This window comes from Marinobacter sp. (assembly GCF_041595835.1).
Lineage (GTDB): Bacteria > Pseudomonadota > Gammaproteobacteria > Pseudomonadales > Oleiphilaceae > Marinobacter.
This window is the reverse complement of record NZ_JBFHJO010000009.1, coordinates 1-57,077: the sequence shown is the minus strand read 5'-3', so window position 1 is coordinate 57,077 and position 57,077 is coordinate 1. Positions and strand designations below refer to the sequence as shown.

Here is a 57,077-nt window from a genome sequence, read left to right as displayed (position 1 = left end):
CCTCTTCGGGGTCAAGGTTAGTGGCTTGATCTGCCAACACCCAGCACAGTGCCGCGACTTCCCGGGAATGCTGCCACAGCTTTTCCATTTCTTTTTGAAGAGCCGGCTGACGGGACTTAAAAACTTCCCGCATAGCAAACACTGTCACCAGCTGACGCGTTGTTCGCATCCCAAGACGGACGACGGATTCCCTCACATTTCTGACATCACTGAAACCGCGATATAAAGGACTGTTACAAGCCCGAACCAACTTAACCGCCATGGCAGGGTCCGCTGAAACAGCAGTAGCTACCTCGGCTGCACCGGAGTCTTCACGATCGACCAACCGCCGGACTTTCCAGGCAACCTCCGGCACGCTTGGCAACTGGACCTGATTGGAGCGCAGTTCAGAGTAGAACTCCATCAGCAAATGATGCTCTTCACTCTCCTCGCCAGCGCCGACCATTGAATCAATTTCCACCTGAGCAACAGGGGCCGCCCGAAGCAATTGATTCAGGACTTCCTGATCGATAACCAGAAACTCACAATGCTTTACCGCTGTTACGTCATACATTCTGGGTTGTAGCCGGGCAACCGGGTTGGCCGCCTGGTCTGTTTCCGCCTCAAGAACAGACTTTCTGCCATCCTGAGAGTTCAGCTCCACCGTACCGGTTACGAGAAAATAATCCATCCCGTCCCGGACGCCACGCTCCATGACCTTCTGACCCGGACTGTACGTTTTGCGTTCAGCCCGACTGGCCAAAAGGACTAATTGCCCATCGGTCAAGCGACCAAGTGGATTAAAGCCTTTTAACCGTCGTAGAGATAGCCTTTCCTGGCCTCCCATAAACAAACTCCTCAGAAATTGATATCGAACAAATCACATTGATTGTTACGCATTGTAAACGCCAGACAGCAAAACAGCCATGCGAGCGGCGCCGAATCTGGTATCCTCTTCTTTTAGCATCCAAAGGCAGTTAGTCGCTTAAACAAGATCATTAGGGAGAGAGCACCACATCATGCCCCAGTATCGTTCGCACACGTCAACAGCAGGCCGGAATATGGCCGGAGCCCGCGCCCTGTGGCGCGCCACAGGGATGAAAAATGACGATTTCGGCAAGCCCATCATTGCCGTCGTTAACTCATTCACCCAATTTGTACCGGGCCATGTTCACCTGAAGGATCTGGGCCAACTGGTCTGCCGCGAAATCGAAGCGGCCGGTGGTGTTGCCAAGGAATTCAACACCATCGCTGTCGATGATGGTATCGCCATGGGTCACGACGGCATGCTTTACTCCTTGCCGTCCAGGGAAATCATCGCAGACTCCGTTGAATATATGGCCAATGCACACTGTGCCGACGCCTTGGTGTGCATTTCCAACTGCGACAAAATCACCCCAGGCATGCTGATGGCCGCCCTGCGCCTCAACATACCTACGATCTTTGTTTCCGGTGGCCCAATGGAAGCCGGAAAAACCAAGTTATCTGAAAACAAGCTCGACCTGGTCGACGCAATGGTTATCGCCGCTGACCCTACCGCCAGCGACGAAAAAGTGGCCGAGTACGAGCGCAGCGCCTGCCCGACTTGCGGTTCATGCTCCGGCATGTTCACAGCGAACTCCATGAACTGCCTGACCGAAGCCATTGGTCTATCCTTGCCAGGCAATGGTTCCTTGCTGGCGACTCACTCTGACCGTGAACAGCTGTTCCTCAAAGCAGGACGCCAGATTGTAGAAAACACAAAACGCTACTACGAGCAAGACGATGACAGCGTACTACCTCGCAGCATTGCCTCTCTCGAAGCGTTCCAGAACGCCATGGTCATGGATATCGCCATGGGCGGTTCCACCAATACTATTCTGCACCTTCTGGCGGCCGCTCAGGAAGGCGAGGTTGATTTCGACCTGGCCGATATCGACCGCCTGTCCCGCAAGGTACCTCAACTTTGCAAAGTGGCTCCGAACTCGCCCAAATATCACATGGAAGATGTGCACCGGGCCGGGGGCATCATGGGCATTCTGGGAGAGCTTGATCGCGCAGGACTGATCAATACTGATCTGCCAACCGTCCACAGCAAAACCATGAAAGAAGCCCTGAAAACCTGGGATATCATGCAGTCACCAACGCCGGAAGTGATTGAGTTCTATAAAGCGGGTCCTGCGGGCATCCCCACCCAGACGGCGTTCAGCCAAAGCACCCGCTGGCCAAGCCTGGACGGTGACCGCGAGAACGGCTGCATCCGCACCGCAGAACACGCCTATTCTTCTGAAGGCGGTCTGGCCGTTCTTTATGGCAACATTGCCATGAACGGCTGTGTTGTAAAAACAGCGGGTGTAGACGAAAGCATCTATGTGTTTGAAGGTAAAGCCCGGGTATTTGAAAGCCAGGACTCAGCCGTTGCCGGGATACTGGACGACGATGTTAAACCAGGCGATGTAGTGATCATTCGATACGAAGGCCCCCGCGGCGGCCCCGGAATGCAGGAAATGCTCTATCCTACCAGCTATCTGAAATCTAAAGGGCTCGGCAAGGAGTGCGCACTGCTCACGGATGGCAGGTTCTCTGGTGGCACGTCCGGTCTTTCGATCGGCCATGCATCACCAGAAGCTGCAGCCGGTGGTGCTATCGGTCTTATCGAAGACGGCGATACCATTCTGATCGATATCCCCAACCGCTCAATCAATGTCCAGGTTAGTGATGAAGAGCTGGATAAGCGTCGGAGCGCCCGCGATGCTAAAGGCTGGAAGCCTGATCAGCCAAGAGAGCGGAAGGTTTCTGCAGCACTCAAGGCCTATGCTTTGCTTGCTACCAGCGCTGATAAGGGAGCTGTCAGAGATTTGTCCAAACTGGACTAACGACCTGCCCGACAAAAAGCCCGACCACCGTTGTGAGTCGGGCTTTTTCTCGCCTCCGATGACTAGATCACCAAAGTGACCAGCCCTCATCCTTCTCTTTATTTTTCTCTCCAGTCTGATCCGCTTTCGGCGCCTCTGAGGCGGCCTCCACCGTTTCAGATATAACGGAGCTTGAAGAGGCGGCTCCACCACCCGAAGATGCTGTTTGCTGCACGGGCACCATGCCCAAAGCCTTTTTAGTCTCTTCAGTCAGAATACCATTGGCTTCCAACCCTTGATCTTTTTGAAAACGAACCAACTCCGAACGAGTATTGTCGTCCATCGAAGGGCGAACGTCTGAAATGTTATAGCCCGCTCCATAGAGCGCGTGTTTCAGGGCAACAACGTCATTGGCCTGGGCAACTGAAACCGAACCCAGCAGGGCGACCGCTCCGACCAGCAACAACGTCTTACCCAAACGACGCGTGACTGTTTTCATGGTTCTCACCTGATCTACTCCTGATATCTTTGCGATACCTGTTTATTTATTATTATGTGGCGCCAATCCCCACCTCGAAGGCGTATCTGAAACCCTAACATACTTTAGTCACCCCGGCAGTGACCCGCTTCCGACGGCGTCAGCTGTCACTTCGGCCTATTCACCAAACTCACGAATAAAGATGCCCCAAAAAGCCATGAATAAAGCAGCGACCAAAGGCCCCATCACAAAACCATTAATCCCGAACATCGCAATGCCTCCCAGGGTAGACAGTAACACCAGGTAATCCGGCAGCTTGGTATCACGTCCCACCAGAATAGGGCGTAATATATTATCCGCCAGACCAATAACTACCACGCCAAAAACAGTCAGCACAATGGCCGGCACCACATCACCAACAGCCGTCAAATACAGTGCGACAGGGACCCAGACAATGGCAGCACCCACTGCGGGCAACAGTGAAACAATGGCCATAACAACACCCCAAAGCAACGCTCCGGTAATACCCAGTATCCCGAAAATAATTCCGCCGAGCGCTCCCTGAATGATGGCAATCAACAAATTCCCCTTTACCGTAGCCCGGGTTACCTCAGCGAACTTGGCAAACAACAGCCGTTCACGCTCATCTCCCAGCGGTAACGCCTTAATTATCAGCTCCACCAGTTTGTTACCATCACGAATCAAAAAGAAGGCCAGGTATATCATCAAGGCCCAACCCAGGAAAAACTCAAAAGTATTCTGCCCTACTTCCAAAGCCTGCTTGGCCAAAAACTGACTGCCCCCTAAAAATGCATTAACGGCACGATCCCTCAACTCGCCGACATTGATATCAAATTGAGCAAGGAACGCCTGAATTGCCGGGAAAGAATCATTGATCTGATCGATATATTCGCCAGGCCGGATCTCACCACTCTGGATTTTCTGATAAATCCCCATCCCTTCGCCGATCATTGCCGCCCCGAGCACCAACACAGGAATCACAACAATGACCGTGCAAATAAAGAGAGTAATCAACGCATTGAGATTGGGGCGGTCACCCAACCGCCTGAGCAGTATCTGTTGAACGGGGTGAAAGATCAGCGCAATAGCCACCGCCCAGAAAATGGGGCCTAAAAACGGTTTCATTAGCAGGACAAACGCAATGGACACCCCCACCAGCATGGCAAGAAAAGTCCGTGTTTCAAGTTTGGCGTACATAAACGCAAAGCCCCTAATTATGAGAAAATATCGAAGCAAAAGACTATCACGATAGCGTGGCCACTGTAGCCAACTTCGCGCTATAGTGGGAAGTTATTGACCAACAATTGAACAAGTTATGTCACTACCCGCTGAAAGCTTCAGTATCGAAACAGCCCTTGAGGCCGCTATCGAGCTACGACGAGTCCTGGCTGCCCGCACCCACCGTCGCAAGGTCATGGGGCAAGAGGTACTCGTGCCGGGACAATTGGGAGAGGCACTGAATCTACCCAAGATTATCAGCCGCCTTAGCAGCAAACAGCAGCGCCATCGCGACATGGGGCTGGACAATTTTCAGGAGCTTTGGCCAACGTTATCAGGCCGCACCCGAGAAAAAGTGCTCAACGCTATCGGCTGGTACGACCCCAAGCAACTGGACTGGGAAGACAAACGTTCCAACCGGCGCCCCGTCATCGACCCGGAAGAAAAGACCGCATAAGAGCTTCGTACCGTTAACAAAACCGCCTCACCATTGCGTTCGGATTCAAACTGACAACGCTCTGTTACGCAACTTCAACACACAAAGTTTTCACCTGCCTTATCCTGAAGCTCTGAGATTGTCGACCGACGGTCACGCAACCAATCAGTTAGGATAGTCGATGGCATGCGTATTCTGAGAACCGACGAAGCCCGCTTCGCAGGCCTGCCGGATTACCCCTTTAAAGCCAATTATCTGGACGTTGAGCCAGGCCTTCGGATGCATTTCGTTGATGAAGGGCCAGCAAACGCCCTCCCTGTGGTCATGCTTCATGGCGAACCATCATGGTCTTATCTGTACCGGCACATGATCCCTGTCGTTGCCGCTGCCGGCCATAGAGTACTGGCGCCAGACCTGATCGGTTTCGGAAAGTCAGACAAACCAGCGGCCATTTCAGACTATTCATACGATAGCCAGATGCACTGGCTGTCCTCTTGGTTAGAAAAACTGGATTTATGGGACGTCACCCTGGTATGCCAGAACTGGGGGTCACTATTAGGCTTGAGACTTGCCGCAGAAAATCAACGTCGGTTCAGCCGCATTATTGTTGGAAATGGCATGCTGCCCACCGGAGAAGCCCGTACATCACTCGCCTTCAAAGCCTGGAAGACGTTTGCCAATCGCAGCCCCTGGTTTCCAGTCAGCAGAATCATTCAGCTGGGCACCGAAAAAGCATTGACGCGCCATGAGCTGGAGGCCTACGAGGCCCCCTACCCAAACGATGAATACAAAGCGGGGCCCAGGGCTTTTCCCGCGCTGATACCCACATCACTGAAAGACCCTTCCGGCGCAGCAAACCGGGAAGCCTGGAGAATACTGGAAAAGTGGCGGAAACCTTTTATCACCTGCTTCAGCGATGGTGACCCCATCACCCGGGGTGGTGACCGTTACATGCAACGTCGTATTCCCGGCGCTTTCGGCCAACCCCACATTACCCTGCCCGGGGGGCATTTCCTGCAGGAAGATTCCCCTCAAGCATTTGCAAGGGTAATCATTGACGCGCTAAAAAACGAAATGGCAGCCTGACGGCCACTCGCTCCGCCTCTTAGCCAAATACCGTGACGGTTTGCCGGCTCAGAGCCACCAGCTCTCCCCTGGCTGTCCAGATTCCGGCATGAGTATGGCCATAACCGGCGCCAGCCTGATCAATTTTGGCCCGATACAATAACCAGTCACCCGGCTCAAGAACCGGTCGCGGATGCACGATTTCCAGAGCCCAGCTCAAAGAACTGGCGGGTGCAGGGCGCTTCAGATGTGGCAATATGGCAGGCGGCCAGGCGTCAACAAGCGCGATGATATGAGCATCCGTCAAGCACTCCGGCACTTCCCGGAATTGCATCCAGCCACCCATTTCACGCCCCCCCTTACCGGAAAACGGCATGTGCCCAAACGCCCAACGCATTTCGATATGCTGGGTGAATTCTGGCGAGAGGCCTTTGATATAGGGCAGTTCCTGACACTTTCCAATCGGTCTGGCACTCGGCCCCGGTTCCGGTGCCACCCGGACCTCAGATTCACGATCACCACCAAAACTTGCCATACAAACCAGCCGGGGTTCACCCTTCTGAAGAATTCGCCCAGCCACATGCGACACAGCCCGGCCTTCCCGCAGCAACTCTGCTTCAAAAACAGCTTCAACCTCGGCTTCAACGGGCCCTACAAAGGATACATTAAGGGCACGAACAGCCCTCCCCTTTTCCACCTTTGACGACATCACTTCAAAAGCCAGTGCTGCAGCCAGACCGCCAAAAGTCGACCGACCTTGCCCCCAGCTCGCAGGAATTACAGCTGCGCCAGTTTGGCGCACACTCCCCAGAAGCTCATCAAACCTCATATACTTCCCCATTAGTTAGCCTGCAAACAGTTAAGACTGCCGAACTTCCAGCCCACTGGCAAGCCAGCTGTCCCGGCAACTACCTACCCCGGCCTTAGTATTAAATGTGTTAATACTTCCCCAAAACGACTATAATCTTTCAAAATCATGCATTGCCTTTGCGATGTCATATCCTCCGAATACCGAGTAAATTCATGTCAGAATTGTCTTTTGCCGAACTGGGGCTGGATCCAGCTGTACTGGAAGCCGTTGCCTCTGTTGGCTATGAAACACCGTCACCCATCCAAGCACAATCCATTCCCGCCTTGTTGGCCGGCAACCATTTATTGGGTGTCGCTCAGACCGGCACCGGGAAAACAGCCGCTTTTGCTCTGCCATTGCTGAGCCGCATCGACCCGAACATTGCCGAGCCCCAGATCCTGGTACTGGCACCTACCCGGGAACTGGCAATCCAGGTAGCTGAAGCATTCACTACCTACGCCAGCAAATTCAAGCACTTCCACGTGCTACCGATTTATGGCGGGCAGGATTTTGCCCCACAAATTCGCGGCCTGAAGCGGGGCGCTCAGGTTATCGTGGGTACGCCAGGCCGCTTGCTGGATCACCTGCGCAAAGGCACCCTCAGACTTGATAACCTTCGGGCTCTGGTCCTGGATGAAGCCGATGAAATGCTCCGAATGGGCTTTATTGACGACGTTGAGGCGATTCTGTCCAAGACGCCGGCAAACTGTCAGCGCGCTCTGTTCTCGGCCACCATGCCGCCACAGATCAAGAAAGTAGCCCAGACATACCTGAAAAACGCCACAGAGGTTCGCATTGAAAGCGAAACCCGTACGGTTGAACGTATTTCCCAGTTTGTATTGCCGGTTTACGCTGAGCGTAAGCTCGATGCCCTGACCCGAATTCTGGAAGTAGAGCCTTTTGATGCGGCAATCATTTTTGTCCGCACAAAAGCTGAAACGGCACTGTTATCAGAGAAGTTATCTGCACGCGGCCATGCGGTCGCACCTCTGAGCGGCGACCTGAACCAGCGCCAGCGCGAACAGACCGTCGAAGATCTGAAACGCGGACGTAAGGACATCATTATTGCGACTGACGTAGCAGCTCGCGGCCTGGACGTCGCCAGAATCACTCACGTGATCAACTATGACGTTCCTTACGACACAGAAGCCTATATCCACCGTGTAGGCCGTACTGGCCGTGCTGGTCGCTCCGGCAAAGCCATCCTGCTTGTCACACCCCGCGAGCGCAGTTGGTTGCGCACTCTTGAGCGTGCCACCAACTCACCGATGGAAGCCTATCAGCTACCTTCACCTGCCGCCCTGCAACAGATGCGTGTTGAGCAGTTTGAATCTCAGCTACTGGGCTTCGCAGACGATCCCCGTGCAGCCAAGGCCATCGCCCTGCTCGACGAGATTGCTGAACGCAACGACATGGATATCACTGCAGTAGCCGGTGCTCTGGCTTGCTGGATGGAGGCATCCCAGCCGGATTCTCTGCCACTGGAACAGCCTGAACCATTGCCTGAAGTCTCTGCAGCTCCGCCACGTCGCAGAGGTGCTCCCTCAGGAAAAGGCAACTTCCGGAAGGGCGGCCCAGGCAAAAGTTTCCGGAAGGACAGTAAGCCGGGTGGCCACCGCAAAGATGGCCCCAAAGGTCGTCCTGCCGGCAAAGGCCCCAAGCCTGGCGGCAAGCCCGGCCCTAAGCGCTCCCCGCGCTGACCGGCCCCTGGCGTAACCGGTCAGCTAGACCGGTTACGCTGATAGACGACAAAGCTGTAGTCATACGGATTATTGTCTGACGCGGAGAAATCTTCGCGTCCGATTTCTTCCCAGTCATCCCAGTTTACTTCCGGAAAGAAAGCATCCCCGTCAACGTCAGCATGCACCTGCGTGATATAAAGCCGGTCAACCACTGGCAGTGCTTCGGCATAAATTTGCCCGCCACCAATAATCATCACCTCGTCACCACCATCCAGTTCCGCCTGAGCTTCTGCTTTGATCAGCGCAGCATCTAATGATGTGGCTGAAACAGTTCCTGCTGGCGCATTCCTGTCTGGATTGCGGGAAATAACGACATTCATCCGCCCCGGCAACGGCCGGCCGATAGAATCCCAGGTTTTCCTGCCCATGATAATGGGCTTACCCATAGTGGCCTCTTTGAAGTAACGCAGGTCACCCGGCAAGTACCAGGGAAGTTTATTGTTTCGCCCGATAACCCGGTTTCTGGCCATGGCTACGATCAGTGCTTTTCTCATTTTCACCTTTTCCTCGAACGCTTATATCTTGCCACCCCGTCACCACCTGATCGTTGGCGCAGAGGAATAAAGATGGCTTTCCTCCTGCAACACCATGCAGTCTGCGGAATTTAAATCGCTATCGGAGCTTTAATACCAGGGTATGGGTCGTAACCTTCAAACTCAAAATCTTCCAGCTCGTAATCAAAAATACTTTCAGGCTTACGCTTGAGCACCAACTTCGGCAGAGCTCTGGGCTCACGCTTCAACTGCTCAAAAACAATGTCATCGGTCAGGTGGTTCTGATACAGATGACAATCACCGAAAGTATGAACAAACTCCCCCACGTCCAGGTCGCACTGCTGAGCAATCATGTGAGTCAGCAAAGCGTAGGACGCAATATTGAACGGCACGCCCAGGAACAAATCAGCACTACGCTGGTATAGCTGGCAGGAAAGTCTGCCGTCAATCACGTAAAACTGGAACAGACAGTGACAAGGCGCCAGTGCCATGCGCCCCTCCCGCACATTATCCTGAGGGCCGATGGACTCATCAGGAAGTTCTGCCGGATTCCAGGCTGAAACAATCAAGCGGCGGGAATTCGGCTTATTGCGAATCTGGTTTACCACCTCACTTATCTGATCAATCACTTCGCCGTTGTGACAATCCCAACTGCGCCACTGCTTGCCGTAAATTGGCCCAAGATCACCATTTTCCAATGCCCATTCGTTCCAGATGGAAACCTTGCGCTCTTTCAGCCAATTATTGTCCGTTGAGCCATTCAGAAACCACAGCAGCTCATAAATGATGCTGCGCAGGTGTACTTTTTTGGTGGTCACCAGCGGGAAGCCTTCCTGCAGATTAAAACGAATCTGTCGCCCAAAAACAGAGCGAGTGCCCACACCAGTGCGGTCGCCTTTATCGAACCCGTTGTCGACAACGTCGTGCATCAGATCGAGATAAGCTTTCATGGTTTTTCTCTCCGATAAGCAATAGCAATCAAAGCCGCGCCGGCAATAATCATCGGCAACGAAAGTACTTGCCCCATAGTGACCCAGCCAAACGCCAGGTAACCCAATTGCGCATCTGGCAGGCGCACGAATTCAACCAGAAAGCGAAATATGCCGTAGCACAGCAAAAACAGGCCCGATACTGCCATCCTTGGGCGCTCCTTTGCGGAGAACCACCAAAGAATAACAAAGAGCACAACCCCTTCCAGAGCCACCTGATACAGTTGTGAAGGATGACGAGCCAGGGCATCCTGAGCCCTCGGAAACACCATAGCCCAGGGCAGATCCGTAGGCTTGCCCCAAAGCTCACCATTAATAAAGTTACCCACCCGGCCTGCTCCCAGACCAACCGGCACCAATGGGGCGACAAAATCAGCGATTTTCCAGAAGCCTGCCTTCGTTTTCCGGCCATACCACCACATGGCGACCATCACGCCCAGCAAACCTCCGTGGAAGGCCATACCTCCTTCCCACACGCGAAACAGCCAAAGCGGATCGGCAAGAAATGCATCAAAGTTATAAAACACAACATAACCAAAGCGCCCGCCCAGAATGACGCCCAGCGCCATGTAAAACAGAAGGTCGCCAACCTGTTCTTCCTTAAGAGGCGACCAGGGCTTCCGGCTACGGATGCAGCCAAGCCACCAGCCGGCAACAAAGCCAACCAGGTAGGTCAAACCGTACCAATGAATTTTTACGGGCCCGATGGAAATAGCGACCGGATCAATCTGAGGATGTTGCAACATGGGCAGACTCTTAGCTCAACAGGAATCGTACGCCGACAATAATCAGCACTATGGCAAAAATACGTTTTAACAGGCGACCATCAAGGCGATGCGCCAACTTGGCACCGACACGGGCGAATATGACACTGGTCGACACAATACCAATGAGCGCCGGCAAATAAATAAATCCGAAACTCATTTCGGGCAACGCCGGATGTTGCCACCCAGTCCAGATATTTCCGACAGCACCCGCTATGGCAATCGGAAAACCACACGCTGCGGAAGTGGCCACAGCTTGCTGCATACGCACATTGGACCAGGTCAGATACGGGACCGATATCGTACCGCCACCGATACCAAAAATGGCTGAGGCCCAACCAATGACACCACCGGCAACCCAAAGCCCGGCAACCCCCGGAACATCCCGGCCAGGTTTGGGGTTCACCTCCAGAATCATTTTAAGCGCCACCAGAATGGCGAACACGCCAATAATTGTTTGCAGGAACGGCCCACTCAGCATTGCCGCCGTCCAGGCACCGATCAGAGCCCCCATCACGATACCGACAGTCATGGGCCGAAAAAGATCCCAGCGCACAGCACCGTGCTGATGGTGAGTACGAATGGAGCTGACAGAGGTAAACACAATGGTCGCCAGAGACGTACCAATTGCCAGGTGAGCAGCAATCTCAGGGCTGATCCCCATAAAGCCAAAACTGAAGATCAGCACGGGTACAATCACCAAGCCGCCACCAATGCCGAACAGGCCAGCCATGGTGCCGGCAAGCGCACCCAGCAACAGATACAAAACAACAACGCCAAGCAGGGTCATAATTATCATTGATCCGGGGAAGAATTCAGGCTGGTATGATACGCATTGTTGCCAACCGCTGCAGCCTCCTGGACATAAGGAAGTTCACCAGATATGTGCACCATTGTTTTTGCTATTGGCCAGAGCCGCCATTTCCCACTGGTGGTAGCGGCCAATCGAGATGAATTTTTCCATCGCCCAACGGCCGCTATGGACTGGTGGCAAGCCGACACAGGCCAAAATATTCTGGCCGGCCGAGATCTGGAGTCTGGCGGCACATGGCTGGCCGTATCACAGGAGGGCATGGTGGCAGCCGTCACCAACGTCCGGGAAGGCAGTGCCGAGGCCGGGCGTTGCAGCCGGGGAGAACTGCCACTAAAAGCTCTCAGCCAACCTTGCCAAAACCTGAAAGAAATGCTCGGAAGTGAAGCGGGGCGCTATTCAGGCTTCAACCTGATTTCCCTGTCTACGAGCGGCGGATGGTATTACAGCAACCGGGACGCCCACCCCGGACGGCAGATTTTCAAAGGCATCTATGGACTGAGCAATCACTTACTGCAAACTCCCTGGCCCAAACTGCTTCGCCTGCGTAACAATATTGGCCGGCACATAGACCAGGCCGGTACAGACTCCTCCGAGCTGCACAATCAGTTAGCTCCACTATTGCAAGACACCACTCCAGCCCCGGACAATCAATTACCGGATACCGGCGTCGGGATTGAGACAGAAAGATTCCTTTCATCGCTCTTTATTGCGGGCGATCACTACGGTACCCGGGCAACAACCATCGTTACCGTGTCTGAACAAGGTGAAATACGAGTTACTGAACAATCGTGGGGCCCCAATGCCCGGAAGCAGGAACAACGACAATTCTGCTGGCAGCGATAGTCCGGGGACTCTGATATAATCCGCGCATTTCCTGACACACCGGACCGGAGGATCGCCCATGGCCGGCGAGAAAGAAAACACATCCATAGCCGACTTTGAAAAATCCCTGGACGAACTGGAAAAACTGGTTCGGGACCTGGAACAGGGCGAACTGCCTCTGGAGCAGTCTCTGGCTGCCTTCGAACGAGGCATCAAACTGACCCGCGAATGCCAGAACGCACTGAAATCCGCTGAACAGCGGGTTGAACAACTGGTTCAGAACAGTGATGGAACTCTGGAAACCCGCCCCTTCTCTGCGGACGACACAAACTGATGACTGAGCGCACCTCCCTGGCGATTAACTACCTTGAACAGTGCCGCCAGCGTATTGATGCTGAACTTGACCGTAGCATCCGTCAGGATTCTGCTTCCGAGCGACTTCAAGAAGCCATGCGCTACAGCGTTCTTGGTGGCGGGAAACGTATTCGCCCGGCGCTCTGCCTGGCAGCAGCCCGAGCCGTAGGAAGCGACGAAAACACGGCTTTAACACCGGCTTGCGCCCTGGAACTGATCCATGCCTATTCTCTGGTGCACGATGACCTGCCGGCCATGGACGATGACGACCTTCGCCGAGGGCGACCGACAACTCACATCGCTTTCGACGAAGCCAGCGCCATTCTGGCGGGAGATGCGTTGCAAACCCTGGCCTTTCGCATGCTCGCCAGCGCGCCGGCACTCTCAGATGCACAGCGGGTGAAGATGATTACTGAGCTGGCGCAGGCCAGTGGCCACAAGGGCATGGTCGGCGGTCAGGCCATTGACCTGGAATCCGTGGGCGTTCAACTGAGTCTCGAGCAACTCGAAAACATGCACCGGCACAAAACCGGCGCTTTAATTGAGGCAAGCGTAGGCCTCGGCGCACTGACCTCACCCAAGGTTACAGAAAGCCAGCGCAGCACTCTGTCTGACTACGCCAGCGCTCTTGGGCTGGCCTTTCAGGTTCAGGATGACCTGCTCGACATCGAAGGTGACACCGAAGTTATCGGCAAGCGCCAGGGATCAGATGTTGCCAAAGCCAAACCGACCTACCCTGCACTACTTGGCATTGATGGTGCCCGGGAGCACCTGGCAGCACTACTTAACCAGGCCCAGAGAGCGCTGGACGGTTTTGGCGAGGAAGCAGATCCGCTGCGAGCTATGGCAGACTATGTGGTCACTCGAAACCACTAACTCTCCGACAGAACAACAGCGCAAGACGCCATTGTTTGTTACATCTGGCCCGGGAAGCATGAAACAGGCGCTCCTGTTCCCTATAATGGCCCGCCAGAGAACTCATATTTCCAAGAAAGACCCAAGCTGATGCAGGACACATACATTTTCAGGGAAATCCCGTCACAGCGGCCTAACACCCCATTGCTGGACAGGATAGACGTGCCGACCCAACTGCGTGAACTGCCGCCGGAAGATCTGCCGCAACTGGCCAGAGAACTGCGGGCTTTCTTACTGTGGTCGGTAGGTCAGACCGGCGGACACTTTGGCGCCGGCCTGGGGGTTCTTGAGCTGACCATCGCCCTGCATTACGTATTTAACACCCCTGAAGACCGTTTAATCTGGGACGTTGGTCATCAGGCCTACCCTCACAAAATTCTGACCGGCCGGCGCGAACAAATGGGCACCATCCGCCGGAAAGGCGGCCTCTCAGGGTTCCCGAAACGAGCTGAAAGCGTTTACGACACCTTTGGTGTAGGTCACTCAAGCACATCTATCAGTGCTGCTCTGGGCATGGCAATTACCGCCAAGATGCAGAAGACCGGCCGTAAAAGCATTGCAGTGATCGGCGATGGCGCCATGACAGCCGGCATGGCTTTCGAAGCCCTCAACCATGCCGGGCACCTGCACTCCGACATGCTGGTAATCCTGAACGACAACGACATGTCGATTTCACGTAACGTAGGTGGCCTCTCTAATTATTTTGCAAAACTCTTATCCAGCCGGACCTACAATCAGGTTCGCGACACCAGCAAAAAAGTTCTTAAAGATACTCCCCATCTCATGGCACTTGCCAAAAAGACGGAAGAACATTTTAAAGGGCTAATTGCCCCAGGCACCTTCTTTGAAGAGCTGGGGTTTAACTATATAGGGCCTATTGACGGCCACGATCTGCCCCTGCTGATAGAAACTCTGACAAACATTCGCGAGCTCGAAGGCCCGCAGTTTTTGCACATTGTGACCACCAAAGGGAAAGGTTTTGCTCCGGCTGAAGCTGACCCGATCGGCTATCACGCCATCAACAAAATTGAACCGGTGCCAGCCGATAAACCTGAGCCCGTCGCCAGCAAGCCCGCAAGCCCCAAATACGCCAATGTGTTTGGCCAATGGTTATGCGATGCGGCAGAGCAAGACGAGCGTGTAGCCGGCATTACTCCTGCCATGTGTGAAGGTTCCGACTTACTGGCATTCTCTGAGCGTTTCCCTGACCGGTATTTCGATGTCGCTATTGCTGAGCAGCACGCGGTTACTCTCGCAGCAGGCATGGCCTGTGATGGTGCAAAACCTGTCGTAGCGATCTACTCGACATTCCTGCAGCGAGGCTATGACCAACTGATTCACGACGTTGCTATTCAGGACCTGGATGTGCTGTTTGCGATTGACCGCGCAGGACTTGTCGGCGAAGACGGCCCAACCCATGCGGGCGCCTTCGACATCAGCTATCTGCGCTGCATTCCGGGCATCATCATCATGACGCCATCGGACGAAAACGAAACTCGTCAACTGCTCCAGACAGGGCTGGAATTCAACGGCACGGCTGCTGTCCGTTACCCCCGTGGAACGGGGCCGGGCGCAGCCATTCAACAGGAACTGACACCACTACCTATTGGCAAAGGACGGGTAGTTCGGGAAGGCTCCCGAGTCGCCATTCTCAACTTTGGCACCCTGCTTGGCGCAGCCCTGCAGGCTGCAGAAGAGCTGAACGCAACCGTTGCCGACATGAGATTTGTAAAACCGCTGGATGAGACGCTGGTTCTGGAACTTGCGGAACAACATGACTTGCTGGTGACTCTGGAAGAAAATGCAATTGCCGGTGGTGCAGGTAGCGCAGTTACCGAATTCCTAAGTGCCAGGGAAGTTGTTATGCCTGTGATGCAGATAGGCTTGCCTGACCGTTATATCGATCACGGCAAACCAGAAGAATTACTCAAAGAATGCGGCCTGGATGCTGAGGGTATACGCACATCCATTGCCGGCAGGCTGGAACGGCTGGGCAAGCCTTCATTTGTAGCCGCCAAGTGATGAGTACGCTGGCCCGGCATTCACCGGCCAGCGCCATGTCAACAAGAGTCAGGCGAGGTCATCGTCCTGGTGCGTTTCCAGCCAGTGCCCCAGCTTGCTTTGCTTGGTATTCAAATAATGCTCGTTATGAGGGTTGCGGCCCACATGCAGCGGAACTCTCTCAACAATCTGAATACCGTACGACTCCAGCGCTTTAACCTTTCTCGGATTATTGGTCATCAGTTTCAGGCTGCTGACACCCAGATGCTCCAACATATCCTGGCACATGCTGTAATCACGCAAATCTGCTGCGAAACCCAACTGCTCATTGGCCTCGACAGTATCGGCTCCCTGATCCTGCAAGTGGTAAGCGCGGATTTTGTTAAGCAGACCGATACCACGGCCTTCCTGACGCAGATACATGAGAATGCCCCGCCCCTCTCGGGCGATACTGCGTAATGCTTCTTCCAACTGATAACCGCAGTCACAACGCATGCTGTATAGCGCATCGCCAGTAAGGCACTCAGAATGAGTGCGCGCCAGCACAGGCTCATCAGTACGAATATCACCCAACGTCAGAGCCACATGCTCTTTGCCGGTCTCAGTTTCTTCAAAACCATGCATATCGAAGACACCAAAGGGGGTCGGCAAACGGCAGGTCTCAATGTAACGAACAGCCACTGTAATTCCTCGTGGTTCTGACAAATGGGGCGGGCATTCTATCACGGCACTACTATGCGGGCGTAGTGCCCGCAACCCAATGGCCGGAACGGCCTCCTTTTTTCTCCAGCAGCCGCACATTGTCGACTACCATGCCTTTATCCACCGCCTTGCACATATCGTAAAGCGTCAAGGCCGCAATACTCGCCGCTGTTAACGCTTCCATCTCCACTCCGGTCTGACCAGACAGCTTACAACGAGTCTCAACATGCACAGATGCGCCATCACTACCTGGGGTTAACAGAACCTTTATGGACGTAAGGTTCAGGGCATGGCACAGGGGTATTAAATCGTGGGTTTTCTTGGCAGCCATAATACCGGCAATGCGGGCAGTGGCCAGCACATCCCCTTTAGGGTGCTCACCGTCAACAATCATTCTCAAGGTTTCAGGCCGCATACGAATTAACGCTTCAGCACGGGCCTCGCGCTCGGTAACGGTCTTATCCGTCACATCAACCATCCGGGCTTCGCCTTTATCATCAAGATGAGTCAGCTTGCTCACACACTACTCCGTCTGCGTTAATTCAGATCATAACGTTCATCTACCCGGCGACCACCAGAAGCTGATACCGGCGATGCCCTGAGCCCCTGAAGCACAGGCCCTGGGCCGATGGCCAACCCCCATTCCACCAAGACCGTAGACGGGGACAACCGCACTTGAGACCAAACGGGCAAAGCGCGTCCACCCCAAAGCCTTCTCGCCCGGATGACTGGTCGTCGGAAGCACAGGCCCAAGCACCGCGTAATCAGCCCTCAAAAGCTCTGCATGACGCAATTGGACAGCGCTATGGCACGACACACCCAGCGTCACGTTCTCCGGAACAGGGCGCTCTGAGAGCGCTTCAGCTTCACGCCAAGGCAAATGAACACCGGCAGCATCAGGAAATTCCCTGAGCAACTCAGGACTTCCGTGCAACAACACGCCGACACCGGTTCCAGAACAGACAGACAACACAGCAGCTGCCAGCTTCCGGTAATCCTCTTTTTGTAAATCCGGCGCACGAAGTACCACTAGCCCGGAATTCAGCCCTTTTACTGAAGCGACAAAGCGCGAGAAGCCATCTTCCCACGATACCATGGCTCCGGTAATCGGTAGATTCCCAGGCAGGTTCAACGCCTGGATAATCGGCCGGTTCGCAGCAGGAAAATCTTCATTCCTTAGGGAGTGAGGCCACAGCCAGTCAATCGACTGACCTTCCCTGCCTTCCGCCTCACCTTCGGCGGCAACGGTTTTCCAGACATCCAGAAACACCTGCTTATCGCCATAGTCATGATGAATACCAATGACAGGCTCCAGACTGTCCAGCGGCACCTTCAGACCGGTTTCTTCTGCAATCTCACGTACCAATGCTTGCTGGACGGTTTCACCAGGCTCGACCTTGCCGCCGGGAAATTCCAGCAGACCACCCTGATGAACGTGGTCCGGGCGCCGCGCAATCAGCACGCGGCCGTCCCGGATAATGACCGCTACAGCGACATGAACCGCTTTATCCGTTAGCACAGACACCTGATCAACTGCGGTATTCAGCATTGATGGTTACGTACTCTTGTGAGAAGTCACAGGTCCAGACGGTTTCCTGAATATCTCCACGCTTCAGATCAATGGCAATGGTGATTTCCTCCTGATCCATCACCGCTTGGCCGCGCTCCTCGGAATAATCATCTGCACGACCGCCATTGCGAACCAGACACACATCTCCCAGATAGATTTCCAGCGCTTTCAGGTTCAGATCCGGCACGCCGGCCCGGCCTACAGCGGCCAGAATCCGCCCCCAGTTAGGGTCTGATGCATAAAGCGCGGTTTTAACCAGCGGTGAGTGGGCAACCGTATAAGCCACATCCAGTGCTTCTTGCTGGTTTGCTGCGCCACTCACATCAATGGTGACAAATTTGGTGGCGCCTTCACCGTCCCGGACAATGGCATGGGCCAGATCCATATACACAGTACGCAGCGCATCTTTCAACTTGGTAAACAATGGGCTATCGGCCATGATCTCAGGGCCACTGTACTGTCCACTGGCCATCAGCATGCAGGAATCATTGGTCGATGTATCACTATCAATGGTGATCCTGTTAAACGACTTCTCGCCTAGCTCCGAAGCCAACGTCTGCAAGGCATCCGGTGCAATTTTTGCGTCCGTTGCGATAAACCCGAGCATGGTCGCCATGTTGGGGCGAATCATGCCTGCCCCCTTACTGATTCCGGAGATAGTGACTGTATGGCCATCCAGATCAATCTGACAGGACGCACCTTTGGGACGAGTGTCTGTGGTCATAATTCCACTGGCAGCCTCGGCCCAGCGATCTTCGCGAGTATCTGCCAGGGCTTCCGGCAGCGCCTTAACAATTTTATCGACAGGCAGGGGCTCACCAATCACCCCCGTAGAAAACGGCAGTACGCTGGCAACGCTCACACCCCCCCTCTCAGCCAGTGCAGCACAGCAACGCTCTGCATCCGCCAGCCCGTGGTCACCTGTGCCCGCATTGGCATTGCCCGTGTTAATCAGCAAATAACGAGGAGCAGCCTCAGCCAGATGACGTCGACTCAGCACCACAGGAGCAGCACAAAACTGGTTCTGGGTAAAAATACCCGCCACCCGCGCCTCAGGCGTCAACTCAAACACTACAACATCCTTACGGCCAGGCGTCTTGATACCTGCACTGGCAATGCCGATCTTCACCCCTGCAACCGGAAAAAACTCCGGTAAATTTCCGGGACCTACCGCCATGACTCTCTCCTCGAATTATCCCAACCTGAAAACGACAAAACCCGCAAGCTGCCGATGCCTGGGCAGTTTGCGGGTTCTGGCTTGTGTACTTCCGGTTCGCTTCAGCTAACCTTACCGCAGCACTGCTTATACTTCTTACCAGACCCGCATGGGCAAGGCTCGTTTCGGCCTACCTTGCGTTCCTGGCGCACAAAAGTGTCTGGTGTTGCCTGTTGATTGGCGTCGCCCTCACCCTGACCTGACGCAGTGGCTCTGGTTTCGTCATGGCGAAGGTTGGCACGAGCCATTTCACGCTCCAGTTCTTCCTTACGGCGACGCTCCACTTCCTCCATCTCTTCGCGGCTTTGCACCCGAACGTGGCTCAGGACCCGGGCTACATCCCGCTTCATGCCATCCAACATGTTCTCAAACAGGTTAAAGGCTTCGCGTTTATATTCCTGTTTAGGGTTTTTCTGAGCATAGCCCCGCAGGTGAATACCTCGACGCAGGTGATCCATATTCGACAGGTGCTCTTTCCAGAGCGTATCCAGCACTTGCAGGAAAACCTGCTTTTCAAACTTACGCATGGACTCAGCTCCGGCGACTTCCTCCTTCGCCTTATACTCAGCCACAATAGCGTCAAGAATCTTCTGACGCAGTTTTTCTTCAAACAGCTTGCTGTCTTCTTCCAGCCACTTCTGAATCGGCAGGTCAATTGCCATTTCAGATTGTAGCTGTGCCTCCAGACCACTCACATCCCACTGTTCTGGCATACTTTGAGGCGGAATGAACTCACTGATCAGCTCATCAACCACATCCGCCCGGATAGTATCAACCATTTCGGAAATGTCGTTCGAAGCCATAACTTCGTTACGCTGCTCATAGATAACCGTACGCTGATCATTAGCGACGTCATCGTATTCCAGCAGAGTTTTGCGCATATCAAAGTTACGGCCTTCAACCTTGCGCTGAGATTTCTCGATGGCATTGGTGACCATGCGGTGCTCAATGGCCTCGCCTTGTTTCATACCCATCGCCTGCATCAGATTCTTCACACGTTCCGGCGCGAAGATTCTCATCAGGTTATCTTCTAACGACAGGAAGAAACGGGAAGAGCCCGGATCACCCTGTCGACCTGCACGACCACGAAGCTGGTTATCAATCCGGCGGGATTCATGGCGTTCAGTACCAATAATATGCAAACCGCCGGCTTCCAATACCTGATTGTGGCGTTCGCTCCATTCAGCTTTAAGACGGGCGATTTCTTCTTCAGAAGAGTTCGCCATACCCGCGGCTTCATATTCCCAGTTACCACCCAGAACGATATCTGTACCACGGCCCGCCATGTTGGTAGCAATGGTAACGGCACCCGGGCGACCGGCCTGGGCGATGATCATTGCCTCGGACTCGTGCTGCTTCGCATTCAGGATTTTATGATCAATACGTGCTTTCTTGAGCAACATAGATAAGAGTTCAGACGCCTCAATCGACGCAGTACCTACCAGAATAGGCCGGCCTTCGGCTGTTACGTCTTTAATCTCATCAATAATGGCGTGGAATTTTTCTTCCTGAGTCAGGAAAACCAGATCATTGTAATCAATCCGCTGAATTGGCTTATTCGGCGGAATCACGACAACATCCAGACCGTAGATCTGACGGAACTCGAAAGCTTCGGTGTCTGCGGTACCGGTCATGCCTGCCAGTTTTTCGTACAGGCGGAAATAGTTCTGGAAGGTGGTTGAAGCCAGGGTCTGACTTTCTGCCTGAATTTTCAGGCCTTCCTTCGCTTCAATAGCCTGATGCAGGCCTTCGCTCCAGCGACGGCCTGGCATGGTCCGGCCAGTGTGCTCATCAACGATAACGACCTGACCACCCTGAACGATGTAATCAACATCTTTCTGAAACAAGTGGTGAGCTCGCAGCCCGGAGTGGACATGATGAAGCAAGCCAAGGTTAGCGGCAGAATACAGACTTTCACCTTCTTGCAGCAGACCGCGACCAAGCAATAGCTCTTCCACTTTCTCGTGGCCAGTTTCGGTCAATTCCACCTGACGGGTTTTTTCGTCAATGGTGAAGTCACCCGAGGATTCACCCTCTTCACTGACTTCCCCCTGCTCCAGGCTGGGAATCAAGGTATTAATCGCCTGGTAAAGTTTGGAGGAGTCTTCAGCCGCTCCGGAGATTATCAGCGGCGTACGAGCTTCATCGATCAAGATAGAGTCCACTTCATCCACGATGGCGAAGTGGAGCCCGCGCTGGACCTTGTCATCAATGCTGAAGGCCATGTTATCGCGCAGGTAATCAAACCCAAATTCGTTATTGGTTCCGTATGTGATATCAGCCTGATAAGCGGCCTTCTTTTCTTCCGGCGACTGGCCGGAAACCACAACACCCACTTCCATGCCAAGGAAACGATAGAGTTTACCCATCCATTCGGCATCACGACGGGCAAGGTAATCGTTCACAGTAACAACGTGAACCCCTTTGCCAAGGAGAGCGTTCAGGTATACCGCAGCGGTTGCGACCAGGGTTTTACCTTCACCGGTTTTCATTTCGGCAATACGCCCCTCGTTCAGGGTCATAGCACCGACTAACTGGACATCGTAATGCCGCATACCCATAACACGGCGACTGGCTTCACGAACGGTAGCAAAGGCTTCAGGCAGGATCGAGTCCAGAGTTTCGCCTTCTTCCAGGCGACGGCGGAACACGGCGGTCTTGCCCTGCAATTCGGTATCCGACAGCGCGCTAAACTGCTCTTCAAGTTCATTGACACGTAAGACCACCTTGCGCATCCGCTTGATTTCTCGAGCGTTCTTACTGCCAAACATCTTGGTTGCAAGCTTTGTGAACATAGACCACGGCTTCTTCAGTTAAACGGAGGAAGCCGGCATTCTAACCTTATTTAGCGAAAGGACAAAAGGAGGGCTTCACGGGAATGAAATCAGCGGCTTGCACGCCGGATATATTTTTCCGGATTTTCGGGCTTGCCATTACGGATCACTTCAAAGTGAACATGCGGGCCAGTGGAGCGGCCAGTGCTTCCCATCAAGGCGACAACCTGGCCTTTTTGGACGATGTCGCCCACGTTCACCTTGATTGTTTTAGCATGAGCATAACGAGTCACCAGGCCATCGCCGTGGTCTATCTCAACCAGGTTGCCATAGCCATAACGTTCATCTGCATAGGTCACCACGCCGCTAGCCACTGCAATGATGTCACTACCGTCTTTGCCTGCGAGATCAACACCGCCATGCCAGGTACGTTTACCCGTGAAAGGATCGGAGCGATAGCCGTACTTAGAGGACAGCCAGCCCCAGGTAATTGGACGACCCTGCACATAAAGCTCATCTTCCAGCTTCTCCCGCGAGGCAACTTTCTCTAGCAAGCGCAGCTGCTTCTCACGATCTTCAATTTGCTTTTCAATCTGGTCAATCATTTTCGTCAGCTCTGGGGCGCTGAAGGAGTCGGCTGGCAGCAACTCTTCTTCCGGGCCACCCATAGCCGCAGATTTATCGAAATTAAATTCATCACTAGCCACAAGACCAGATTCTACAAATCGCTGACCCAAGGCGTCGAGGCGCAGCAAACTACCCTGAATACGCCCCAGACGAAGAGTAAGGGCATCAATCTGGTGCCCTACTTCTTCCCGCACTCTGTCAACTTCAGCCTGCTGCTCGTTAAGTTTCTGCTGCCACTGTGAAACCAACTCAGACTCCTGCGGTTCAGCAGCAGAAACCTGCCCCATAGCGGCCTGATAACCAGCCCAGGCAGCAGCAGAAATGACCGCCAGCACGATGAAAATTATGCTTATTACAGAAGCGGCATTCAGCGGTATGGACCGATGCTGACCATGGCTTTTACCAACGAAAATTACATTCATATCGTCGTTCGGTGTCATTGGGGAGTCGCAACCTTATCCTTGTAGTGCTGCGACCCGGAATATTTCCGAGCGGGTCTGCTATCCTTAGCAACAACTACGTACTGAAAAAAAGTCGTAGCATCCGGTAGACAATCTCTTAGAGTACAATGTAAAACGACTGTCATATCCATGCTACGTACAAAGCGTGCAGAAGTGTAACCAATCGTAAACAGCGTCGTCGAGCAAAACCCGGCAATGAACAGAAAAAGTGATCAAAAAATGATCTTCAGCACAGTTTCGCCAGGCTCAGGCTCTACCCTGAAGCAACTTATTGCGAAAGCCGGTGTGCATATTGAAGCAGAGCAAATTGTCCTCTCGGCCATTCCCGACGACCTGGTAGAAGGTACCCGATTTGTCGCCTGTCAGGATGGGGAGCTCGTACTGTCTACAGACACCGCCAGCAAAGCAACCCGGCTAAGGTTCCGCCAACACGAGATCATGGAGTTACTCCGGGAAAATGAACTTTTCCGTTTCGTCTGGAAAATCCGCATAAAAGTGGTGCCAGCCAGATTCAAAGCGCGAAAGAAAGCAGAAAAGGTGCCCCTCAGTAAAGAAAATGCCCGACTCCTCTCAGAGGAAGCCGGGCACACGAAGGATAAAGCATTACGCGAGGTTCTCGAAAAACTCGCTAGTCACGTCCGGGATTAAGGCTTCCAGCCTTAACCTTCGACCGCCAACACAGGCTTCATGTAAGAAATCGGGGCAGTTGCTTCGTCATCGAAGGTCACCACTTCCCATGCATCTTCTTCAGCCTTGAGCTTGCGCAACAGCTTATTGTTCAAATCGTGACCAGATTTAATACCGCGGAACTCACCAATCAGGCTGTTGCCCAGAAGGTAAAGATCACCGATTGCATCCAGCACCTTGTGCTTAACGAACTCATCGTCGTAGCGCAAGCCGTCTTCGTTCAGGATTTTGTAGTCATCGACCACAATGGCGTTATCGACACTACCACCAAGAGCCAGGTTCATCGCTCTCAGCTTTTCGATATCGCGCATAAATCCGAAGGTTCGGGCGCGGGATACTTCTTTCACAAAGGAGGTACTTGAGAAATCAACCGTCGCGGTCTGGGCCCTGCCCTTGAACACCGGGTGGTCAAAATCAATACCAAAGCTGACTTTAAAGCCTTCAAACGGCAGAAAGGTCGCCTTTTTGCCATCTTCTTCAACAGTCACTTCACGCTTGATACGAATGAAACGCTTTGCGGCCTCTTGTTCTGAAATACCTGCAGACTGGAGCAGGAACACGAACGGACCAGCAGAGCCATCCATAATCGGCACTTCAGATGCGCTGAGCTCAACGAAACAATTATCAATTCCGAGACCGGCCATGGCGGACAGCAAGTGCTCTACCGTCGCCACACGCACACCGTCTTTTACCAGCGTCGTGGACAGCATGGTCTCACCCACATTTTCCGCGCAGGCACGAATTTCGACAACCGGGTCGAGATCCGTACGCCGGAAAATGATCCCCGTATCAACTGGTGCAGGCTTTAGGGTCAGGTAAACCTTTTCCCCTGAGTGCAGGCCTATACCGGTCGCACGGATGGTGTTTTTTAGTGTGCGTTGTCTGATCATCGGTTCATTATTCCGTCACAAAAGAGCGATATTCTGAGCAAAATTCTGCCCGTAGAATATCAGAATTCAAGACTGAGCACCATTTAACCAAGATGACATTACTTAACTTTACTAATAGCCACTCGCTATGGTTAGCCAGCTCATGTTTGACAAAGACTTAAACTTTCACCCTCATTGAGTGTCTCAGCCTTATGCCAGATTTGAGACAGATTATCAGTCAGCCTGCCTGCGAAGGAATGCGGGAATATCGAGATAATCCACGCCTTGCTCTTCGCTTTCTTTGCTCTGGTCCAATGCTACGTTGCCTTGCGTGACAGCACGACGACGGAGAATGGCCGGACGATCCAGTTGGTTGTAATCAGTTTTGCCATCCAGAGTGCGGGAGTTATCCACAACCTTGGTCGGCTTTTCGCGTTCACCACCCAAACCAGTAGCTACAACCGTAACTTTCAGCTCTTCGGTCATTTCCGGATCGATCACCGTACCAACCACAACGGTGGCAGAGTCTGAAGCAAACTCACGAACGATGTCGCCAACCTCGGTGAACTCACCCAGGTTCAGGTCCATACCCGCGGTAATATTGACCAGAATACCTTTGGCACCCTGCAGATTAACGTCTTCCAGCAGCGGGCTGCGCACAGCGGCTTCTGCGGCTTCACGCGCACGGTTTTCACCCGTCGCACGACCGGTACCCATCATGGCCATACCCATTTCAGACATAACCGTCTTTACGTCAGCAAAGTCGACGTTGATCATACCGTTGCGGGTAATCAGGTCGGCAATACCCTGAACAGCACCCAGCAGTACATCGTTTGCTGCAGCAAAAGCGTCCAACAGGCTGGTTTTCTTGCCCATGACTGCCAACAGCTTTTCGTTTGGGATGGTGATCAAAGAGTCGACGCTTTCTTCCAGCTCTTTCAGACCGGATTCCGCAACACTCATTCGCTTGCCACCTTCAAACTGGAACGGTTTGGTTACAACCGCAACCGTCAGGATGCCCAGCTCACGGGCGACTTCAGCAACAATCGGCGCAGCTCCGGTTCCTGTACCACCACCCATACCAGCGGTAATAAACACCATATCGGAGCCGTTCAGGGATTCAGCGATACGGTCGCGATCTTCCAAAGCAGACTGGCGCCCTACTTCCGGGTTAGCACCTGCACCCAGCCCCTTGGTGATATTGCCGCCAAGCTGAATAATCTGACGCGCGTCCAGATCTTTCAGTGCCTGGGCATCTGTATTGGCGCAAATAAATTCCACGCCTTCAATGTCGCTATTGAGCATATGGCGTACGGCATTACCACCACCACCACCAACACCGACAACCTTTATAACTGCGGTTTGCTGAACATTATCAACGAGTTCAAACATATCCCCTACTCCTTCGTGCTGTTTCCGGACTTTCCAGACCGGTTAATTTCATTCGTTATGTGTTTTCGAGAAACCTTCGTGTACAACACCCGGGGCACCGTCAGAAATGACCGGTAAACCAGGCTTTCATGCGCTCAATCAGTGAAGGAGCGTCTTCACCTTTAAGCACCGGCGTCCGGCCAAGATCCATTTGCCGGAAGCCATGAATTAACAACCCAACGCCCGTGGCGTAAATCGGGTTATTAACCACTTCCGTCATCCCGGAGACTGCCTGAGGACAGGCTAGTCTTACCGGCATGTGGAAGATTTCTTCAGCCAGCTCCACCACCCCTTCCATGGTGGAGGAACCGCCCGTGATTACGATGCCCGCCGGAATCAGCTCTTCAAATCCGGAACGGCGTAACTCTGACTGCACCAGCGTGAACAACTCCTCATAGCGAGGCTCAACCACTTCCGCCAACGCCTGGCGCGAGAGGTCTCTGGGAGCCCTGTCGCCAACACTTGGCACTTTGATGGTTTCCTCTGCACCGGCGAGTTGGGTCAGTGCGCAGGCATACTTGATCTTGATTTCTTCAGCGTTCTGGGTTGGTGTCCGCAATGCCATGGCAATGTCATTGGTCACCTGATCACCGGCAATCGGGATTACTGCGGTATGACGAATAGCCCCACCCGTGAATACAGCGATATCTGTGGTGCCACCACCAATATCGACCACGCAAACCCCAAGCTCTTTCTCGTCCTCAGTCAAGATGGCATGGCTGGATGCCAGCTGTTCCAGGATGATGTCATCCACTTCCAGGCCACACCGCTTCACGCACTTTTCGATGTTCTGAGCCGCGTTGACAGCACACGTCACCAGATGCACTTTGGCTTCCAAACGGACGCCAGACATGCCCATGGGTTCCTTAATGCCTTCCTGGTTATCAATCACAAATTCCTGAGGAAGAATGTGCAGAATCTTCTGATCAGCAGGAATGGCCACCGCCTGCGCGGCATCAATTACCCGATCAACATCAGCCTGCGTGACTTCCCGGTCCCGGATCGCCACGATGCCGTGGGAGTTCAGGCTCTTGATATGGCTACCCGCAATACCGGCATATACCGAATGAATCCGGCAACCCGCCATCAGTTCAGCCTCTTCAACCGCACGCTGAATAGCCTGTACCGTCACTTCAATGTTCACCACCACTCCGCGCTTGAGCCCGCGGGATGGGTGGGAACCGATTCCGACAACTTCGATGGTTCCATCCATCTTTCGCTTGCCGACAATCGCAACCACCTTGGAGGTTCCGATATCCAGGCCGACAATCATGTTTTCCGTTTCAACCGATGACATGTGTTTCACCAAACCCCAGGTTCGTATTAATCGTTATCAGGATTTCGGTGCAGCAATTGCTGCATCCGCCTTCCACTGCACCGCAACGCCATTGGTGTAGCGGGCATCTACCCGACTGACTTCATCCACTCGGGAGGCCAGTCGGTTCTCGTATACGGTTATGAAGCGTTCAAACCTTTGCTCGACCTTATCCCGCCCCAGTACCACTTCAATTCCATTCGTCAGAGTCAGAGTCCACGCACCACGCTGTTCCAGTGACAGCCCGGCAAAGCCAAGACCATAACCAAATAACTGTTCACTCATATTGCGCGCCATGGCGATCACCTCCCGAACCCTCTCATCGGGCCCGGACAACCGTGGCAGTCGCCCAGCCACTTCAGGGTTCGGCGGCGAGAACAGCTCACCTGAACGGCTCACCAAACGCCCATCACTCCAATAGGCCAGCGGTTTCTTCTCCCGAATATCGATGACAAGCCGACCAGGCCACACACGCCTTACTGCCGCAGACTCAACCCAAGGCCGGCTTTCCAGCGCAGCTTTAATCTCAGCAAGATCCGTCGAGAAATAACTTTTTCCTATCCAGGCCCCGGCTGCTCGTTCAATCCCAATCTGACTGTCTCCGACAAACTTGCCGTGAACATCCACCGCCACTATTTGTTGATCCATGGCGGCCAACAAACGGTCAGTACCCCATGGCACCAGGGCTGCCAATAACACAATGGTGGCGCCCAGACCAACCTGCAGCCAAGGCACGGCGGACAAAACAGCTTTCAACACACCAAACCGGTCTTGCCCAGGTTCTACAGAGGTTGCCCCCCGTCGACGGGGCTGCTCAGGCGGTACTGCCCGGCTCCGGATCAGTAATGTTTCAAGCATTCGGCGCCTCCACCAAAGTGTCTTTCAGTATTCGCACCACCAGTTCCTGGAAGCTGATACCCGCGGCTTTCGCCGCCATTGGAACCAGGCTGTGATCAGTCATTCCTGGCACGGTATTCACTTCGAGCAACCAGAATTCACCGTTCGCATCTTGCATGATGTCGACCCGCCCCCAGGTGCGGCACCCCAACACACGGAATGCATCCAGGGCCAAATGCTGCAAACGCAACTCATCATCTATTGGCAGCCCGCAAGGGATTCTGTAATGGGTGTCATCAGCCAGATACTTCGCGTCGTAATCGTAAAAATCATGATCTGTGCTCAAGCCGATAGCCGGCAGAGCTTTGTCCTGAAGCAAGCTGACCGTAAACTCCGGCCCTTCAATCCACTTCTCAACCAGCACCAAGTCATCCATTGCCGCTGCAGACTCGTAGGCTTCCACCAGCTCACTGGCAGTACGGACTTTTCGGATACCAATGCTGGAGCCCTCGTGGGCTGGCTTAACACTTAATGGCGCCCCCAGACTTGCAACAATATCTTCAGCTTCATCAGCAGACTTCATGGCCCGGAATGCCGGAGTTGGCAGGCCACAGCCTTCAAAAACATATTTCGTGCGCAACTTGTCCATGGCCAGAGCCGACGCCAGTACCTCACTACCGGTATAGGGAATGCCTGCTTGCTCCAGGATTGCCTGAAGCGTGCCGTCTTCCCCGCCCCGCCCGTGAAGCGCAATAAATACCCTGTCAAAATCCGGCGCGATCACAGCATCCAGCAAGCTGCCACGAACATCTACACTTCGGGCATCAACACCTGCAGACTGCAAGGCTGCCAACACGGCTTCACCACTTTTCAGGGACACTGCTCGTTCAGCAGAATCGCCGCCCATAAATACCGCAACCCGCCCCAGAGCTTTTACCAACTCGGGGGGCGCCTGATATGTTTGAGTGTCGGTATGGGTCATATCACTCACTTTCTGCTACTCCCTTTGCGGCAAGGCGTGCAGCTACGCCGCCAATATCACCGGCACCCTGGGTAATCAACAGGTCGCCGTCCTGAAGCACTGTTTCCAGAAGACTTTCTATTTCCTGGTTATCTTCAACAAACATCGGCTCGAGGCTGCCTCGCTGCCGGATACTCCGGCATAGAGCCCGGCTATCAGCACCGGGGATTGCAGGTTCACCGGCTGAGTAAACGTCCATCAACAACAGGCCGTCCACCTCGGACAACACCCGGACGAAATCCTCATACAGGTCCCGGGTTCGAGTGAAACGGTGCGGCTGATACAGCATGACAATGCGACGCTCCGGCCAGGCACCACGTGCAGCTTTAATGACAGCTTCGACTTCAGTCGGGTGATGCCCGTAATCATCCACCAAGGTGACCTGCGCACGGGACGTTTTATACTCGCCATACACCTGAAACCGACGTCCCACACCTGCAAAACCGGCCAATCCGCGACAAATAGCCTGCTCGTCAACGCCTTCGTCTGTAGCTACGGCAATAACCGCAAGTGCATTGAGCACGTTGTGGCGCCCGGGCATTTTCAACTCAACGTCAAGGTCTGGGCGCCCACCGGGTCGGCGCACAACAAAACTGGTTTTCAAACCGTCTGAGAGAATGTTTTCAGCCCTATAATCAGCATCCGGATTATCAATGCCATAGGTAATGACGGCCCGGGAGATTCTTGGAATAATTTCCTGCACATAAGGGTCATCAACGCACATCACGGCAACGCCATAGAACGGCAGGTTATGCAGGAAATCCACAAACGTCTGCTTCAGTTTTTCGATATCCCCACCATAGGTTTCCATATGGTCGGCTTCGATATTAGTGACCACCGAAACGGTTGGTGTCAGGTGTAGAAACGATGCGTCGCTCTCATCGGCTTCTGCCACCAGATAACGGGAACCGCCTAGCTTTGCATTAGTGCCGGCACTGTTCAGCTTGCCTCCAATGACAAACGTAGGGTCCAGACCCGCCTCACCCAACACAGAGGCAATCAGGCTCGTTGTTGTGGTTTTGCCATGGGTTCCAGCAACTGCGATGCCGTGCCGATACCGCATAATTTCCGCCAGCATTTCTGCACGAGGGACAACGGGTATGCGACGACCGCGAGCCGACACTACTTCCGGGTTTTCATCGGCAACGGCAGAGGACACCACCACGACATCTGCAGTCGCGCTGTTTTCTGCCCGATGGCCAATCTGGACTTCAATGCCCATAGCACGAAGCCTGGCCGTCACAACACTGTCCTTGATGTCAGAACCGGAAACGTCATATCCCTGATTCTTCAGAACTTCGGCAATACCGCTCATGCCCGCACCACCAATTCCGATAAAATGAATTCGGTGAATACGGCGCATTTCAGGAACCTGATACACCAGTGGCGGACTATTCAACTCAGCCATTGGCGGCCTCCAGACAGTAGTTCACAACTCTCTCCGTTGCATCGGGGCGCGCCAGCGAGCGGGCGGCCTTCGCCATGTTCAAAATTCTTTCGCGGTTGCCGGTCAAGTCTTTTAGCGTTTCGGCAAGCACCTCTGGGGTCACCTGAGACTGAGGGACCAGAATTGCAGCACCGGCTTTAACCATGTGTTGTCCGTTACGCGTCTGGTGGTCATCCACCGCATGGGGAAATGGCACTAAAACAGCGCCAACGCCAGCAGCACACAGCTCAGACACCGTCAAAGCTCCTGCCCGACAAATCACCAGATCAGCCCATTCATAAGCTTCGGCCATGTCGCGGATAAACGGTTCAATGCTGGCCTGAATGCCAGCCGTATCATAAGCCGCTCGGGCTGTTTCAAAATTCTTTTCACCACACTGATGCCGGACCTGCGGCCGCTCACCCTCAGACAACAAAGCGAGAGCCCGCGGTAACTGCTGATTAAACACCTGTGCTCCAAGACTGCCACCAACAACCAACACTCTGGCCGGCGACTGCCTGCAAGCAAGCCGCTGCCCGGGTTCTGGCAGACTCGCCAGGTCTTTGCGTACTGGATTGCCGGTACAGCGCGTTACAACCTTGTCACCGAAGCTTCCCGGGAAGGCCTCCAGCACTGTGGATGCAAAGCGTGTCAGCAGTCGATTGGTCATGCCAGCTACTGCATTCTGTTCATGGATAACCAGAGGCTTACGTTGCATCCATGCGGCGACTCCACCTGGACCAGTCACAAAGCCTCCCATGCCCACAACACAGTCTGGGTTAATCTTGCGCAGGAGTGTGTACGCTTCACCCAGCGCCCGCATCAAGCGGAACGGCGCCAGCAATAACGCCAACTTTCCCTTGCCCCGAAGACCGGTAATATGAATAAGTGAAAGAGGGATATCCGTCTCACCAATCAACCGCTCTTCCATGCCGCCCTTAGCGCCCAGCCAATAGACTTCGTGGCCTTTTTCCTGCAGCGCTCTGGCGGTTGCCAGTGCCGGGAACACGTGCCCACCGGTGCCACCAGCCATCATCAGGAAACGACGAGGACTATTCATACACAGCGCCTCCTCGAGTTTTTCGTGCCGGTAGTTCTGACGCCATCTTCTCTTTATCCAAGCGCTCCATTTCTACTCGCGCCAGCACACCCAGGCCGATACAGGTAATCATCAAACTAGAACCGCCATAACTCACCAGGGGCAAAGTCAGCCCTTTGGTTGGTAGCAACCCTGTGCAAACGCACATATTGATAACTGCCTGTAAACCTATGAGTAGAGTGACACCGTAGCTAAAGCAGGCGCCAAATGGCATGTCGTTTTTCTCTGCTCTGCGAGCAATCACAAGCCCGCTCACTACCAAAGCTGTAAACAGTGCCAGTACGATCAATGCCCCAAGAAGACCAAACTCTTCCGCAATAATTGCGAAGATGAAGTCGGTATGCGCTTCAGGCAAGAAAAACAGTTTCTGAACCGAGTTACCCAAACCAACACCGGTCCATTCACCGCGACCAAAGGCAATCAATGATTGGGTGAGCTGGTAACCACTATCAAACTGGTCTTTCCAGGGGTCCAGGTAACTCACTACCCTTTTCAGGCGGTAGGGTGCGCTAACAACCAATACAGTGCCCAAGAACGCCATTAGCCCAATCAATGGCAAGAACCGGGTCAGCCGTACACCGCTCAGGAAAATGACGCCGGCAGCCGCAACGGTCAAAACAACAGAAGCACCGAAGTCTGGCTCAATCATTAATAATCCAACCGCCAGCCCCAAAACAATCAACGGCCGGATGAAACCTGACCAGGAGTTCAGCAGTGCATCCCGGCGACGCACCACATAGCCTGCCAGATAAGCGATCACGCAAAGCTTAGCAACTTCAGAAACCTGAACATTGAACAACCCCATAGGTATCCAGCGGGTAGAACCGTTGACGGTGCGCCCCAGAGGCGTGAGCACCAACACCAAAACAGCCAGACCAATACCTAAAAGCAACCAACCACTCCGCTCCCACCAGGAAGTCGGTACATTTACCGCAATCAGGGCAGCCAAACAGCCAAGCGCAGCAAAAATCACCTGGCGAATGACATAGTGATAGCTATTGCCCAGTGTCGCTGCAGCCATATCCATCGAAGCCGACGAAATCATCACGACCCCAATAACCAGCAGTGCCACTGAGGACAAAATCAAAACCGGGAGCGGCTGGAGCTCCAAGGGCTTGACCTGGTGATACTGGATGTTGGCAGCGACGTGCATCAGAGTGCCTCCACCAGTGCGCGGAACTGATCACCGCGGTCGTTATAATCCCGGAACATATCAAAGCTTGCACAGGCTGGTGACAACAGCACCCGGTCACCAGCATTTGCTAAGCGATGAGCTTTATCCAGCGCTCCTTTCAGACTATCCGCTTTAACTACGTTGACACTCTCTCCGAGAGCGGCAGCAATTGCATCGGCATCCCGGCCCATCAAGACAACGGCACGGCACAGATGGCTCACCGGCTCAGCCAATGGTGAGAAATCAGCGCCCTTACCATCACCACCAGCCACCAGAATAACCTTACCCTGCTCCGGTACGAGACTCTCAATAGCCGCGACAGTTGCCCCGACATTAGTACCTTTGGAATCATTGATATAATCAACGCCACCCAGGTTCCGGATAAACTCACAACGATGAGGCAGGCCCCGGAACTGGCGGGCTACATCCAACATTGGAGCCATTGGCAAACCTGCAGCCCGGCCTAGCGCAAGCGCAGCCATTACGTTGCTGACGTTGTGGCGCCCCATCAACTTCAACTCACTGGCCAACAACAAATTATCAAAACCAAACGTGATCCAGGTTCCCTGATCATCATCTCGGGTGCTGAATGTTTCAGGGTTCACGCGGTTAAACCCGAAGCACAAGAAGCGCAGATTATCCCGCGCCATCGGCGTGCTCAGAGCATCATCCAGATTCACAACGGCATTTTTGCAACCGCGATAGACCCTTTGCTTAGCCTGGAAGTACGCCATTTTGTCCGGGTAGCGATCCATGTGATCATCGCTGACGTTCAACACGGTTGCCGCAACAGCATTCAGTGCCTCAGTGGTTTCCAGCTGAAAGCTTGAGACCTCCAGAACGTACAGATCTGCACCCTGCCCAAGGAGATCCAGCGCAGGCGTTCCGATGTTCCCACCAATCCGGACATTCTTCCCGGCAGCCTTCGCCATTTCTCCCACAAGCGTGGTTACGGTGGTTTTGCCGTTTGACCCAGTGATGGCAATAACAGGTGCGTCTGCCGCCTCAGCAAACAGGTCGATGTCCCCCCGGATGAGTGCGCCCTTTTCTGCAGCACCCGCAATCGCAGGTTCAGCAACACTGATGCCAGGGCTAACAATGAGCTCACTAAAGCCGGCGAACATGTCCGGATCAAACGCTCCGAGACAGACCGGCACATCAGGCCATTCATGGCGCAGTTCCTGAAGCCCCGGAGGGTTCTCGCGGCTATCGGCCACGGTAATTTCCCGGCCTTGCCCTGATAGATAGCGCACGCAGGAAAGCCCGGTTTTACCGAGCCCTACGATCAATGTGCGACGATCTGAAACAATGACACTCATAGCCGTGGCCATTTCCTAGCGAATTTTCAGACTGGCGAGGCCAATCAAGACCAGAACCACTGTAATAACCCAGAACCGCACAATGACTCGCGGCTCAGGCCATCCCTTTAATTCAAAATGATGATGCAGCGGTGCCATGCGGAATATTCGGCGCCCCGTCAGGCGGAACGAACCTACTTGCAAGATCACCGAAATGGTTTCCATGACGAACACGCCGCCCATGATAAACAGAACAATCTCCTGGCGAACAATGACAGCAACCACACCCAACGCAGCCCCCAACGCAAGAGCGCCTACATCGCCCATAAACACTTGGGCAGGATAGGTGTTGAACCACAAAAACCCGAGACCGGCACCCACCAAAGCACAACAAAATACGATCAATTCACCGGCACCCGGCAAGTGGGGAATCAACAGATAATTGGCAAACTGTGCATGCCCCGACACGTAGGCAAAAATAGCCAGTGCGCCCGCCACCATGACAGTCGGCATAATTGCGAGACCATCGAGACCGTCCGTCAGATTTACCGCGTTACTACTGCCAACAATCACAAAATACGTCAGCAGGATGAACATCACCGGCCCCAGAGTCAGCGATACATTTTTCAGGAATGGCAGGTAGAGCGATGTTTCCTGCGGCAAGGTTGAGGTGGCATAAAGAACCACCGCCGCAGCCGCACCTATCAATGACTGCCAAAAGTACTTCCAGCGCCCTGGAAGACCACGGGGGTTACGTTCAACCACCTTACGGTAGTCATCAACCCAGCCAATCGCGCCAAAAAGTATGGTGACCACTAATACGGTCCAGACATAACGGTTGCTAAGGTCAGCCCACAGCAGTGTAGAAATCGTGATAGCAACCAGAATCAGAGCGCCTCCCATAGTAGGCGTACCGGCTTTGCTCAGATGCGTTTGGGGACCGTCATCCCGCACCGCCTGACCAATCTGATACTGACTGAGCTTCCGGATCATCAGCGGACCGATCAACAGAGAAATCAGTAGTGCGGTCAACACGCCCAGAATGGCGCGCACCGTCAGGTACTGAAATACCGTCAGTGCAGAAAAATGTTGAGATAAAACCTCTGTTAACCAGAGCAGCATGTGTTTTTCACCTTTGTCTGAATTCCCTCCACCACAAGATCCATGGCGGAACTTCGAGAACCTTTCACCAGCACTGTCATGGTGCCCTGACGGCCATCAAAGATGGCGTCTATGGCTTGCTCATGGGCCTGGAACTGTTCGGTATCTTGCCCAAAGCCGTCGACATAGCCTCCACAACCGGAACCCACTACCAACAACCGTTCAATACCTTTTTCTTTTGCGTATGCGCCCACATCCCGGTGCAGCTCATCGCCCTGCGGGCCTAGCTCTGCCATAGCACCCAAAACTGCCACTCGCTCACCCGGGTATTCAGACAGCACATCCAATGCTGCTTTCATAGAAGCAGGATTAGCGTTGTAGCTGTCGTCGATCAGCGTCAAACCCTGAGCGGGCACTAACACCTGCAACCTACCTTTAACCGCCTGAACTCTGCCTAAGCCCTGGAGCAATTGTTCATTGCTTGCCCCAAACTCTCTGCATGCAGCTATTGCCAACAAGGCATTAGTGACATTGTGTTCTCCGACCAAGGGCAGGGATAACTCGCAACGCCAGTCATCCGGCCCCTCAACCTGAAGAGCGAGTGTCTGGTCTGCCATAACATTTGCCGAAGCCCGGTAATCTGCTTCGGGGTGCTTCATACGCGACACACTGACAACCCGGCGGTCTCCGGCACGCATACGCCATTGATCAAAGGCCGCATCATCACGATTGAGCACCACCAGGCCGTCACGAGAGACACCGTCAATAATCTCACCCTTGGCAGCCACGATATTCTGATAACTGCCAAATCCTTCGAGGTGTGCCTGACCCGCGTTGGTCAGAATCACCACCTGAGGGCGCACAATGGCAACTGTATGCGCAATTTCACCCAAACCACTTGCGCCAAGCTCAATAGCGCCAAACTGATGTTCTGGAGCCATTCGAAACAAGGTCAGCGGAACACCTATGTGGTTGTTCAGGTTGCCTTCTGTTGCCAGCACATCGCCCATTTGCTCAAGAATGGACGAAGTCAACTGACGGACGGTTGTCTTACCGCTACTCCCGGTTATAGCAACCAGGCGCGCACTGCTTTCATCTCGATTACCCGCTGCCAGAGCAGCCAGCGCGTTAACAGTATCCCTGACGACCAGTTGCGGTATCTCAACAGATTCATCCGCGGTATCAACAACTGCCGCAACAGCCCCCTGAGACCAAGCCTGCTGCAGAAACTTGTGCCCATCAAAACGGTCTCCGCGAAGCGCTACAAACAACTGCCCTTCACCCACGGAGCGAGTGTCTGTAGACACCCCGGATATGTGAACAGATTCAGGCCCAACCTGCGCACCGGCCAAGTCAGCGCTAAGCCAACCCTGCAGCTCTGCCAGAGAAAAGGCGCGCATCATGCCACACCTCCGTTGAGTTGCAATTGGTGACGAACCTGTTCTGCATCGCTAAATGGCAATTTCTGGCCCGCCACTTCCTGCCAGGCCTCATGCCCCTTACCCGCGATCAACACCAAGTCTTCCGGCCCGGCCATAGCAATCGCATCGGCAATCGCTGCTGCTCTGTCATGAATAACCTGATAGCCAAAGCTACTAGAAAAGCCCTGAGCAACATCCTTTGCAATTTGCACGGGATCTTCTGAGCGAGGGTTGTCGTCTGTTACTATGACGACATCTGCACGCTTCTCAGCTTCCGCAGCCATTTCCGGCCGTTTGCCTGAATCACGATCTCCTCCACAGCCGAACACACAAATCAATTTACCGCTAACGTGGGGTTTCAGTGCTGCCAACGCATTCGCCAAGGCATCGGGTGTATGCGCATAATCCACCACCACACAGCGGCCATCCGAGCCGGTAAACCGCTCCAGACGTCCAGCTGGGGGCACCAGCCGTGAACAGGCATCAACGGCACGATCTACTGGCACACCCAGGGTCAGAACAGTTGCCAGCGCAGCAAGCACATTGCTTGCATTGAAACTACCCATTAATGGTACTTGCAGCTCAAATTCACCCCATAAACCATCCACCATGGCACGGAAGCCTGATGCTGTCGGAGTAAATTCCTTCAACCACAATTCTGTTTGGGCTTCATGCAGGCTATAACGAATCCTGTCGCACAAACCCTCAACCTGGTCGTAGAGCTGACGTCCAAACGGATCATCGAAATTAATGACTGAGAAGTGCAGTTCTTCCCGCTGGAATAAGCGCGCCTTGGCCTCACCGTAGACTTCCATCGTTCCGTGATAATCCAGGTGATCCCGAGTCAGATTGGTGAACACTGCTCCAGTCATTGTCAGCTTGTCGATACGCCCCTGATCCAGAGCGTGGGAAGACACTTCCATCACTGCAGCACGACCACCGTCGCGACGAATCTGACTCAACACCCGGTTCACCTGAACGGCGTCGGGCGTAGTGTGAGTTGCAGGCTGCAACTTTCCGGGCATTCCGTATCCCAGCGTACCCAAAACCCCGCACGGTGTGCCCGTGTCTTTGAGTAGTGCGGCGATGTACTGGGTTACCGATGTCTTACCATTGGTTCCAGTGACACCGATCACCCGGAGGTGGCGGGATGGATGCTCAAAAAAACGAGTGGCAATCCTGCCTAACTGTTCACGCAAACCAACGATCGGCACAATCAAGGCCCCTTGCCTCTCATGGCACTCTTTCGGGCTTTCTACCTCAAGTAAAACCGCCGTAGCGCCTGCGCCAATCGCCTGATCAACATAGGCTTCAGCAGACGTTTTCGCTCCAGACAACGCTATAAACGCATCGCCAGATTTCACCTTCCGGCTGTCTGTTTGCAGGCCGTGAATAGTGACATCAAAAACCGATGGCACATCTGCAATACCTTGCAGCAATGTATTTATGGATGTGATGCACATGGCTTAACCCCTCTCCCCGGAAGTAACCCCGGGAGCCGCGGCTCCGGAAACTTCCAGTTCAGGCTTCACATTCAGCAGCCTCAGTGCATCGCCCATTACACGGGCAAATACTGGCGCAGCAACTTCGCCGCCGTAGTATTCACCCGACTGGGGCGCATCAACGGCTACAACCGTCACAATTCTTGGGTCATCAATGGGGGCCATACCGGCAAAAATGGCCTTGTACATGTTGTCTTCATAGCCTTGTGCGCCCACAAGATGAACCGTTCCGGTCTTTCCTCCGGCAGCATAAAGACCAGGCTGCGCCCGGCCACCGGTTCCTCTGGCTACCGCCTGCTTCAACATTTTTCTAACTTCAATCGTGACACTTTCAGAAAGGACCCGCTGCCCCTGGGGCGGCTGTTCCTGCTTCAGCAGGCTCACCGGATACCGAATCCCGCCATTCGCTATAACCATGTAGGCTTGCGCCAACTGCAACGCGTTCACGCTAACGCCATAGCCGTATGAGAGAGTCGACTCTTCTACAGGACGCCACTTGGCTGGTGCTGGTAAAACGCCAACGGCTTCCCCCGGGAAGCCTATACCTGTTGCCTGCCCCAGCCCCATCCGGGCAAAGAGGTTACTCAAAACGTCTCCACCGAGATCTGTCGCTATCTTGCTGACACCCACGTTACTGGATTTGACGATAATCTCCGTCAGATCCATCACGCCATAATTGCGATGATCCCGAATCGTAAAACGCCCGAATCTTCGGTAGCCCGGAGACGTATCTATGGTGCTATTCACCTTATATTGGCCAGACTCAAGAGCCGCAGCGATGGTCAGCGGCTTAATGGTAGAACCTGGTTCAAATAAGTCAGTAATCGCTTTATTACGCAGATTTTCAGCGGCCAACTGAGAGCGGTCATTGGGGTTATAAGACCCTTGATTCACCATCGCCAGCACTTCTCCAGTGCTCACATCAAGCATCACCAGTGTTCCACCTCGAGCCTTGTGTGCACTAACGACGGCTTTCAACTCACGATATGCAAGATACTGGAGGCGAAGATCAATGCTCAGCTCAAGGTCTTGCCCCGGACGGGCATCACGAATCAACATCAGATCTTTGATGACATGCCCGCGACGGTCTTTCAGCACCCGTTTGGCACCTGGTTCACCTTCCAGCCATTGGTTATATGCCAGTTCAATACCTTCCTGACCTTGTTCATCAATGCTGGTAAACCCAACCACATGGGCCGTAACCTCGCCCGCCGGATAATAACGGCGATATTCCTGGCGCGCATAAACACCACCCACACCCAGCGCTAACGCATCTCTGGCCATAGCCGGCTGAACTTTCCGGCGCAGATAAATGAACTCGCGACTGGCATAATCACGGAGTCGCTGACGCAGCTCCCCTTCTGACAATTCAAGCAGTCTTGCCAGAGCCGCCAGCTTAGGGTCTTCCGGATCAATTTCTGAAGGGTTGGCCCACACCGTTTGTACCGGAGTACTAACCGCCAGAGGCTCGCCGTGACGATCCGTCACAACGCCGCGATGAGCATCAATCGATTCCACGCGAATCGTCCGCACATCCCCCTGTTTGCGCAGGAAGTCGTTGTCCACCACCAACAGATCAGTAACCCGCCAACCTATACCCAGTACAATAAGCAGAAAAACGCCCAGCACAGAGCCAAAGCGCCAGGCTTTTAAACCTGCCAGCATTCGCTGTACCCAGCTTGTTGTCTGCCTGCTTCGACCGGACAAATTGGTCACCCTGCTGTTGTTGTTTTTTCTATTTAGCCGCTATCGGCGTCATCAACGGCACCAGCACAATATCCTGACGCCCGGGAACACGCATGCCGAACCGATCTGCAGCCAGTTTTTCAACACGACCGTGAGCACTCAAAGCACTCTGCTCTAAAAGCAACTGACTCCACTCCCGCTCATGGGCATTCCGCTGTTCTTGCAGGGTAGAGAGGGTATTGAACAACTCTCGATTTTTATGGGCACTGATCACCACACCAATAGCGGATACAGTCAAGAGCAATACCAGCACCAGAGAAACCAGCACCCGAGTCTCTCTGGTTGTCTCAAAAACCTCTCTGGAAACGCGAACCGCAGAGGCAACACCCTCCCTCATTTTTTCTTTATTGAGCTTGGTGGTTTTCGTTGGTTGTTCTATAGCTACGGCGCCCATGGCGTCTCGCTCCCTTGCGAATTCGCTTCAGTTAATTCTTCGTTCCAGCACCCGCATAACAGCACTGCGGGCCCGAACGTTCTCATCTATTTCATGTTCGCTGGCTTTGCTGGCCTTACCGATCAGACGGAAGGACGACTTCATCTGCTCCGCCGTCACTGGCACGCCTTTTGGAATCTTCGGCCCTTGGGCCAAATCTCTCATAAACCTCTTCACCAAACGGTCTTCCAGAGAATGGAAGCTAATGACTACCAGCCGGCCACCAGGCGTCAATCGCTCTGCTGCCACTTTGAGCCCCACCTCCAGGTCTTCCAATTCCCGATTGATGAAGATCCGGATAGCCTGAAACGTACGGGTTGCAGGATGCTTATGTTTTTCCTTCTTAGGCACGGCCTCGGCAACTAACTCTGCCAGCTGCCGCGTGGTTTCGAGCGGTTCTTCGCCCCTGCGTTGCACAATCAAACGCGCAATGCGACGAGAAAACCGCTCTTCGCCGTACCGGAAAATCACATCCGCAATATCTTTCTCATCCGCACTGGCCAGCCATTGCGCGGCGCTTGGCGCCTGCTGCGGGTTCATCCGCATGTCCAAAGGACCGTCTCGCATAAAGGAAAAGCCGCGAGCGGCATCGTCCAACTGAGGCGATGACACCCCGAGATCCATTAACACCCCATTGACGGCCGGCCACTGCTGAGAATCCAGCGCCCCGGCCAGCTCGGAAAAAGACCCGTGAAACCAATTAAAACGCGGGTCACTGGCAGCCAGCTCCTCAGCCACCCGGATCGCCTCAGGGTCTTTATCAATACCGAGCAAGCGCCCTTCTCCGGCGAGTTGACTGAGAATCAACCGACTATGACCACCGCGGCCGAATGTGGCATCAACATAACGGCCTGAGCTGTCATTGATCAGATAATCAACCGCTTCATCGAGCAGCACTGACCGGTGTTTGAATCCTTCAACAGCTTCTGGGTCTGGCCTGGTCATAGCGACAAAGCCTCCATCTCAGGCGGCACATCATCGTCATCAGAAGACTCACCCAGCCAGGCCAACCAGCGCTCTTCGCTCCAGAGCTCCCATTTATTCCCCTGGCCGATCAGCATCAATTTCTTTTCCAGATACGCATAATTTCTGAGCGTAGGCGGCACCAAAATGCGGCCTGCCGAATCCAGCTCCATAGGTGCGGCATTACCTAACATGAGCCTTTGCAAGCGCCGAACCGCCTTCTTAACATTGGGCAGCGCTTCAATTTTGGGGCGCAAAGCATCCCATTCGGGTTCCGGATACAGCAGCACGCAACGTTCTTCCTCAGTATTGGCACTGGCAGTCAAAACAATACGGCCACCACAAAGCTGCGCGAGCTCTTCACGCAGCTTTGTCGGGATCGCCAGGCGACCCTTCGCGTCCATATTGATGGCATGACTGCCAAGAAAATTGCTCATTTACGCCGTATCCAAGGGTAGTTTTTCCACAAAAAACCACTAGAAACCACTTTTTCCCACTTCCGCACACTATAGAAACACAGAAAAGACAATGCAAGCGCCGCTTTCATGCGCGCGGAAGCAAAAGTTCCTTTAATGACAAGAGGTTACAAAAGAGAAACTTACAAAAGACTTAAAACAGCACAAAGAAATAGTGAAAAAACAAGCACCTGCGATTAACTCTGAAGAGCCAGTCTAGGCTGTAAGATTTTTTAGCTATAAACGCAGGGTTATGAGAAGGGCAAACATTAAATCTTGAAAGAGAGAAATGGCGAGCTCGCCGATAAGCCGGGTTCTGTCGTGGACAGTCATTCATCTAGGGCCTGCGTCGCCACAGGCCTCAAGCAACCTACCCGAATCCAGCGCGGGCCACGCCAACGGATTCCTATTTGGTCTTGCTCCAGGTGGGGTTTACCATCGCCGTGAACTGTTGCCAGTCACGCGGTGCGCTCTTACCGCACCATTTCAACCTTACCGGCGCCCGAAGGCACTTAGGCGGTATACTTTCTGTTGCACTTTCCGTCGACTCGCGCCGCCCAGGCGTTACCTGGCACCTTGCCCTATGGAGCCCGGACTTTCCTCCCCCGGTAAAACCGGCGGCGACTGTCTGGCGAGCTCGGCGCTGACAATACCTCTGCAGCAGCTGGCGCGCAAGCGCTTTAATCACCCTTCAGCTCCAGCGCACGCTGATAAAGCTCATTTTTACCCAGCCCACAAACATCCGCCACAATTCTCGCAGCTTTCTTTACCGGCAACTCCTGCACCAGCATGGCCAGCAATTTATCAGCATCAACAGAAGCGTCCGCACCCGGAATATTCTCAGCACCACGAACCATAACCACAAACTCACCCTTGGAGCCATGGGGATCAGCCTGCAACTCCGCCAACACTTCCGAAGCTGCCCCGGCATAGAAGGTTTCAAAAGCCTTAGTCAACTCGCGCCCCAGCACGCACTCCCGGTCAGGGCCAAACACCTCCACCAGATCTTCCAAAAAATCAATGATTCGATGGGGCGACTCGTAAAACACCAGAGTTGCTGGCTGCTGTTTAAAACCTTCCAGAGCCGTTTTTCGCCCCACCCGCTTAGCCGGCAAAAAACCCGAGAACAGAAATTGATCTGTCGGCAGGCCTGCAGCAGAAAGGGCCGCTACCAACGCACAAGCACCAGGAATTGGAGACACTTTAAAGCCGGCCGCCCGAGCTTCTCTCACGAGAATATAACCAGGGTCAGAGATCAGGGGGGTGCCCGCATCCGACACCAAGGCAACACTCTGGCCGCGATACAGAGCTTCAAGCACCTGACTCACCCGGCCCCGCTCATTGTGATCATGAAGCGCAAGCATCTGTTTGCTTAAGCCCAGATGTTGCAATAGCCTGCCGCTGTGACGAGTATCCTCTGCGGCCACCAGATCAGCCTTTGCTAACACTTGGCGCGCGCGCTCAGACAAGTCATCAAGATTACCGATTGGCGTAGCGACAACATAAAGAAGACCACCGGGGCTGCCGGGCGAACGCTCTGAACTGGACATAGACTGACTCCGGAGAATAGGTATTACACCGCGTAAAATTCCGGCCCCATGACAGGCTCGTCATGTGAAATACGCCGGGAGCTGGTAAACTTGCCACCTAATTAGCGGCATCACAAGCCCAATGATCCGGAGACCACCGAGCCTGCCATGATGACACACCGCATCCAACGCCCAGCCTTGATCCTGCCAGCTTTTTTATTTGCACTATTTAGCGGCTGCGCCACGATAGATCTGGAGAGTCATGTTGCCGACACACCAGAGCAAGCACTGACACTGGCGGCAAAGGAAAGCAACCCCGAAACCGCCCAACGCTATCTCCTTCGGGTAGCCAGCGAGTATCAGGCAAAGAGCAGCCATTCCGCCGCCCGGAAAATTCTCCGCTCGGATCTCCTGACGACCGCAATTGGCGAATCACAAAACCAACGCCGCCTTTTAGCCATGGCCAGTGCCATCGAGCTGGAAGACACCAGCTGGGCGCAAGACCTCACCATAAAGAGTTCTGCGGAAGATTTCCTCAACTACCCAGCCGAGCTGATACCTCGCGCAGCCAACCTTCAAGCACAAACTCAGTCGCTGGCAGGCAAACCACTCGATGCCGCCATGACACTGATTTTACTCAGCCAAACCGACAGCGGCAGCAATCCCCAGACCACCCATGACAACATTTGGAGCTACCTGAAAACAGTCAGCGCTTCGCAGCTTCAGAAAGCGACTGACAGCGCCCTCGGATTCGAAAATCAGGGGTGGCTGGAGCTGGCATTAACCCTCAGATCTTCCGGAGACAACCTCGACACTCAAGGTAAACTGATCCGCCAATGGCAAAACAACTGGCCAGGACACCCCGCAGCTCAAACATTACCAGCCGAGCTTGGCTTACTGGCAGACCTGTCCGCATCGAGACCGGAGAACATCATACTGGCACTGCCACTGCAAGGCCCGTTAGCCAGCGCAGGAAAAGCCATCAGAGATGGGTTCATTGCAGCTTACTACAGCGACGAATCCTCCGACCGCACGAAAACTGACATCAAAGTCATCGACACTTCAAACAGTTCCTTTGGCGATCAATACGCATCCTTTGCCTCAGGCAAAGCCGACCTGATCGTGGGCCCGCTTGAGAAAGAAAGCCTGGCAGAGCTGGCTTCCATGAACACCTTGCCAATTCCAGTGCTTGGTCTTAACTACTTGCCGCCTGATACCCGCAAACCCAAAGGCCTGTTCCAGTTCGGCCTCTCCGCCGACGATGAAGCTCGACAAATTGCAGAGCGGCTGGCCAGCCGCAACATCACTCGCATCCTTGCCTTGATACCCTATGGCGAATGGGGTGACCGAGTGACCTCCGCACTCACCGCCAGAATGCAAGAAACCGGAGTTACAGCGCTCCATATTCAGCGATTCTTCCCTGAAGATAACCTTCGTTCAGTGACTGCCGACGTCCTTGGCATAACAACATCTCGCCAAAGGGCGATCAACGTCGAGCGCACGATTGGACTGAATGTCGAATTCGAACCGCGGCCGCGCCAGGATGCCGAAGCCATTGTTATGGTTGCAGAACCCTCAATTGCCCGACAATTCAAACCTTTGTTCGCGTTCTATTATGCTGGCGACTTGCCCGTATACGCCCCCTCCATTATCTATGATGGCACCCCCAACCCTGGAAGGAACCGCGACCTCAATAACGTCATATTTACTGACATCCCCTGGATCCTGGCCGAGGAAAACCCGCTCCGCAGTGAAGCGACAACATATCTGCCAGGAACAAAAGGGCAATTAGGACGTCTTTTCGCCATGGGCGCAGATGCCTGGCAAATCAGCAAACGCCTGCCACTGCTTCAGCGCGTAAAAGGCGCAGCCATCGAAGGCCAAACCGGCCGACTGACCATGACACCAGACGGATCTATCCACCGCGAACAACTCTGGGCACAGTTCACCAACGGTGATCCGAAAATACTGAACCAGCTCCCCACTGAGCAGCGGATAACCGACCCAAAGGTACCAACAACCGCAGACTGACAAGCGACATAGCCATGGAAGGCAAAAAAGCATTAGGCGATTACTACGAAGGCGTTGCTGCCCGCTACCTATCTCACAAGGGCATACAAATACTGGAGCGCAACGTTTACAGCCGAGGGGGCGAGATCGACATCATTGGCCTGGACAATGACGTATTAGTGTTCTTTGAGGTACGGTTCCGAAAAACCGGCAGCCTGGTAGACCCCATAAGCTCAATCACACCGGCCAAACAAAAGCGTTTACTCAGGGCCGCATCCTTTTATCTTCACCGTCACCACCTCTGGGACACAGCCACCAGAATTGACGTAGTCGGGATTACGCCGGGAACTACCAGTAAATACCGGGTACAATGGATTAAAAACGCAATTCAGGCAGGTTAGCACTGGCGCCATGACCAATACCGAAGAAAAAATCAATTACTGGTTTGCAAACCACATGGAACAGACGGCACAAGCCGCTGTTACGGCAGGTCCGGCAATAGAAGGGGTCGCTGACGCCTTTGTGGGCACCCTTCTGCAAGATGGGAAAATCATTGCTTGTGCCAACGGCAATGCCAACGTCCTGGCACAGTACCTCTGCACAGCGCTGCTTTCTCGATTTGACCAGGACCGGCCGGCATTACCTGCGATCAACCTGGGCGCAGACGCAACAACCTATTCCGCAATCTGCCGAGATAATCGCTTCAACGACACATTCTCGCGACAGGTCAGGGCCATCGGAAAGCCAGGAGACCTGCTGTTTGTTATCGTCGATGACGGGCACAAAGCCAACCTGATACAGGCAATCCAGGCCGCCCATGACAGAGAAATGATGGTCGTTGTTCTAAGCGCCCGAGAAAAGTCTGACATCACCTCTCTCATGCACCCGGAAGACCACGAAGTGTCCCTCAGCAACCTGCCCCCTCACGAGGCCACGCCACTTATGATGGTCATTATCAACGCACTGTGCGCCTTGATTGACGAGAAACTATTTGGAGGGTAATAAAAAAGCCGGCAAGCCGGCTCTTTTATTACTTTACAACTTTCAGAGTGGGCCGACCCGATGGCCGGTCGTCCGCTCTGCGGGATGACGTTTTCTCTCCACCCCCCTCAGGATCAGGAAAACCTGGCTCACTGCCAAACACCATTCCCTCACCATTTTCTTTTGCATAAATGGCCATGACAGCCTGCAAAGGAATGAACACCTGCATAGGTACTCCGCCAAAACGGGCACTGAACTCAAGCGCCCCATTACCAATGACCAAACCCCGCACAGCTCCCGTGCTGATATTGAGAACTATCTGGCCGTTGGCCACATGCTCAGTGGGCACCTGGACCCCCTGAACCCCCGCATCAACTACAATGTAGGGCGTACAGTCGTTATCCAGAATCCATTCATTCAATGCCCTTACCAAGTATGGGCGGCTGGATGTCATGGCAATACTTAAGTCAGACACTAAAACAACTCCTGCACCGGAATCCGGGCACCAGCCCTTAGCTCCGGATATCTTCTTCCAGATCGGAAAGGCTTGCTTTGAAACCTTCGCGGCCGAAGATGCTATCCATATATTTGAGCAACGGTTTAGCCTGCTTATCCTTATCACCCAGGTCAATACCCAGAGCAGGTAAACGCCACAAAATAGGCGCAATGCAGCAATCGACAATGGTGAACTCTTCCGACAAGAAGAAAGGCGTTTCCGCAAACAGTGGTGCTGTAGCCAACAGGCTCTCTTTCAGCTCCTTGCGAGCTGCCTCAGTTGCCTTACCGGTTGGCTGAGACACAATCTGATCAACCAGCGTGCACCAGTCTTTCTGAATCCTGTGAATCATCAGTCGGCTGTTAGCCCGGGCAACAGGGTACACCGGCAGGAGCGGAGGGTGAGGGAAGCGCTCATCCAGATACTCCATCATGATATTCGGCTCGTACAGAACCAGATCACGATCCACCAAAGTTGGTACAGCGTTGTACGGATTCAGGTCCGCCAATTCCGCCGGAGGGTTGTCCGGATCCACATCAACAACATCAACGGTAACACCCTTTTCAGCCAGCACAATCCGAACACGGTGACTGTAATGACTTGCGGGATCCGAGAAAAACGTCATTGATGACCGTTTGGTCACAACGCCCATATAAGCTACCTCACGATTCAAAATCGAAACAATCCAATAAACGCAAAAATCCAGCGGGCCTTATCGACCCGCTGGAATCAAGAATTAAGGATTATACCCTAAATCTTAGTGCACGTCTTTCCAGTACTCGCGGTTCAGCAGATACGCGAAGACGAAGAAGATGGCCACGAATATCAGCACGAAAATACCAAGACGCTCGCGCTCGACTTTTACCGGGTCACCCATGTAGGACATAAAATTAGTCAAATCCCACATCGCCTGATCAAACTCAGCACTAGTCATGCTGCCTTCGATCGCGTACTCAGGGCACACATCACCATGGTTGATGTTACCGCTAAGAGGCTCTACAGAAGGCTCAACACCGATGCTGGGCTTAACCGCACACAGCCCCTGAAGATCTACCAGCACATGAGGCATACCAACAAGGTCGAAAACCACGTTGTTTACACCCAGCGGACGAGTCTCATCCTTGTAGAAACCACGCAGATACGAATATACCCAAGACTCGCCACGCAGACGGGTCTCCAGCGTCAGATCTGGTGGCGGAGCACCGAACCAGCCGGAAGCCATATCCTTGTTCATGGAGTTTTTCATCAATTCACCAATTTTTGCTCCAGTGAAAATCAGATTCTCCTCGTACAAGGCGGCGGGAATCTCCAGGTCATCAGACACCCGCTTGTAACGGGCATATTCCATGGAGTGACAGCCCATGCAGTAGTTGGTAAACAAAGCGGCACCACGCTGCAGGGATTCCTTATCGGTGTGATCCGGGCTCATATCATCCAGATGAACTCCGGCACCGGCTGCCAGCCCAAGAGCTGGCAGGATCGCGATGAAAAGACCAAAAATCAGCTTTCTCATTATCCTGTCACCCTCTCTGGCACTGGCTTGGTTTTTTCCATGCGCGTATAGAACGGCATGAGAATAAAGTACGCAAAGTACAGTGCGGTCAAAATCTGAGCCAAAGTAGTCCGTCCCTCAGTTGCAGGAACAATACCCAGATAGCCCAACACGATAAAGCTGATCGCAAAGATCACCAGAGCAATTTTGCTCAACCAGCCTTTATAACGAATCGACCGGACGGGGCTTCTATCCAGCCAGGGGAGTACAAACAGAATCGCAATCGCTCCACCCATGACCACTACACCCCAGAACTTGGCATCAAGACCAAACAGGTCAACAGTAACCGCACGCAACATGGCGTAGAACGGTGTGAAATACCATACCGGAGCAATGTGTGCTGGAGTCTTCAGATTGTTCGCTGGCTCAAAGTTAGGCTTCTCGAGGAACAAGCCACCCACTTCAGGGAAGAAGAACACCACGATAAAAAAGATAAAGAAGAACACCGCAACACCCAGCAAATCGTGCACTGAGTAGTATGGGTGGAACGGAATACCATCTTTCGGAATGCCGTTTTCGTCTTTGTTCTTTTTGATATCAATACCGTCAGGGTTGTTCGAGCCCACTTCATGCAGAGCCAGGATGTGCAGAACAACCAGCGCTAACAGTACGATCGGCAGAGCAACAACGTGTAACGCAAAGAACCGGTTTAGAGTAATACCAGAAATCAGGTAGTCACCACGAATCCACAGAGACAGGTCTTCGCCAATTACCGGGATAGCACCAAACAGGTTAACGATAACCTGAGCACCCCAATATGACATCTGCCCCCAAGGTAGCAAGTAACCCATGAACGCTTCAGCCATAAGCGCCAGGTAAATAAGCATACCGAAGATCCAGATAAGCTCGCGTGGCTTCTGGTAAGACCCATACATCAGGCCCCGGAACATGTGCAGATAAACCACAATGAAGAAGGCAGAAGCACCGGTAGAATGCAGATAACGTAACAGCCAACCCCACTCAACATCACGCATGATGTATTCGACAGAGGCGAACGCGCCCTCTCCCGAAGGATTGTAGCTCATGGTCAGCCAGATCCCGGTAACCAACTGGTTAACCAGAACGAGCATGGCGAGAGAGCCGAAGAAATACCAGAAATTGAAATTTTTGGGCGCGTAATACTTCGCCAAGTGATTATTCCAGGCATCGACAATAGGAAGACGTTCATCTACCCAGTTCAGAAGTTTTTGCATTACGCTGCCTCCGGATCAAGACCAATCGTCAAGGTCGAATCGTTATCGAACCGATAAGGCGGTACCACCAGATTCAGAGGTGCTGGCTGCCCACTAAATACACGGCCCGACAAATCAAACTTGGAACCATGACAGGGACAAAAGAATCCACCCAACCATTCGTCACCCAAATCTGCCGGAGCAACCTCGGGACGATAGGTCGGCACACACCCCAAGTGCGTACAGATCCCCACAAGAACAATAAACTCCGGCTTAAGGGAGCGGGATGTTCCTTTGATGTATTCCGGCTGCTGACTGGTTGCGGCTGACTCAGGGTCTTTCAACCGAGGCGTCATTTGCTCAATGCGATCCAGCATTTCTTTAGACCGCCGAATAACCCATACCGGCTTACCGCGCCACTCAATAGTTACCTGCTGGCCCGGCTCAATTTTGTCGACATTCATTGTTACCGGTGCACCGGCCGCTTCCGCTTTCGCACTGGGATTCCAGGACGCTACGAAAGGAACAGCTGCACCGACGACGCCGACACCACCTACCACGGATGTGGCACCGATCAAAAATCGGCGCCGACCTTGGCTCACGTCGCCATTACTCATTATGGTTTTCTCCCATCAGGCGAGGCACAGACGCGGAAAAACCGGAACTGCGCTTCGAAAAGGACTTCACAACCCAAAAATATAAGCGAGGAAATGGTAATGAAATTACCCCTCGCTTACAAGCTAGAAAGGCCCAGAGCTGACCTTATCCCTGCGCCAGATCAAAAATCTTTACGGACGTTAGGCACAAAAAAACCCGACCATAAGATCGGGTTTTTCAATCGGCAGAAGGTGCAGATTAACGCTTGGAGAACTGCGGACGCTTACGCGCTTTACGCAGACCAACCTTCTTACGCTCAACTTTACGAGCATCACGAGTAACATAACCCGCCTGACGCATAGCTGGACGCAGTGTTTCGTCATAGTCCATCAGGGCGCGAGTCAGACCGTGGCGAATCGCGCCAGCCTGACCACTGATACCACCACCCTTAACAGTGACATTGATATCGAAACGATCTTCGGAACCAGCTACAACCAGCGGCTGACGAACGATCATTCGAAGAGTCTCGCGACCGAAGAATTCTTCGATGCTACGACCATTGATGGAGATGTTACCGCTTCCCGGCTTGATAAAAACCCGAGCCGTGGATGACTTGCGGCGACCAGTACCGTAATTTTGTGCTACAGACATATTCGCCTTCCGTTAAATGTCGAGTTCTTTGGGCTGCTGGGCGGCATGCGCATGCTCAGCGCCGGCGTACACTTTCAGCTTCTTGAACATGGCACGGCCGAGCGGGCCTTTCGGAAGCATGCCTTTAACAGACTTCTGAATGATTTGCTCGGGAGCCTTGTCAACCAGCTTCTCGAAACTGATGGATTTGATTCCACCTGGAAAGCCGGTATGGCTGTAATACATCTTATCAGATGCCTTGTTGCCGGTAACCTTCACCTGGCTGGCATTGATAACAACGATATAATCGCCAGTGTCCACATGAGGGGTATACTCAGGCTTATGCTTGCCCCGCAGACGAAGGGCGATTTCGGTTGACAGACGACCCAGCGTCTTGCCGGCTGCGTCTACAACGTACCAGTCACGTTTTACAGTTTCTGGTTTCGCACTCAGAGTCTTCATTGATTCCGCCTTGAACGCTAAAAGAAACGTTAAAAACCACCACCGGTACATACAAGGCATCCGGAGGAGATTCATACCTGTTTTGCGCTGACACTATTCGGGGCTGAGATAGTGACATCGCCTTGAAAAGCCAGGGCGCGAAGTATACTCGAACCTGTTTACAATGCCAACCCTGCCTTGCAGGGTTTCGCTAAACCCCTACAAAGAAGCTGGATGGGCCACTAACTCGTCAGGTGCCAAGCCATATAGCCTGCCCGCATTTTCCATTAGCGCTTCTGCCAGCCACTCTTTGTTTTCGCCCCGTAACGCAGCCAACTCAGCAAAAATCTCAGGAATGTGCACCGGTGAATTCTGCCCTTTCGCCACACCCACAGGCGCCATATCGGGTGCGTCAGTTTCCAGAACTAACACGTCCACAGGTAAACGGGAAATCACATCACGAGTCTTTTTAGCCCGCCCATGAGTTACAACACCACCCACGCCAATATAGCAGCCCAGCTCAATAAATTTACAGGCCTGTTGATAGCTACCCGAGAAGCCATGAATCAAAGTGCGCCCGCCGCCCTCTGCCCGTAGAACAGCGGCAACCTGATCGTGGGTTTTTACCGAGTGAACCACCAGCGCAAGGTTCAACTTTGCAGCAATCGCCACTTGCGCCGAGAACCATGGCAATTGTGCTGACAACTCACCCCGCAGCCCGTCAAGACCACACTCTCCGACACCAACACAACCCGGGGGCTGGCTACCAAGCATTTTTTCAAGATCATCGATATCTTGTGCTGTATGCTCGGCGACAAACCACGGATGAATACCGAGACAGTACCAGACCCCCTTCCCCGGATCCGACAAGCCCGCAACTCTTTGCCAGTCTGCCTGACGAACAGCCGGTATAACCAACCCCTTCACTCCAACCTCTGACGCCTGCGCCAACACCTGCTCCCGGACACCGTCGAACCGGGGAAAGTCAAAGTGACAGTGGGCGTCAAAGAAGCGCATAACCAACCTGGCGCCCGGCCGCCTTAATGTTCCCTGGTTTTGTGGAACTGGACGTCAGGATAACGCTCCTGCGCAAGACTCAGATTAACCATAGTTGGTGCGATATAGGCCAGGCGATCACCACCATCAAGCGCCACGTTGTCCTGATTTTTACGCTTGAACTCTTCCAGCTTCCGGTCATCATCACAGGTAACCCATCGGGCAGTCGCCACGTTGATAGGCTCGTATACAGCCTCAACCTTATACTCACTTTTGAGCCGCGCAACCACCACGTCGAACTGAAGAACACCGACAGCGCCAACAATAAGGTCGTTATTTTTAAACGGCCTGAACACCTGGACAGCACCTTCTTCAGAAAGCTGAATCAACCCCTTCTGCAACTGCTTCGCCTTCAACGGGTCTTTCAAACGAATGCGACGGAACAGTTCGGGCGCAAAATTGGGAATCCCTGTAAACTTCATATCTTCACCTGCGGTGAAGGTATCACCTAACTGAATCGTTCCATGGTTGTGAAGACCAATAATATCACCGGCAAAAGCCTGTTCAGCATGCTCCCGGTCGCCGGCCATAAACGTCAGCGCATCAGAAAAACGAACATCCTTTGCTATACGGACATGCCGGGCTTTCATTCCCGGCTTGTAGCTTCCGGAAACGATACGAACAAACGCAATCCGGTCTCTATGCTGAGGGTCCATATTTGCCTGAATTTTGAACACGAACCCCGAGAAACCGTCTTCCTCAGGCTCGACTGTCCGCACATCTGTTGCACGAGCCTGGGGTGTTGGAGCCCACTCAATCAACCCATCAAGCATGTGGTCCACACCGAAGTTGCCAAGTGCAGTACCGAAGAAAACTGGAGTTAATTCACCAGCAAGAAATGCGTCTTGATCAAATTCATGCGAGGCCCCTTTCACCAATTCAATCTCATCACGCAGATCAGAAGCGTAACTGCCAAGCGCCTCATCCAGCTCAGGGTTTTCCAGACCTTTGACAACCCGGCTATCCTGAATAGTATGGCCCTGGCCTGACTGGTAGAAAATGACCTCATCCCGAAGCAAGTGATAAACGCCCTTAAAGCCTTTCCCCATACCAATCGGCCAGGTAATTGGGGCACAGGCAATGTTCAGCACATCCTCCACTTCATCCATCAACTCAATTGGATCACGTGTATCCCGATCAAGTTTGTTCATGAAGGTTAGAATCGGGGTGTCACGGAGGCGAGTAACTTCCATTAACTTGATGGTTCGCTCTTCGACGCCCTTGGCGCTATCTATGACCATAAGGCAAGAGTCTACGGCCGTCAGTGTCCGGTATGTATCTTCAGAGAAATCTTCATGGCCTGGCGTATCCAGCAGGTTAACCAGCTTACCGCCGTAGGGAAACTGCATCACAGACGTGGTTACGGAAATACCCCGCTCTTTTTCCATTTCCATCCAGTCAGATTTTGCATGCTGACCAGATTTCTTACCTTTTACCGTACCGGCTTTCTGAAGAGCCTGCCCGAACAGCAATACTTTTTCGGTAATCGTGGTTTTACCGGCATCCGGGTGCGAGATAATCGCAAAGGTGCGGCGCTTAGCCACTTCCTTGGATAGGTTAGACATAAAAACGACAGCCTGAATGGAATGGATGATAAACGAGGTATTATACGGGCTAGCAGCGCCTCAGGTGAACTGCAGCGCCATAACTCTGGCATCTTCCCCGCCAGACGGGCCAGGATAATACCCCCGGCGAAGACCAATCTGCTCAAACCCTTCACTTCGGTAAAGAGATACAGCAGTGCGATTACTTTTTCTTACTTCAAGAATCATGCAGGCCAATTCATCATCGCTGGCCACAGAAATAGCATGCCGGAGTAACCGCCTCCCAGCCCCGACTCCCCGAGCCCGAGGGTGTACACACAAATTAAGCAAATGAGCCTCGTCAAAAAGATAACTTATAATCGCATAGCCAATAACCCGACCTTCATGCTCCAACGCCCACAACCGGTAATTATCTTTAAAACAATCAAGAAAAATGCGCTCACTCCAGGGGTGCGAGTGACCAAGCCGCTCCAACTCCATTACCTGCGCGAGGTCTTCATGAACAAGAGGCCGAATAACTGCATCAGACAGCGCAGCAACACCAGACACAAGCAGCTCACTCATATCTCTGACAGTGGCTTAATCATTTGCCAAAGCTCTCGCTTAAGGGATGAATCAGAGGCCAGCTTTGCAAGGGTTCCGGGAAAGCACACATCCGGCGTTTTCAACAGCGCTTTTTCAAGCCAGCCCGGACTTTCTCCCAGCACAATCACCTGTTGATCAGAAACATCGCCATACCGGGTCGCCAGTGCCTGAGTGAGATTCTCTTCACTGTTAAGGCTTATTTTAAGGTTATTGAACAAGGGCCAATGAATCATTCCCAGTTCAACTGGCGATAATTCACCAAGGCTTCTCAGTATATTAATCGCAAGTGTTTCTTGGAGCGCGGCGCTTGTCTCCTCCGAAATGTTAGCAACAAGAACAAAACGGCTACCCCTCCATGCCTGCATACATAACCGGGGCGCATTAATAACTGAGGGTTCGCCAACTTCGACCGGTGCAGCATCCGGACTGCCGCTTTGAGAGGCTACAGCCTCCCTCGCAACCGTATTTTCATGCGTGATGCCCGGGGGCGGGGCTACCTGTCCACTTAACTTCTTGGATGGCGACTCAACCGTCGACATCAGGCTTTGCAAGTGGGCAATTTTATCCCGCCCACGAGCCGCCTGCCCAGGATCGGGTTTCGCTACGGGAAGCGACTGTGCCCCCGGGACAACCTGCGGGCCCGGAACCTCATCCAGATCATATTCAAGGCTTGGCGCAGCACCAGGCAAAGGCTCACGGGCATACCACATTTTCACCCCGGCCATGCCGAGATAAAATTGTCGAACAGCCTCAGCCTGCATACTGGAAAAGCCTTGTCATCACAGGTTGCATCACACTCATAAAATCAGACATCTGCCACCTGAGGGTGCTGGCGTATGCCTCCAGACGTCACAAGGTTTAGCGCCTCAATGTATGCTTTGACTGACGCAATAATGATGTCCGTGTCTGAACCAACCCCATTCACAATCCTACCGCCACGTTCAAGACGTACGGTGACCTCACCCTGAGCGTCAGTCCCGCTTGTAATGTTATTAACGGAATACAGTTGCAGGTTACAGCCGGAATCGACCAGTGACTCGATAGCTTTGAAAGCTGCATCAACCGGACCACTGCCTTCAGCCTCGACAGTATGCTCTTCACCATCAACCGTCATGGTCAGAGTTGCTTTGGGCACCACGCCTGTTTCAGAACACACTTGCATGCAAACCAATCCATAACGACCAATTTCTTCTTTCTGCTTGGTATCGCTGGCGATCGCCTGCAAGTCTTCGTCGAAGATCTCATGTTTGAGGTCCGCCAATGCCTTGAAACGAGTAAACGCCTCATTAAGCTCAGTTTCAGTCTCGAACTGTATACCTAACTCTTGCAAGCGTGTACGAAATGCATTTCGACCCGAATGTTTACCGAGCACCAAGCTGTTAGTGTGCCAGCCGACATCCTGTGCCCTCATAATTTCGTATGTTTCCCGGTGCTTGAGAACACCATCCTGATGAATCCCGGATTCATGAGCAAATGCGTTAGCGCCGACGATAGCTTTATTTGGTTGAACCGGGAAGCCGGTAATCGTTGACACTAGGCGGGAGGCAGGAACGATATGCTCAGCATTGATCCGGGTATCGATATTGAACAGATCTTTACGGGTACGGACAGCCATCACCACTTCTTCTAAAGAAGCGTTACCTGCGCGCTCTCCCAGACCGTTGATCGTACATTCAACTTGGCGCGCACCGTTAGCAACAGCTGCCAGAGAGTTTGCTACCGCAAGCCCCAGGTCGTTATGGCAATGAACGGAAAAAATCGCCTTATCAGCATTTGGAATGCGGTTCAGTAATTGGCGAATGGTCTCTCCAAACTGTTCAGGAATGGCGTAACCAACCGTGTCCGGAATATTAATCGTAGTGGCACCCGCGTCGATAGTTGCCTCAATGATGCGGCACAGAAAATCCAATTCAGAACGGCCTGCATCCTCACAAGAAAACTCTATATCGTCGACATGGCTTCTGGCTCTTTTCACCGCCCTGACTGCCTGTTCGATGACATCATCTGGCTGCATTTGCAGTTTATGCTGCATATGGATTGGCGAGGTTGCAATAAAGGTATGGATACGGCCCTGAGCCGCCGGACGAATAGCTTCCGCAGCCCGGTCAATATCTTTATCCAGGGCTCGGGCGAGACTACAAATAGTGGATTCTTTAACGGTTTCAGCAATAGCTTTAACCGCCTCGAAGTCACCTTGACTGGCAATGGCAAAGCCCGCTTCAATAACGTCGACGCGCAGCTTCTCGAGCGCCTTCGCAATACGAAGCTTTTCGTTTTTATTCATGGTGGCACCAGGACTTTGTTCGCCGTCCCGGAGGGTTGTATCGAAAATCACCAGATGATCAGGTGCAGCCATTGCGGGGCTCCCATCAGAAACTAAGGTTTGATTGATGGCGAGAGTATATCACTTCTTAGTTTGATGAGCGTAAGGCGCTGCATGGCCATAAATGAAAAAACCCCCGACAGCGAAGCTATCGGGGGTTTTCAGTATTAAGAGTCTGACGATGACCTACTCTCACATGGGCAATGCCACACTACCATCGGCGCAGGCTTGTTTCACTTCTGAGTTCGAGATGGGAT

55 protein-coding genes and 1 other RNA gene (1 of these 56 running past the window's edge) are annotated in these 57,077 nt (G+C 53.3%); 12 read left to right on the top strand and 44 right to left on the bottom strand.

Annotated features, from left to right (window positions below; translation table 11 throughout):
* Positions 1-826 carry the 5' portion of an HDOD domain-containing protein gene (locus ABYA77_RS05490; protein WP_372964944.1) on the bottom strand. The gene continues 428 nt to the left of window position 1, outside the view, so the window shows 826 of its 1,254 coding nt (coding positions 1-826); its start codon is at positions 824-826; its stop codon lies off the left edge, out of view.
* 172 nt (positions 827-998) lie between these two features.
* Here ABYA77_RS05490 and ilvD point away from each other — a divergent pair, with 172 nt between their 5' ends.
* Positions 999-2,834 (top strand): dihydroxy-acid dehydratase, encoded by a 1,836-nt coding sequence (gene ilvD, locus ABYA77_RS05485; RefSeq protein ID WP_372964943.1) that lies wholly within the window; start codon positions 999-1,001, stop codon positions 2,832-2,834.
* A gap of 67 nt (positions 2,835-2,901) precedes the next feature.
* Here ilvD and ABYA77_RS05480 read toward each other — a convergent pair whose 3' ends face one another.
* Both ABYA77_RS05480 and ABYA77_RS05475 read right to left on the bottom strand, forming a co-directional pair.
* Positions 2,902-3,312: a peptidoglycan-binding domain-containing protein gene (locus ABYA77_RS05480; protein WP_372964942.1), complete on the bottom strand. Its 411-nt coding sequence runs from the start codon at positions 3,310-3,312 to the stop codon at positions 2,902-2,904.
* Positions 3,313-3,468: 156 nt separating this feature from the next.
* Positions 3,469-4,509, bottom strand: coding sequence for an AI-2E family transporter (locus ABYA77_RS05475; RefSeq protein WP_372964941.1), 1,041 nt, complete (start codon positions 4,507-4,509; stop codon positions 3,469-3,471).
* Positions 4,510-4,627: 118 nt separating this feature from the next.
* Between ABYA77_RS05475 and ABYA77_RS05470 the strand changes: the two genes are divergently transcribed.
* Positions 4,628-4,987: a hypothetical protein gene (locus ABYA77_RS05470; RefSeq protein ID WP_372964940.1), complete on the top strand. Its 360-nt coding sequence runs from the start codon at positions 4,628-4,630 to the stop codon at positions 4,985-4,987.
* A 165-nt stretch (positions 4,988-5,152) separates the two neighbouring features.
* Entirely contained in the window at positions 5,153-6,052 is a 900-nt protein-coding gene (locus ABYA77_RS05465; RefSeq protein ID WP_372964939.1) for a haloalkane dehalogenase, read from the top strand.
* Between the two features lie 19 nt (positions 6,053-6,071).
* Here ABYA77_RS05465 and ABYA77_RS05460 read toward each other — a convergent pair whose 3' ends face one another.
* A complete protein-coding gene (locus ABYA77_RS05460; protein WP_372964969.1) occupies positions 6,072-6,860 on the bottom strand; it encodes an acyl-CoA thioesterase in 789 nt (262 codons plus the stop codon).
* A 194-nt stretch (positions 6,861-7,054) separates the two neighbouring features.
* Here ABYA77_RS05460 and ABYA77_RS05455 point away from each other — a divergent pair, with 194 nt between their 5' ends.
* Positions 7,055-8,581 (top strand): DEAD/DEAH box helicase, encoded by a 1,527-nt coding sequence (locus tag ABYA77_RS05455; protein WP_372964938.1) that lies wholly within the window; start codon positions 7,055-7,057, stop codon positions 8,579-8,581.
* Between the two features lie 20 nt (positions 8,582-8,601).
* On the opposite strand, the gene ABYA77_RS05450 is transcribed toward ABYA77_RS05455, so the two are convergent.
* The 4 genes from ABYA77_RS05450 to ABYA77_RS05435 form a co-directional block, all read right to left on the bottom strand.
* On the bottom strand, positions 8,602-9,117 hold the full coding sequence (locus tag ABYA77_RS05450; RefSeq protein WP_372964937.1) for a dihydrofolate reductase: 516 nt from the start codon (positions 9,115-9,117) through the stop codon (positions 8,602-8,604).
* Positions 9,118-9,227: 110 nt separating this feature from the next.
* Positions 9,228-10,067, bottom strand: coding sequence for a thymidylate synthase (locus ABYA77_RS05445; protein ID WP_372964936.1), 840 nt, complete (start codon positions 10,065-10,067; stop codon positions 9,228-9,230).
* Positions 10,064-10,852 carry a prolipoprotein diacylglyceryl transferase gene (gene lgt, locus ABYA77_RS05440; RefSeq protein WP_372964935.1) on the bottom strand — a complete coding sequence of 263 codons (789 nt, stop codon included), beginning with the start codon at positions 10,850-10,852 and terminating at the stop codon, positions 10,064-10,066. Before lgt ends, ABYA77_RS05445 begins: the two co-directional genes overlap by 4 nt.
* 10 nt (positions 10,853-10,862) lie before the next feature.
* Complete coding sequence (locus ABYA77_RS05435) at positions 10,863-11,660, bottom strand: sulfite exporter TauE/SafE family protein (RefSeq protein ID WP_372964934.1); 798 nt, start codon at positions 11,658-11,660, stop codon at positions 10,863-10,865.
* Positions 11,661-11,753: 93 nt separating this feature from the next.
* Here ABYA77_RS05435 and ABYA77_RS05430 point away from each other — a divergent pair, with 93 nt between their 5' ends.
* The 4 genes from ABYA77_RS05430 (at position 11,754) to dxs (ending at position 15,797) form a co-directional block, all read left to right on the top strand.
* On the top strand, positions 11,754-12,527 hold the full coding sequence (locus ABYA77_RS05430; RefSeq protein WP_372964933.1) for an NRDE family protein: 774 nt from the start codon (positions 11,754-11,756) through the stop codon (positions 12,525-12,527).
* A 58-nt stretch (positions 12,528-12,585) separates the two neighbouring features.
* Positions 12,586-12,840 (top strand): exodeoxyribonuclease VII small subunit, encoded by a 255-nt coding sequence (locus tag ABYA77_RS05425; protein WP_372964932.1) that lies wholly within the window; start codon positions 12,586-12,588, stop codon positions 12,838-12,840.
* Positions 12,840-13,736: a (2E,6E)-farnesyl diphosphate synthase gene (gene ispA / locus ABYA77_RS05420; RefSeq protein ID WP_372964931.1), complete on the top strand. Its 897-nt coding sequence runs from the start codon at positions 12,840-12,842 to the stop codon at positions 13,734-13,736. Before ABYA77_RS05425 ends, ispA begins: the two co-directional genes overlap by 1 nt.
* Positions 13,737-13,865: 129 nt before the next feature.
* Complete coding sequence (dxs, locus tag ABYA77_RS05415) at positions 13,866-15,797, top strand: 1-deoxy-D-xylulose-5-phosphate synthase (RefSeq protein ID WP_372964930.1); 1,932 nt, start codon at positions 13,866-13,868, stop codon at positions 15,795-15,797.
* 48 nt (positions 15,798-15,845) lie between these two features.
* Here dxs and ribA read toward each other — a convergent pair whose 3' ends face one another.
* The 6 genes from ribA to ABYA77_RS05385 all read right to left on the bottom strand — a co-directional run bounded on the left by ribA (position 15,846) and on the right by ABYA77_RS05385 (position 23,105).
* The gene (ribA, locus tag ABYA77_RS05410; protein WP_372964929.1) at positions 15,846-16,457 is read right to left on the bottom strand and encodes a GTP cyclohydrolase II; all 612 of its coding nucleotides are present in this window, start codon (positions 16,455-16,457) and stop codon (positions 15,846-15,848) included.
* Positions 16,458-16,509: 52 nt separating this feature from the next.
* Complete coding sequence (gene moaC, locus ABYA77_RS05405; RefSeq protein ID WP_372964928.1) at positions 16,510-16,998, bottom strand: cyclic pyranopterin monophosphate synthase MoaC; 489 nt, start codon at positions 16,996-16,998, stop codon at positions 16,510-16,512.
* 36 nt (positions 16,999-17,034) lie between these two features.
* A complete protein-coding gene (locus ABYA77_RS05400; RefSeq protein WP_372964927.1) occupies positions 17,035-18,027 on the bottom strand; it encodes a Nudix family hydrolase in 993 nt (330 codons plus the stop codon).
* Positions 18,008-19,225, bottom strand: a complete 1,218-nt coding sequence (gene argJ, locus ABYA77_RS05395) for a bifunctional glutamate N-acetyltransferase/amino-acid acetyltransferase ArgJ (protein ID WP_372964926.1) — start codon at positions 19,223-19,225, stop codon at positions 18,008-18,010. Before argJ ends, ABYA77_RS05400 begins: the two co-directional genes overlap by 20 nt.
* A gap of 101 nt (positions 19,226-19,326) precedes the next feature.
* Positions 19,327-22,059 (bottom strand): preprotein translocase subunit SecA, encoded by a 2,733-nt coding sequence (gene secA, locus ABYA77_RS05390; protein WP_372964925.1) that lies wholly within the window; start codon positions 22,057-22,059, stop codon positions 19,327-19,329.
* Positions 22,060-22,148: 89 nt separating this feature from the next.
* Positions 22,149-23,105: a M23 family metallopeptidase gene (locus ABYA77_RS05385; protein WP_372964924.1), complete on the bottom strand. Its 957-nt coding sequence runs from the start codon at positions 23,103-23,105 to the stop codon at positions 22,149-22,151.
* Between the two features lie 216 nt (positions 23,106-23,321).
* Between ABYA77_RS05385 and ABYA77_RS05380 the strand changes: the two genes are divergently transcribed.
* Entirely contained in the window at positions 23,322-23,774 is a 453-nt protein-coding gene (locus ABYA77_RS05380) for a DUF721 domain-containing protein (protein ID WP_372964923.1), read from the top strand.
* Between the two features lie 11 nt (positions 23,775-23,785).
* Here ABYA77_RS05380 and lpxC read toward each other — a convergent pair whose 3' ends face one another.
* From lpxC to rsmI, 18 genes are all read right to left on the bottom strand, one after another.
* A complete protein-coding gene (gene lpxC, locus ABYA77_RS05375; RefSeq protein ID WP_372964922.1) occupies positions 23,786-24,703 on the bottom strand; it encodes a UDP-3-O-acyl-N-acetylglucosamine deacetylase in 918 nt (305 codons plus the stop codon).
* Positions 24,704-24,916: 213 nt separating this feature from the next.
* On the bottom strand, positions 24,917-26,074 hold the full coding sequence (ftsZ, locus tag ABYA77_RS05370; RefSeq protein ID WP_372964921.1) for a cell division protein FtsZ: 1,158 nt from the start codon (positions 26,072-26,074) through the stop codon (positions 24,917-24,919).
* 100 nt (positions 26,075-26,174) lie between these two features.
* Entirely contained in the window at positions 26,175-27,410 is a 1,236-nt protein-coding gene (gene ftsA / locus ABYA77_RS05365; protein WP_372964920.1) for a cell division protein FtsA, read from the bottom strand.
* 36 nt (positions 27,411-27,446) lie between these two features.
* Entirely contained in the window at positions 27,447-28,286 is an 840-nt protein-coding gene (locus tag ABYA77_RS05360; protein ID WP_372964919.1) for a cell division protein FtsQ/DivIB, read from the bottom strand.
* Positions 28,279-29,247 (bottom strand): D-alanine--D-alanine ligase, encoded by a 969-nt coding sequence (locus ABYA77_RS05355; RefSeq protein WP_372964968.1) that lies wholly within the window; start codon positions 29,245-29,247, stop codon positions 28,279-28,281. Before ABYA77_RS05355 ends, ABYA77_RS05360 begins: the two co-directional genes overlap by 8 nt.
* Before the next feature lies 1 nt (position 29,248).
* Positions 29,249-30,694, bottom strand: a complete 1,446-nt coding sequence (gene murC / locus ABYA77_RS05350; RefSeq protein WP_372964918.1) for a UDP-N-acetylmuramate--L-alanine ligase — start codon at positions 30,692-30,694, stop codon at positions 29,249-29,251.
* Positions 30,687-31,772 carry an undecaprenyldiphospho-muramoylpentapeptide beta-N-acetylglucosaminyltransferase gene (murG, locus tag ABYA77_RS05345; protein ID WP_372964917.1) on the bottom strand — a complete coding sequence of 362 codons (1,086 nt, stop codon included), beginning with the start codon at positions 31,770-31,772 and terminating at the stop codon, positions 30,687-30,689. Before murG ends, murC begins: the two co-directional genes overlap by 8 nt.
* The gene (ftsW, locus tag ABYA77_RS05340) at positions 31,765-32,964 is read right to left on the bottom strand and encodes a putative lipid II flippase FtsW (RefSeq protein ID WP_372964916.1); all 1,200 of its coding nucleotides are present in this window, start codon (positions 32,962-32,964) and stop codon (positions 31,765-31,767) included. Before ftsW ends, murG begins: the two co-directional genes overlap by 8 nt.
* Positions 32,964-34,304, bottom strand: coding sequence for a UDP-N-acetylmuramoyl-L-alanine--D-glutamate ligase (gene murD, locus ABYA77_RS05335; RefSeq protein WP_372964915.1), 1,341 nt, complete (start codon positions 34,302-34,304; stop codon positions 32,964-32,966). The genes ftsW and murD overlap by 1 nt, the downstream gene beginning before the upstream one ends.
* 15 nt (positions 34,305-34,319) lie before the next feature.
* Positions 34,320-35,405: a phospho-N-acetylmuramoyl-pentapeptide-transferase gene (gene mraY / locus ABYA77_RS05330; RefSeq protein WP_372964914.1), complete on the bottom strand. Its 1,086-nt coding sequence runs from the start codon at positions 35,403-35,405 to the stop codon at positions 34,320-34,322.
* Positions 35,390-36,787, bottom strand: a complete 1,398-nt coding sequence (gene murF, locus ABYA77_RS05325; protein WP_372964913.1) for a UDP-N-acetylmuramoyl-tripeptide--D-alanyl-D-alanine ligase — start codon at positions 36,785-36,787, stop codon at positions 35,390-35,392. The genes mraY and murF overlap by 16 nt, the downstream gene beginning before the upstream one ends.
* Positions 36,784-38,268 (bottom strand): UDP-N-acetylmuramoyl-L-alanyl-D-glutamate--2,6-diaminopimelate ligase, encoded by a 1,485-nt coding sequence (locus tag ABYA77_RS05320; protein ID WP_372964912.1) that lies wholly within the window; start codon positions 38,266-38,268, stop codon positions 36,784-36,786. The genes murF and ABYA77_RS05320 overlap by 4 nt, the downstream gene beginning before the upstream one ends.
* A 3-nt stretch (positions 38,269-38,271) precedes the next feature.
* Positions 38,272-39,972 carry a peptidoglycan D,D-transpeptidase FtsI family protein gene (locus ABYA77_RS05315; RefSeq protein WP_372964911.1) on the bottom strand — a complete coding sequence of 567 codons (1,701 nt, stop codon included), beginning with the start codon at positions 39,970-39,972 and terminating at the stop codon, positions 38,272-38,274.
* A 70-nt stretch (positions 39,973-40,042) separates the two neighbouring features.
* On the bottom strand, positions 40,043-40,447 hold the full coding sequence (ftsL, locus tag ABYA77_RS05310) for a cell division protein FtsL (protein WP_372964910.1): 405 nt from the start codon (positions 40,445-40,447) through the stop codon (positions 40,043-40,045).
* Positions 40,448-40,474: 27 nt separating this feature from the next.
* A complete protein-coding gene (rsmH, locus tag ABYA77_RS05305) occupies positions 40,475-41,431 on the bottom strand; it encodes a 16S rRNA (cytosine(1402)-N(4))-methyltransferase RsmH (protein ID WP_372964909.1) in 957 nt (318 codons plus the stop codon).
* Complete coding sequence (mraZ, locus tag ABYA77_RS05300; RefSeq protein WP_372964908.1) at positions 41,428-41,886, bottom strand: division/cell wall cluster transcriptional repressor MraZ; 459 nt, start codon at positions 41,884-41,886, stop codon at positions 41,428-41,430. Before mraZ ends, rsmH begins: the two co-directional genes overlap by 4 nt.
* Before the next feature lie 307 nt (positions 41,887-42,193).
* Positions 42,194-42,544: RNase P RNA component class A (gene rnpB, locus ABYA77_RS05295), an RNA gene on the bottom strand.
* Between the two features lie 40 nt (positions 42,545-42,584).
* A complete protein-coding gene (gene rsmI, locus ABYA77_RS05290; RefSeq protein ID WP_372964907.1) occupies positions 42,585-43,454 on the bottom strand; it encodes a 16S rRNA (cytidine(1402)-2'-O)-methyltransferase in 870 nt (289 codons plus the stop codon).
* 147 nt (positions 43,455-43,601) lie between these two features.
* Between rsmI and ABYA77_RS05285 the strand changes: the two genes are divergently transcribed.
* Genes ABYA77_RS05285 through ABYA77_RS05275 form a run of 3 tightly spaced genes read left to right on the top strand, consistent with a single transcriptional unit; the run spans position 43,602 to position 46,445 of the window.
* On the top strand, positions 43,602-45,464 hold the full coding sequence (locus ABYA77_RS05285; protein WP_372964906.1) for a penicillin-binding protein activator: 1,863 nt from the start codon (positions 43,602-43,604) through the stop codon (positions 45,462-45,464).
* A gap of 14 nt (positions 45,465-45,478) precedes the next feature.
* A complete protein-coding gene (locus ABYA77_RS05280) occupies positions 45,479-45,844 on the top strand; it encodes a YraN family protein (protein ID WP_372964905.1) in 366 nt (121 codons plus the stop codon).
* Between the two features lie 10 nt (positions 45,845-45,854).
* Complete coding sequence (locus ABYA77_RS05275) at positions 45,855-46,445, top strand: SIS domain-containing protein (RefSeq protein ID WP_372964904.1); 591 nt, start codon at positions 45,855-45,857, stop codon at positions 46,443-46,445.
* A gap of 28 nt (positions 46,446-46,473) precedes the next feature.
* Here ABYA77_RS05275 and ABYA77_RS05270 read toward each other — a convergent pair whose 3' ends face one another.
* The 12 genes from ABYA77_RS05270 to ABYA77_RS05215 all read right to left on the bottom strand — a co-directional run bounded on the left by ABYA77_RS05270 (position 46,474) and on the right by ABYA77_RS05215 (position 56,853).
* Positions 46,474-46,878, bottom strand: a complete 405-nt coding sequence (locus tag ABYA77_RS05270) for a ClpXP protease specificity-enhancing factor (RefSeq protein WP_372964967.1) — start codon at positions 46,876-46,878, stop codon at positions 46,474-46,476.
* A gap of 58 nt (positions 46,879-46,936) precedes the next feature.
* Positions 46,937-47,572, bottom strand: a complete 636-nt coding sequence (locus ABYA77_RS05265) for a glutathione S-transferase N-terminal domain-containing protein (RefSeq protein ID WP_372964966.1) — start codon at positions 47,570-47,572, stop codon at positions 46,937-46,939.
* Positions 47,573-47,677: 105 nt separating this feature from the next.
* A complete protein-coding gene (locus tag ABYA77_RS05260) occupies positions 47,678-48,433 on the bottom strand; it encodes a cytochrome c1 (RefSeq protein ID WP_372964903.1) in 756 nt (251 codons plus the stop codon).
* Positions 48,433-49,665, bottom strand: a complete 1,233-nt coding sequence (locus tag ABYA77_RS05255) for a cytochrome bc complex cytochrome b subunit (protein ID WP_372964902.1) — start codon at positions 49,663-49,665, stop codon at positions 48,433-48,435. The genes ABYA77_RS05260 and ABYA77_RS05255 overlap by 1 nt, the downstream gene beginning before the upstream one ends.
* Positions 49,665-50,261 (bottom strand): ubiquinol-cytochrome c reductase iron-sulfur subunit, encoded by a 597-nt coding sequence (gene petA, locus ABYA77_RS05250; RefSeq protein ID WP_372964901.1) that lies wholly within the window; start codon positions 50,259-50,261, stop codon positions 49,665-49,667. The genes ABYA77_RS05255 and petA overlap by 1 nt, the downstream gene beginning before the upstream one ends.
* Positions 50,262-50,499: 238 nt before the next feature.
* Positions 50,500-50,892, bottom strand: a complete 393-nt coding sequence (gene rpsI / locus ABYA77_RS05245) for a 30S ribosomal protein S9 (protein ID WP_372964900.1) — start codon at positions 50,890-50,892, stop codon at positions 50,500-50,502.
* A 12-nt stretch (positions 50,893-50,904) separates the two neighbouring features.
* Positions 50,905-51,333 (bottom strand): 50S ribosomal protein L13, encoded by a 429-nt coding sequence (gene rplM, locus ABYA77_RS05240; protein WP_372964899.1) that lies wholly within the window; start codon positions 51,331-51,333, stop codon positions 50,905-50,907.
* A gap of 198 nt (positions 51,334-51,531) precedes the next feature.
* Positions 51,532-52,329: a TatD family hydrolase gene (locus ABYA77_RS05235; RefSeq protein ID WP_372964898.1), complete on the bottom strand. Its 798-nt coding sequence runs from the start codon at positions 52,327-52,329 to the stop codon at positions 51,532-51,534.
* 23 nt (positions 52,330-52,352) lie between these two features.
* Positions 52,353-53,933, bottom strand: coding sequence for a peptide chain release factor 3 (gene prfC, locus ABYA77_RS05230; protein WP_372964897.1), 1,581 nt, complete (start codon positions 53,931-53,933; stop codon positions 52,353-52,355).
* 60 nt (positions 53,934-53,993) lie between these two features.
* The gene (rimI, locus tag ABYA77_RS05225) at positions 53,994-54,476 is read right to left on the bottom strand and encodes a ribosomal protein S18-alanine N-acetyltransferase (RefSeq protein ID WP_372964896.1); all 483 of its coding nucleotides are present in this window, start codon (positions 54,474-54,476) and stop codon (positions 53,994-53,996) included.
* Entirely contained in the window at positions 54,473-55,258 is a 786-nt protein-coding gene (locus ABYA77_RS05220) for a hypothetical protein (RefSeq protein ID WP_372964895.1), read from the bottom strand. Before ABYA77_RS05220 ends, rimI begins: the two co-directional genes overlap by 4 nt.
* 44 nt (positions 55,259-55,302) lie before the next feature.
* Entirely contained in the window at positions 55,303-56,853 is a 1,551-nt protein-coding gene (locus ABYA77_RS05215; RefSeq protein WP_372964894.1) for a 2-isopropylmalate synthase, read from the bottom strand.
* Between the last annotated feature and the right edge of the window lie 224 nt (positions 56,854-57,077).

Excerpts from the sequence above, each read along its gene's own strand:
- ilvD (WP_372964943.1), top strand. The coding sequence starts at position 999 with ATGCCCCAGTATCGTTCGCACACGTCAACAGCAGGCCGGAATATGGCC.
- ABYA77_RS05480 (WP_372964942.1), bottom strand. The coding sequence starts at position 3,312 with ATGAAAACAGTCACGCGTCGTTTGGGTAAGACGTTGTTGCTGGTCGGA.
- ABYA77_RS05475 (WP_372964941.1), bottom strand. The coding sequence starts at position 4,509 with ATGTACGCCAAACTTGAAACACGGACTTTTCTTGCCATGCTGGTGGGG.
- ABYA77_RS05470 (WP_372964940.1), top strand. The coding sequence starts at position 4,628 with ATGTCACTACCCGCTGAAAGCTTCAGTATCGAAACAGCCCTTGAGGCC.
- ABYA77_RS05465 (WP_372964939.1), top strand. The coding sequence starts at position 5,153 with ATGCGTATTCTGAGAACCGACGAAGCCCGCTTCGCAGGCCTGCCGGAT.
- ABYA77_RS05460 (WP_372964969.1), bottom strand. The coding sequence starts at position 6,860 with ATGAGGTTTGATGAGCTTCTGGGGAGTGTGCGCCAAACTGGCGCAGCT.
- ABYA77_RS05455 (WP_372964938.1), top strand. The coding sequence starts at position 7,055 with ATGTCAGAATTGTCTTTTGCCGAACTGGGGCTGGATCCAGCTGTACTG.
- ABYA77_RS05450 (WP_372964937.1), bottom strand. The coding sequence starts at position 9,117 with ATGAGAAAAGCACTGATCGTAGCCATGGCCAGAAACCGGGTTATCGGG.
- ABYA77_RS05445 (WP_372964936.1), bottom strand. The coding sequence starts at position 10,067 with ATGAAAGCTTATCTCGATCTGATGCACGACGTTGTCGACAACGGGTTC.
- lgt (WP_372964935.1), bottom strand. The coding sequence starts at position 10,852 with ATGTTGCAACATCCTCAGATTGATCCGGTCGCTATTTCCATCGGGCCC.
- ABYA77_RS05435 (WP_372964934.1), bottom strand. The coding sequence starts at position 11,660 with ATGACCCTGCTTGGCGTTGTTGTTTTGTATCTGTTGCTGGGTGCGCTT.
- ABYA77_RS05430 (WP_372964933.1), top strand. The coding sequence starts at position 11,754 with ATGTGCACCATTGTTTTTGCTATTGGCCAGAGCCGCCATTTCCCACTG.
- ABYA77_RS05425 (WP_372964932.1), top strand. The coding sequence starts at position 12,586 with ATGGCCGGCGAGAAAGAAAACACATCCATAGCCGACTTTGAAAAATCC.
- ispA (WP_372964931.1), top strand. The coding sequence starts at position 12,840 with ATGACTGAGCGCACCTCCCTGGCGATTAACTACCTTGAACAGTGCCGC.
- dxs (WP_372964930.1), top strand. The coding sequence starts at position 13,866 with ATGCAGGACACATACATTTTCAGGGAAATCCCGTCACAGCGGCCTAAC.
- ABYA77_RS05400 (WP_372964927.1), bottom strand. The coding sequence starts at position 18,027 with ATGCTGAATACCGCAGTTGATCAGGTGTCTGTGCTAACGGATAAAGCG.
- argJ (WP_372964926.1), bottom strand. The coding sequence starts at position 19,225 with ATGGCGGTAGGTCCCGGAAATTTACCGGAGTTTTTTCCGGTTGCAGGG.
- secA (WP_372964925.1), bottom strand. The coding sequence starts at position 22,059 with ATGTTCACAAAGCTTGCAACCAAGATGTTTGGCAGTAAGAACGCTCGA.
- ABYA77_RS05385 (WP_372964924.1), bottom strand. The coding sequence starts at position 23,105 with ATGACACCGAACGACGATATGAATGTAATTTTCGTTGGTAAAAGCCAT.
- ABYA77_RS05380 (WP_372964923.1), top strand. The coding sequence starts at position 23,322 with ATGAACAGAAAAAGTGATCAAAAAATGATCTTCAGCACAGTTTCGCCA.
- lpxC (WP_372964922.1), bottom strand. The coding sequence starts at position 24,703 with ATGATCAGACAACGCACACTAAAAAACACCATCCGTGCGACCGGTATA.
- ftsZ (WP_372964921.1), bottom strand. The coding sequence starts at position 26,074 with ATGTTTGAACTCGTTGATAATGTTCAGCAAACCGCAGTTATAAAGGTT.
- ftsA (WP_372964920.1), bottom strand. The coding sequence starts at position 27,410 with ATGTCATCGGTTGAAACGGAAAACATGATTGTCGGCCTGGATATCGGA.
- ABYA77_RS05360 (WP_372964919.1), bottom strand. The coding sequence starts at position 28,286 with ATGCTTGAAACATTACTGATCCGGAGCCGGGCAGTACCGCCTGAGCAG.
- ABYA77_RS05355 (WP_372964968.1), bottom strand. The coding sequence starts at position 29,247 with ATGACCCATACCGACACTCAAACATATCAGGCGCCCCCCGAGTTGGTA.
- murC (WP_372964918.1), bottom strand. The coding sequence starts at position 30,694 with ATGGCTGAGTTGAATAGTCCGCCACTGGTGTATCAGGTTCCTGAAATG.
- murG (WP_372964917.1), bottom strand. The coding sequence starts at position 31,772 with ATGAATAGTCCTCGTCGTTTCCTGATGATGGCTGGTGGCACCGGTGGG.
- ftsW (WP_372964916.1), bottom strand. The coding sequence starts at position 32,964 with ATGCACGTCGCTGCCAACATCCAGTATCACCAGGTCAAGCCCTTGGAG.
- murD (WP_372964915.1), bottom strand. The coding sequence starts at position 34,304 with ATGAGTGTCATTGTTTCAGATCGTCGCACATTGATCGTAGGGCTCGGT.
- mraY (WP_372964914.1), bottom strand. The coding sequence starts at position 35,405 with ATGCTGCTCTGGTTAACAGAGGTTTTATCTCAACATTTTTCTGCACTG.
- murF (WP_372964913.1), bottom strand. The coding sequence starts at position 36,787 with ATGATGCGCGCCTTTTCTCTGGCAGAGCTGCAGGGTTGGCTTAGCGCT.
- ABYA77_RS05320 (WP_372964912.1), bottom strand. The coding sequence starts at position 38,268 with ATGTGCATCACATCCATAAATACATTGCTGCAAGGTATTGCAGATGTG.
- ABYA77_RS05315 (WP_372964911.1), bottom strand. The coding sequence starts at position 39,972 with ATGCTGGCAGGTTTAAAAGCCTGGCGCTTTGGCTCTGTGCTGGGCGTT.
- ftsL (WP_372964910.1), bottom strand. The coding sequence starts at position 40,447 with ATGGGCGCCGTAGCTATAGAACAACCAACGAAAACCACCAAGCTCAAT.
- rsmH (WP_372964909.1), bottom strand. The coding sequence starts at position 41,431 with ATGACCAGGCCAGACCCAGAAGCTGTTGAAGGATTCAAACACCGGTCA.
- mraZ (WP_372964908.1), bottom strand. The coding sequence starts at position 41,886 with ATGAGCAATTTTCTTGGCAGTCATGCCATCAATATGGACGCGAAGGGT.
- rsmI (WP_372964907.1), bottom strand. The coding sequence starts at position 43,454 with ATGTCCAGTTCAGAGCGTTCGCCCGGCAGCCCCGGTGGTCTTCTTTAT.
- ABYA77_RS05285 (WP_372964906.1), top strand. The coding sequence starts at position 43,602 with ATGATGACACACCGCATCCAACGCCCAGCCTTGATCCTGCCAGCTTTT.
- ABYA77_RS05280 (WP_372964905.1), top strand. The coding sequence starts at position 45,479 with ATGGAAGGCAAAAAAGCATTAGGCGATTACTACGAAGGCGTTGCTGCC.
- ABYA77_RS05275 (WP_372964904.1), top strand. The coding sequence starts at position 45,855 with ATGACCAATACCGAAGAAAAAATCAATTACTGGTTTGCAAACCACATG.
- ABYA77_RS05270 (WP_372964967.1), bottom strand. The coding sequence starts at position 46,878 with ATGACATCCAGCCGCCCATACTTGGTAAGGGCATTGAATGAATGGATT.
- ABYA77_RS05265 (WP_372964966.1), bottom strand. The coding sequence starts at position 47,572 with ATGGGCGTTGTGACCAAACGGTCATCAATGACGTTTTTCTCGGATCCC.
- ABYA77_RS05260 (WP_372964903.1), bottom strand. The coding sequence starts at position 48,433 with ATGAGAAAGCTGATTTTTGGTCTTTTCATCGCGATCCTGCCAGCTCTT.
- ABYA77_RS05255 (WP_372964902.1), bottom strand. The coding sequence starts at position 49,665 with ATGCAAAAACTTCTGAACTGGGTAGATGAACGTCTTCCTATTGTCGAT.
- petA (WP_372964901.1), bottom strand. The coding sequence starts at position 50,261 with ATGAGTAATGGCGACGTGAGCCAAGGTCGGCGCCGATTTTTGATCGGT.
- rpsI (WP_372964900.1), bottom strand. The coding sequence starts at position 50,892 with ATGTCTGTAGCACAAAATTACGGTACTGGTCGCCGCAAGTCATCCACG.
- rplM (WP_372964899.1), bottom strand. The coding sequence starts at position 51,333 with ATGAAGACTCTGAGTGCGAAACCAGAAACTGTAAAACGTGACTGGTAC.
- ABYA77_RS05235 (WP_372964898.1), bottom strand. The coding sequence starts at position 52,329 with ATGCGCTTCTTTGACGCCCACTGTCACTTTGACTTTCCCCGGTTCGAC.
- prfC (WP_372964897.1), bottom strand. The coding sequence starts at position 53,933 with ATGTCTAACCTATCCAAGGAAGTGGCTAAGCGCCGCACCTTTGCGATT.
- rimI (WP_372964896.1), bottom strand. The coding sequence starts at position 54,476 with ATGAGTGAGCTGCTTGTGTCTGGTGTTGCTGCGCTGTCTGATGCAGTT.
- ABYA77_RS05220 (WP_372964895.1), bottom strand. The coding sequence starts at position 55,258 with ATGCAGGCTGAGGCTGTTCGACAATTTTATCTCGGCATGGCCGGGGTG.
- ABYA77_RS05215 (WP_372964894.1), bottom strand. The coding sequence starts at position 56,853 with ATGGCTGCACCTGATCATCTGGTGATTTTCGATACAACCCTCCGGGAC.